Source organism: Streptococcus sp. SK140 (genome assembly GCF_000259525.1).
Taxonomy (GTDB): domain Bacteria; phylum Bacillota; class Bacilli; order Lactobacillales; family Streptococcaceae; genus Streptococcus.
Window position 1 is genome coordinate 1 of record NZ_AJML01000024.1, and the last position, 57,671, is coordinate 57,671.

General features: G+C 35.9%; 52 protein-coding genes, 3 tRNA genes and 1 rRNA gene (1 of these 56 running past the window's edge). 31 read left to right on the forward strand and 25 right to left on the reverse strand.

Annotation, left to right across the window (positions count from 1 at the left end):
* The 17 genes from HMPREF1116_RS0102205 to HMPREF1116_RS06610 form a co-directional block, all read right to left on the reverse strand.
* A 16S ribosomal RNA gene (locus tag HMPREF1116_RS0102205) occupies positions 1 to 93 on the reverse strand; the annotation flags it as partial.
* Positions 94 to 335: 242 nt separating this feature from the next.
* Positions 336 to 407: transfer RNA gene (locus tag HMPREF1116_RS06535), tRNA-Glu, on the reverse strand.
* A 255-nt stretch (positions 408 to 662) separates the two neighbouring features.
* Entirely contained in the window at positions 663 to 2,621 is a 1,959-nt protein-coding gene (gene ftsH / locus HMPREF1116_RS06540) for an ATP-dependent zinc metalloprotease FtsH (RefSeq protein ID WP_001171816.1), read from the reverse strand.
* 16 nt (positions 2,622 to 2,637) lie between these two features.
* Positions 2,638 to 3,180, reverse strand: coding sequence for a hypoxanthine phosphoribosyltransferase (gene hpt, locus HMPREF1116_RS06545; protein ID WP_000890190.1), 543 nt, complete (start codon positions 3,178 to 3,180; stop codon positions 2,638 to 2,640).
* 4 nt (positions 3,181 to 3,184) lie between these two features.
* Complete coding sequence (gene tilS, locus HMPREF1116_RS06550) at positions 3,185 to 4,462, reverse strand: tRNA lysidine(34) synthetase TilS (protein ID WP_001205615.1); 1,278 nt, start codon at positions 4,460 to 4,462, stop codon at positions 3,185 to 3,187.
* A complete protein-coding gene (locus tag HMPREF1116_RS06555) occupies positions 4,459 to 5,727 on the reverse strand; it encodes a serine hydrolase (RefSeq protein WP_001224805.1) in 1,269 nt (422 codons plus the stop codon). The genes tilS and HMPREF1116_RS06555 overlap by 4 nt, the downstream gene beginning before the upstream one ends.
* Positions 5,720 to 5,842 carry an SP_0009 family protein gene (locus HMPREF1116_RS12445; protein ID WP_000429332.1) on the reverse strand — a complete coding sequence of 41 codons (123 nt, stop codon included), beginning with the start codon at positions 5,840 to 5,842 and terminating at the stop codon, positions 5,720 to 5,722. Before HMPREF1116_RS12445 ends, HMPREF1116_RS06555 begins: the two co-directional genes overlap by 8 nt.
* Positions 5,843 to 5,848: 6 nt before the next feature.
* On the reverse strand, positions 5,849 to 6,217 hold the full coding sequence (locus tag HMPREF1116_RS06565; RefSeq protein WP_000277028.1) for a septum formation initiator family protein: 369 nt from the start codon (positions 6,215 to 6,217) through the stop codon (positions 5,849 to 5,851).
* Entirely contained in the window at positions 6,210 to 6,476 is a 267-nt protein-coding gene (locus HMPREF1116_RS06570; protein ID WP_001234970.1) for an RNA-binding S4 domain-containing protein, read from the reverse strand. Before HMPREF1116_RS06570 ends, HMPREF1116_RS06565 begins: the two co-directional genes overlap by 8 nt.
* A 64-nt stretch (positions 6,477 to 6,540) precedes the next feature.
* The gene (gene mfd / locus HMPREF1116_RS06575; protein WP_000514112.1) at positions 6,541 to 10,044 is read right to left on the reverse strand and encodes a transcription-repair coupling factor; all 3,504 of its coding nucleotides are present in this window, start codon (positions 10,042 to 10,044) and stop codon (positions 6,541 to 6,543) included.
* The gene (gene pth / locus HMPREF1116_RS06580; protein ID WP_000163915.1) at positions 10,037 to 10,606 is read right to left on the reverse strand and encodes an aminoacyl-tRNA hydrolase; all 570 of its coding nucleotides are present in this window, start codon (positions 10,604 to 10,606) and stop codon (positions 10,037 to 10,039) included. Before pth ends, mfd begins: the two co-directional genes overlap by 8 nt.
* Positions 10,607 to 10,678: 72 nt before the next feature.
* Positions 10,679 to 11,794, reverse strand: coding sequence for a redox-regulated ATPase YchF (gene ychF / locus HMPREF1116_RS06585; RefSeq protein WP_001218725.1), 1,116 nt, complete (start codon positions 11,792 to 11,794; stop codon positions 10,679 to 10,681).
* An 84-nt stretch (positions 11,795 to 11,878) separates the two neighbouring features.
* Positions 11,879 to 12,073 (reverse strand): DUF951 domain-containing protein, encoded by a 195-nt coding sequence (locus tag HMPREF1116_RS06590; RefSeq protein WP_000285188.1) that lies wholly within the window; start codon positions 12,071 to 12,073, stop codon positions 11,879 to 11,881.
* Positions 12,074 to 12,139: 66 nt separating this feature from the next.
* Entirely contained in the window at positions 12,140 to 13,276 is a 1,137-nt protein-coding gene (gene dnaN, locus HMPREF1116_RS06595; protein WP_000581166.1) for a DNA polymerase III subunit beta, read from the reverse strand.
* Between the two features lie 157 nt (positions 13,277 to 13,433).
* Positions 13,434 to 14,789 (reverse strand): chromosomal replication initiator protein DnaA, encoded by a 1,356-nt coding sequence (dnaA, locus tag HMPREF1116_RS06600; protein WP_000660633.1) that lies wholly within the window; start codon positions 14,787 to 14,789, stop codon positions 13,434 to 13,436.
* A gap of 221 nt (positions 14,790 to 15,010) precedes the next feature.
* Complete coding sequence (locus HMPREF1116_RS06605) at positions 15,011 to 15,769, reverse strand: ParB/RepB/Spo0J family partition protein (protein ID WP_000390821.1); 759 nt, start codon at positions 15,767 to 15,769, stop codon at positions 15,011 to 15,013.
* Between the two features lie 56 nt (positions 15,770 to 15,825).
* Positions 15,826 to 17,010 (reverse strand): S1C family serine protease, encoded by a 1,185-nt coding sequence (locus tag HMPREF1116_RS06610; protein WP_000793272.1) that lies wholly within the window; start codon positions 17,008 to 17,010, stop codon positions 15,826 to 15,828.
* 183 nt (positions 17,011 to 17,193) lie between these two features.
* Here HMPREF1116_RS06610 and rlmH point away from each other — a divergent pair, with 183 nt between their 5' ends.
* The 6 genes from rlmH (at position 17,194) to HMPREF1116_RS06640 (ending at position 20,374) form a co-directional block, all read left to right on the forward strand.
* Complete coding sequence (rlmH, locus tag HMPREF1116_RS06615) at positions 17,194 to 17,673, forward strand: 23S rRNA (pseudouridine(1915)-N(3))-methyltransferase RlmH (protein ID WP_000695941.1); 480 nt, start codon at positions 17,194 to 17,196, stop codon at positions 17,671 to 17,673.
* Positions 17,674 to 17,716: 43 nt separating this feature from the next.
* A tRNA-Arg gene (locus tag HMPREF1116_RS06620) sits at positions 17,717 to 17,790 on the forward strand.
* Positions 17,791 to 17,955: 165 nt separating this feature from the next.
* Positions 17,956 to 18,081: a ComC/BlpC family leader-containing pheromone/bacteriocin gene (locus HMPREF1116_RS06625; RefSeq protein WP_007555225.1), complete on the forward strand. Its 126-nt coding sequence runs from the start codon at positions 17,956 to 17,958 to the stop codon at positions 18,079 to 18,081.
* A 30-nt stretch (positions 18,082 to 18,111) separates the two neighbouring features.
* On the forward strand, positions 18,112 to 19,431 hold the full coding sequence (gene comD, locus HMPREF1116_RS06630) for a competence system sensor histidine kinase ComD (protein WP_001054986.1): 1,320 nt from the start codon (positions 18,112 to 18,114) through the stop codon (positions 19,429 to 19,431).
* Positions 19,428 to 20,180 carry a competence system response regulator transcription factor ComE gene (comE, locus tag HMPREF1116_RS06635; protein ID WP_000866056.1) on the forward strand — a complete coding sequence of 251 codons (753 nt, stop codon included), beginning with the start codon at positions 19,428 to 19,430 and terminating at the stop codon, positions 20,178 to 20,180. Before comD ends, comE begins: the two co-directional genes overlap by 4 nt.
* A 120-nt stretch (positions 20,181 to 20,300) precedes the next feature.
* Positions 20,301 to 20,374: transfer RNA gene (locus HMPREF1116_RS06640), tRNA-Asn, on the forward strand.
* A 218-nt stretch (positions 20,375 to 20,592) separates the two neighbouring features.
* On the opposite strand, the gene HMPREF1116_RS06645 is transcribed toward HMPREF1116_RS06640, so the two are convergent.
* Positions 20,593 to 21,135, reverse strand: a complete 543-nt coding sequence (locus HMPREF1116_RS06645) for a TetR/AcrR family transcriptional regulator (protein ID WP_001158257.1) — start codon at positions 21,133 to 21,135, stop codon at positions 20,593 to 20,595.
* A gap of 128 nt (positions 21,136 to 21,263) precedes the next feature.
* Between HMPREF1116_RS06645 and HMPREF1116_RS06650 the strand changes: the two genes are divergently transcribed.
* Entirely contained in the window at positions 21,264 to 23,927 is a 2,664-nt protein-coding gene (locus HMPREF1116_RS06650) for a YhgE/Pip domain-containing protein (RefSeq protein ID WP_000472054.1), read from the forward strand.
* A 31-nt stretch (positions 23,928 to 23,958) separates the two neighbouring features.
* On the opposite strand, the gene HMPREF1116_RS06655 is transcribed toward HMPREF1116_RS06650, so the two are convergent.
* Positions 23,959 to 26,508, reverse strand: a complete 2,550-nt coding sequence (locus HMPREF1116_RS06655) for a YfhO family protein (protein WP_000846610.1) — start codon at positions 26,506 to 26,508, stop codon at positions 23,959 to 23,961.
* Between the two features lie 61 nt (positions 26,509 to 26,569).
* Positions 26,570 to 28,192: an ATP-binding cassette domain-containing protein gene (locus HMPREF1116_RS06660; RefSeq protein WP_000958799.1), complete on the reverse strand. Its 1,623-nt coding sequence runs from the start codon at positions 28,190 to 28,192 to the stop codon at positions 26,570 to 26,572.
* Between the two features lie 206 nt (positions 28,193 to 28,398).
* Between HMPREF1116_RS06660 and trpS the strand changes: the two genes are divergently transcribed.
* Together trpS and guaB are read left to right on the forward strand one after the other, a co-directional pair.
* Complete coding sequence (gene trpS / locus HMPREF1116_RS06665; RefSeq protein WP_001039668.1) at positions 28,399 to 29,424, forward strand: tryptophan--tRNA ligase; 1,026 nt, start codon at positions 28,399 to 28,401, stop codon at positions 29,422 to 29,424.
* 161 nt (positions 29,425 to 29,585) lie between these two features.
* Positions 29,586 to 31,064: an IMP dehydrogenase gene (guaB, locus tag HMPREF1116_RS06670; protein WP_000073399.1), complete on the forward strand. Its 1,479-nt coding sequence runs from the start codon at positions 29,586 to 29,588 to the stop codon at positions 31,062 to 31,064.
* A gap of 51 nt (positions 31,065 to 31,115) precedes the next feature.
* Here the strand turns inward: guaB and recF are convergent, their stop codons facing one another.
* Positions 31,116 to 32,207: a DNA replication/repair protein RecF gene (recF, locus tag HMPREF1116_RS06675; RefSeq protein ID WP_000266314.1), complete on the reverse strand. Its 1,092-nt coding sequence runs from the start codon at positions 32,205 to 32,207 to the stop codon at positions 31,116 to 31,118.
* 2 nt (positions 32,208 to 32,209) lie between these two features.
* A complete protein-coding gene (yaaA, locus tag HMPREF1116_RS06680; RefSeq protein WP_000455869.1) occupies positions 32,210 to 32,578 on the reverse strand; it encodes a S4 domain-containing protein YaaA in 369 nt (122 codons plus the stop codon).
* A 161-nt stretch (positions 32,579 to 32,739) separates the two neighbouring features.
* Between yaaA and yfmF the strand changes: the two genes are divergently transcribed.
* The 13 genes from yfmF (at position 32,740) to tsf (ending at position 45,517) form a co-directional block, all read left to right on the forward strand.
* Entirely contained in the window at positions 32,740 to 33,990 is a 1,251-nt protein-coding gene (gene yfmF, locus HMPREF1116_RS06685) for an EF-P 5-aminopentanol modification-associated protein YfmF (protein ID WP_000424581.1), read from the forward strand.
* Complete coding sequence (gene yfmH, locus HMPREF1116_RS06690) at positions 33,987 to 35,270, forward strand: EF-P 5-aminopentanol modification-associated protein YfmH (protein ID WP_000197955.1); 1,284 nt, start codon at positions 33,987 to 33,989, stop codon at positions 35,268 to 35,270. Before yfmF ends, yfmH begins: the two co-directional genes overlap by 4 nt.
* 37 nt (positions 35,271 to 35,307) lie before the next feature.
* On the forward strand, positions 35,308 to 36,132 hold the full coding sequence (gene rodZ, locus HMPREF1116_RS06695; RefSeq protein ID WP_001227967.1) for a cytoskeleton protein RodZ: 825 nt from the start codon (positions 35,308 to 35,310) through the stop codon (positions 36,130 to 36,132).
* An 11-nt stretch (positions 36,133 to 36,143) separates the two neighbouring features.
* Positions 36,144 to 36,683, forward strand: a complete 540-nt coding sequence (gene pgsA, locus HMPREF1116_RS06700) for a CDP-diacylglycerol--glycerol-3-phosphate 3-phosphatidyltransferase (protein ID WP_000711962.1) — start codon at positions 36,144 to 36,146, stop codon at positions 36,681 to 36,683.
* A 2-nt stretch (positions 36,684 to 36,685) separates the two neighbouring features.
* Positions 36,686 to 37,513 carry an energy-coupling factor ABC transporter ATP-binding protein gene (locus HMPREF1116_RS06705; protein WP_000443803.1) on the forward strand — a complete coding sequence of 276 codons (828 nt, stop codon included), beginning with the start codon at positions 36,686 to 36,688 and terminating at the stop codon, positions 37,511 to 37,513.
* Positions 37,498 to 38,337 carry an energy-coupling factor transporter ATPase gene (locus HMPREF1116_RS06710; RefSeq protein ID WP_000511391.1) on the forward strand — a complete coding sequence of 280 codons (840 nt, stop codon included), beginning with the start codon at positions 37,498 to 37,500 and terminating at the stop codon, positions 38,335 to 38,337. Before HMPREF1116_RS06705 ends, HMPREF1116_RS06710 begins: the two co-directional genes overlap by 16 nt.
* On the forward strand, positions 38,330 to 39,124 hold the full coding sequence (locus HMPREF1116_RS06715; protein ID WP_000369587.1) for an energy-coupling factor transporter transmembrane component T family protein: 795 nt from the start codon (positions 38,330 to 38,332) through the stop codon (positions 39,122 to 39,124). Before HMPREF1116_RS06710 ends, HMPREF1116_RS06715 begins: the two co-directional genes overlap by 8 nt.
* A 21-nt stretch (positions 39,125 to 39,145) precedes the next feature.
* A complete protein-coding gene (gene mreC / locus HMPREF1116_RS06720; RefSeq protein WP_001078962.1) occupies positions 39,146 to 39,967 on the forward strand; it encodes a rod shape-determining protein MreC in 822 nt (273 codons plus the stop codon).
* Positions 39,964 to 40,458, forward strand: a complete 495-nt coding sequence (gene mreD / locus HMPREF1116_RS0102210; RefSeq protein ID WP_001237921.1) for a rod shape-determining protein MreD — start codon at positions 39,964 to 39,966, stop codon at positions 40,456 to 40,458. The genes mreC and mreD overlap by 4 nt, the downstream gene beginning before the upstream one ends.
* Before the next feature lie 91 nt (positions 40,459 to 40,549).
* Positions 40,550 to 41,767 carry a peptidoglycan hydrolase PcsB gene (gene pcsB, locus HMPREF1116_RS06725; RefSeq protein WP_000726993.1) on the forward strand — a complete coding sequence of 406 codons (1,218 nt, stop codon included), beginning with the start codon at positions 40,550 to 40,552 and terminating at the stop codon, positions 41,765 to 41,767.
* 198 nt (positions 41,768 to 41,965) lie between these two features.
* Positions 41,966 to 43,180: an aminoacyltransferase gene (locus HMPREF1116_RS06730; RefSeq protein ID WP_000495712.1), complete on the forward strand. Its 1,215-nt coding sequence runs from the start codon at positions 41,966 to 41,968 to the stop codon at positions 43,178 to 43,180.
* Positions 43,181 to 43,615: 435 nt separating this feature from the next.
* Positions 43,616 to 44,398: a 30S ribosomal protein S2 gene (gene rpsB, locus HMPREF1116_RS06735; RefSeq protein ID WP_000268462.1), complete on the forward strand. Its 783-nt coding sequence runs from the start codon at positions 43,616 to 43,618 to the stop codon at positions 44,396 to 44,398.
* Between the two features lie 78 nt (positions 44,399 to 44,476).
* Positions 44,477 to 45,517, forward strand: a complete 1,041-nt coding sequence (gene tsf / locus HMPREF1116_RS06740) for a translation elongation factor Ts (RefSeq protein ID WP_000808094.1) — start codon at positions 44,477 to 44,479, stop codon at positions 45,515 to 45,517.
* Positions 45,518 to 45,638: 121 nt separating this feature from the next.
* Here tsf and cysK read toward each other — a convergent pair whose 3' ends face one another.
* The 3 genes from cysK to HMPREF1116_RS06755 form a co-directional block, all read right to left on the reverse strand.
* Complete coding sequence (cysK, locus tag HMPREF1116_RS06745) at positions 45,639 to 46,565, reverse strand: cysteine synthase A (protein ID WP_001029455.1); 927 nt, start codon at positions 46,563 to 46,565, stop codon at positions 45,639 to 45,641.
* 96 nt (positions 46,566 to 46,661) lie between these two features.
* Positions 46,662 to 47,105, reverse strand: a complete 444-nt coding sequence (locus HMPREF1116_RS06750) for a PH domain-containing protein (protein WP_000863943.1) — start codon at positions 47,103 to 47,105, stop codon at positions 46,662 to 46,664.
* 16 nt (positions 47,106 to 47,121) lie between these two features.
* Positions 47,122 to 47,757 carry a YigZ family protein gene (locus HMPREF1116_RS06755; RefSeq protein ID WP_000456747.1) on the reverse strand — a complete coding sequence of 212 codons (636 nt, stop codon included), beginning with the start codon at positions 47,755 to 47,757 and terminating at the stop codon, positions 47,122 to 47,124.
* Positions 47,758 to 47,812: 55 nt separating this feature from the next.
* Between HMPREF1116_RS06755 and HMPREF1116_RS06760 the strand changes: the two genes are divergently transcribed.
* From HMPREF1116_RS06760 to polA, 9 genes are all read left to right on the forward strand, one after another.
* Complete coding sequence (locus HMPREF1116_RS06760; protein WP_000867727.1) at positions 47,813 to 49,111, forward strand: DEAD/DEAH box helicase; 1,299 nt, start codon at positions 47,813 to 47,815, stop codon at positions 49,109 to 49,111.
* Positions 49,108 to 49,770 (forward strand): ComF family protein, encoded by a 663-nt coding sequence (locus HMPREF1116_RS06765; RefSeq protein ID WP_000649950.1) that lies wholly within the window; start codon positions 49,108 to 49,110, stop codon positions 49,768 to 49,770. Before HMPREF1116_RS06760 ends, HMPREF1116_RS06765 begins: the two co-directional genes overlap by 4 nt.
* 79 nt (positions 49,771 to 49,849) lie before the next feature.
* Entirely contained in the window at positions 49,850 to 50,392 is a 543-nt protein-coding gene (hpf, locus tag HMPREF1116_RS06770) for a ribosome hibernation-promoting factor, HPF/YfiA family (RefSeq protein ID WP_000599097.1), read from the forward strand.
* A 148-nt stretch (positions 50,393 to 50,540) separates the two neighbouring features.
* Positions 50,541 to 52,514: a DHH family phosphoesterase gene (locus tag HMPREF1116_RS06775; protein WP_000739181.1), complete on the forward strand. Its 1,974-nt coding sequence runs from the start codon at positions 50,541 to 50,543 to the stop codon at positions 52,512 to 52,514.
* A complete protein-coding gene (rplI, locus tag HMPREF1116_RS06780) occupies positions 52,511 to 52,963 on the forward strand; it encodes a 50S ribosomal protein L9 (RefSeq protein WP_000864204.1) in 453 nt (150 codons plus the stop codon). The genes HMPREF1116_RS06775 and rplI overlap by 4 nt, the downstream gene beginning before the upstream one ends.
* A gap of 42 nt (positions 52,964 to 53,005) precedes the next feature.
* Positions 53,006 to 54,364, forward strand: a complete 1,359-nt coding sequence (gene dnaB, locus HMPREF1116_RS06785) for a replicative DNA helicase (RefSeq protein WP_000852500.1) — start codon at positions 53,006 to 53,008, stop codon at positions 54,362 to 54,364.
* Positions 54,361 to 54,627 carry a Veg family protein gene (locus HMPREF1116_RS06790; RefSeq protein WP_000128621.1) on the forward strand — a complete coding sequence of 89 codons (267 nt, stop codon included), beginning with the start codon at positions 54,361 to 54,363 and terminating at the stop codon, positions 54,625 to 54,627. Before dnaB ends, HMPREF1116_RS06790 begins: the two co-directional genes overlap by 4 nt.
* A gap of 101 nt (positions 54,628 to 54,728) precedes the next feature.
* Positions 54,729 to 55,862, forward strand: a complete 1,134-nt coding sequence (locus HMPREF1116_RS06795; protein WP_000144693.1) for an SH3 domain-containing protein — start codon at positions 54,729 to 54,731, stop codon at positions 55,860 to 55,862.
* 64 nt (positions 55,863 to 55,926) lie between these two features.
* Positions 55,927 to 57,671, forward strand: the 5' portion of a protein-coding gene (gene polA / locus HMPREF1116_RS06800; protein WP_000358449.1) for a DNA polymerase I. 889 nt of this gene lie beyond the right edge of the window; 1,745 of the gene's 2,634 nt are visible here — the first part of the coding sequence; its start codon is at positions 55,927 to 55,929; the stop codon falls past the right edge of the window.

The following is a 57,671-nucleotide window of genomic DNA, read 5'->3' on the forward strand; positions in this document are numbered from 1 at the left end:
CCGGAGAAGCAAGCTCCTCCTTCAGCGTTCTACTTGCATGTATTAGGCACGCCGCCAGCGTTCGTCCTGAGCCAGGATCAAACTCTCATTAAAAGTTTGAGTTCTCACTCATTTCTGTCACTGACAGATTTATTGTTTTTTCATTGTTCAGTACTACAACCTTAGTTGTAGTGCCCTGCACATTGGTTCGTCTTGTTCAGTTTTCAAAGGTCTTTGTCACTCGCTTCTCTCAAGTGACAACTGTATTAGTATATCACAGCCGCTTTCGCTTGTCAACACTTTTTTGAAACTTTTTTTAAATTTTTTTCATTTAGTGTTTCAACTGCTTTATACTATAGTCCGTACGGGATTCGAACCCGTGTTACCGCCGTGAAAAGGCGGTGTCTTAACCCCTTGACCAACGGACCGGAGTTGTTATTTTCAACTCTTACTATTATACCGACTTTTTTTGCTTTGTCAACACCTTTTTTTAATTTTTTTTTAGAAGTCTTGTAATGTTGCCTTCAGCTCTCTGAGAAGGGCTTTGCGGCCTTTAAATCGTTCGTCTGCCCAGAGTTTCGGTTAATTTTTTTCTTACAATAATTGTTTTTTATGAAGCACATATCATTTTTTGAAAAAACAGAGAAAACTTGTGCCTCCTCTGTTTATAGTATTTAAGATAATTAATTTTCTTCACTCATTTTTGATTTTACTTCATCATAAGATAGTGCATGTGATTCCTCTTCTACTGTTTCAGGCATCTTTCCTGTTTCGTATAGAGATTTAATTTGTGTACTATCCAGTGTTTCGTATTTCAATAATGCTTCTGCAATCAGCTTGTGAGTTTCACGATTTGACTGGATAATTTCAGCAGCTTTGTTTCGTGCTTCATTCAATAATGAACGAACTTCTTCGTCAATTTCATAAGCTGTTTGTTCTGAAATTGATTTTTGAGGGCTTTGTGCACCAAACATGGCATGACTTCCTTCATATTGTACTGGACCAAGTTTTTCACTCATACCATACTCTGTAACCATTGCACGCGCCATCTGAGTAGCTTGTTCGAAGTCATTAGATGCTCCAGTTGTTTGGACGTTAAAGATAATCTCTTCAGCTACACGTCCACCCATTAAGCCAGCTAATTGTTCTTTCATATCTTCTTTAGATAGAAGCATTTGGTCTTCCTTAGGAAGTGCAATCATATATCCGCCTGCACGTCCACGTGGTACTATGGTAACTTTATGAACAACACGGGCATTTGACAATACTAGACCGACAATGGTATGTCCTGCCTCATGGTAGGCAACCAATTCACGTTCTTTTTGTGAAACTGTCTTATCTTTCTTAGATGGTCCAGCGATAACACGATCTTCAGCTTCATCAATATCAGAAGCATCAATCACTGATTTATTACGACGAGCTGCAACCAAAGCTGCTTCGTTCAATACATTTTCCAAATCGGCACCAACAAAACCTGGAGTTTGTTGTGCTACCAATTTTAAATCTACATCTTCAGCTAAAGGTTTATTTCTAGCATGGACTTTCAAAATTGCTTCGCGTCCCTTAACATCTGGACGACCAACTAATACTTTTCTATCAAAACGACCTGGACGAAGTAGAGCCGGATCAAGAACATCTGAACGGTTTGTTGCCGCAATGACAATAATTCCTTCATTTCCTTCAAAACCATCCATTTCAATCAAGAGTTGGTTTAAGGTTTGTTCTCGTTCATCATTACCTCCACCTAAACCGACACCACGTTGTCGACCAACGGCATCAATTTCATCAATGAAGATAATAGCTGGTGCTGCTTTTTTTGCATCTTCAAAGAGAGAACGTACACGGCTCGCACCGACACCGACGAACATTTCTACAAAGTCAGAACCTGAAATACTAAAGAATGGTACACCAGCTTCTCCTGCGACTGCTTTGGCAAGTAATGTCTTACCGGTTCCCGGAGGCCCCTCTAAGAGAACACCAGCTGGAATCCGGGCACCCAATTTTGTAAATCGTTTTGGATCTTTTAAGAATTCAACAACTTCAACAAGTTCTTGTTTTTCTTCCTCTGCGCCTGCGACATCTGAGAAGCGAACTTTGATATCTTCTTTATTAGCAGCTTTAGCTTTACTACGTCCAAAGCTCATTGGATTACGTCCACTATTTCCGCCCATATTTCCCATCATAGAGAAGAGGAAGAAGAATAAGATAGCAAATGGTACTACTGAAACCAGGATGTTAATCCACATACCACTTGAGCTTTCGTGTTTCACTTCAATTTGTGTTTGATGTTCACTTGCTAGCTTTTGCAAATCCGCTACAGTTGTATCTGATGGGAGGACAATACTTGTAAATTTCTCTACTTTTGTAGCAGAGGGTGTAAAAAATTGAATTCCCGTTTCCTGTTTCTCTGTCTTAGCAGTTTTGTAGACACCATACACTTCAATAACACTACCACTTGGTTGGTAGGTCATTTCTTTTACATTGTCGTTAGTGATTTCCTGAACCAATTCTGAGTACTTAATTTGTTGACTATGACCAGCGGATCTACCAGCAAAAAAGTACTGGAATCCTGTCACTAGCAAGAAAATCATCAACAAATAAAGAAATGGATTTTTTATGAAACCATTATTTTGTTTTTGCATTCAAACACTTACCCTTCTATTTTGAGTAAACTTCCTCTTTCAATACACCTACATAAGGAAGGTTACGATAGTTTTCATTATAGTCTAAACCGTAGCCTACAACAAATTCATTTGGAATTGTAAAACATGTATAATCTGCTTCGATTTCTACTGTACGACCTTCTGGTTTATCAAGCATTGTGACAATCTTAACAGAAGCTGCTTCTCTTGCAGTAAACATATCTCTCAAACTCTTCAAGGTTTGACCAGTATCAATAATATCTTCTACAAAGACAACATGTCGACCTTTAATATCTTGAGTTACGTCTTGTTTAATATTAATGACACCACTACTTACAGTCCCACCATGATAGCTAGAGACCATCATAAAGTCCATTTCAAGATGTGTATCAATATATTTCACCAATTCTGCCATAAAAGGAATAGAACCTTTTAGAATTCCAACTAAAATCGGATTTTTTCCCTCATAATCTTTTGTCAACTGAGCACCCAATTTTTTAGCTGCTTCTGTAATTTCATCTTGTGAAATCAAAATTTTCTTGATATCTTTTTCTAACATGATTTTACCTATCTATTTTTTCTATATAAAGTACAGTGTTCATTATATCATTTTTCATTTTTTTACTCAAATCACTGATTTCAATTCCTAAAACTGAACAAATTTTTCCAAATTGCTCAATGATAATAGCTTTTTCTCGATTTTCTTTAGGAATTTTTAAATCAATAAAAAGTCGTCTTAGTTTTTTACGATGACCATTTTTTATCAAATAATCACCAGGCTGTCGATGCCGTATAATCAACGATGTTTCACGGGAAACATTTATTTGTTGAACATTTTCTCCTTTTAGGGGGATTCCAAATGAAAATAGAAAACCTTCATAATAAACTTGATTTTGATAGTTTAACACACACTCACTACTTTTTTCATCAGACTTTGGTCTGATTTTACCAATTTGAAAGTGCTGGTATTCTTTTATAAGTTCATAACCATTTTTTATACTATGGCGATATTGGCTCTTAGTTTTTAAAATATGATGAATTTCTTGAAATTGTTCTCTTGTTACATTTAAATCAGCAAAACAACTAAGGTATTGTTGTAGTAAAACTCGCTGTGTTGATTCACTAAAAGACAAAAACTGAGTTAAATCTTCCACATTGACTGTTTGAGATAATTCAGTCAGAGCAATTTGATAGTCAGATACTTCTTTTCCAAACTCTAAAAACGCTCTCTTTACCTGAATATTTTCTTTTTCCAGTTGTGGTAAGTAAATATTACGAACTCGATTGCGAAAATAATGATTTTCTTTATTCGTCCTATCTTCAAAATGCTCAACTTCAGGAAAATCCTTCTTATAAAAAGAAAGCAACGGACGAATTAATTCTCCCTTATCAAACTTTTGTCTCTCTTTTATAGCTGATAAATGTTGTAGTCTAACACCCCTAATCATTCGCATAAAAATCGTCTCAGCCTGATCATCTGCATGATGAGCTGTTACAAGGGCTGTAGAGGAAGTTTTCCCCATTACTTTCCTAAAAAATTTATAGCGAAATTGACGAGCATTTGCTTCTGAAAAATCTCCAGTAAAATGAGCTACGTAAATTGGAACTCCAACTTGTTCAGCTAGTTTTATTAATTCATATTCTTCATGATCAGATTCTAATCGTTGTTTATGGTTTACATGAGCTAAAAATAATTCAATCCCAAGTTCTTCTTGGTAAGTTGAAAGGAGATGAAAAAGAAACATCGAATCCAATCCACCAGACAAGGCTAGTACAACTCGTGAATGATCTTTAAAATAACCTTTTTCTAGAAAATGATTTAAAAAATCTCGGTCTCTCATTTTAGGACCTCATAGACATCCTTAGCAATTTTAGAAATGGTATCATAATCAGAATTTTTGGTAAAGATTGCAATAATGAAAGGAGAATCTGTATAGACTATTCCTACATCGTGTTTAAATTCATCTGCATCCCCAATTTTATGGGCTACCTTAGCAGAAATATTCTTAGCAATCCTCTGATTATCAAAAGCTGTTTGTGATAGGGATTCTAAAACAAAACCATTCTGATTATAAATAGATTCCATAACTTGACCAGCCATTTTAGCTGAAGCCAACTTATCTGTCACATCCCATTCCCCACCTGCGATAGTAGCCATCTCTTTTTTAAAGGCTTCATCTGATTTATTCGTAATATAATAACCAAGAATATTATGAGCTACATTGTCAGATTCTTTTGCAGTTTTTGTGATTAAATCTTTGAGAGTGTAGTCTTTATTGTCTGCTGTTTTAGGGAGATTTCCGCTTCCTTCAGGTTTATAAGAACCAGGGAAATCATTCACTTCAGAAACGTACTTCAATTTCGTGTCAAGTTGGTAATCACCTTGATTGATTTTTTCTTGAACATAATAAAGATAAGGCAATTTCATAACACTAGCAGCGTACATTTTTTGATCTTCATTAATCCCAGCTTCCTTACCTGTACTCAATTGTTTAATATAAATAGAGAACTGTTCATTTTGATAATTTGCAGATAGCAACTCTTGTACTTTCTGAATACGATTATCATCATCGGAAATATCATCCGTCGAAATCCAACCAGTTTGTTTGATATGTAAAAATTCATGCCCACCAGCAAAAATAGACATATCTACTTCAACATCTTGATAGGGTACCAAAGTAGATTTTAATTCTTGTTTATCATAAGGGCTATTATAGACAATAAATTCAGGTTCTAACCACACTCGTTTAGAAAAATTGTTGACATTTGAACTATCGTATAAAAGTCGTTTATCGGCCATCACAAACTGATTATTAGACAATTTAAAGACAGGCTGTCCTTGTTTATTTAATTTCCATTCTAAAACAGATAATTTTGTATCTGCATTGACTTTTCCTGATTCTTTAATCAAATCTTCTGTAGAATAAACAGATGTTTCACCATAAAATTTTGGAGATTCTATAACATCTTGATAGTAAAAATGATACGAAGCGTGGGTTAAGGAATAAACTTCTTGTTTTGGAATGATAACTGGATTCTCAGTGCTTACTACTTGGACACTTTTTAAAAAAATAGGAAGTAGCAATATCACTAAAAATTTACGCATTCTTTTTTTCCTCTTCTTCCTGTAACCGTAACAGATGATTTTTTTGAGCTAACTCTTCTAATTTTTCATCTGACTGACTTAAAAATTGTTCAATAATATCTAATAAATTTTCCATTTTACATTACCTAGGAAGTAAGTCCGGAATAGTATAAACTTCTTCCCATGATTTTGAATAGTAATATTTTGCACGCAAATACTTGGCTGCGTATGTTTCGTCCTTTAATTTGGTTGCAAGATTTGATTCTTTATCTTTTTCATCGCTCAATTCTTGATACTGTTTTTTCAGATCGGCTAACTGTTGGCGACGTTCGAGTAGTTGCTGATAACTTTGAGTCAAATTATAGGTTGGTAGGATGAACAACAACATAATCAAAATCAAAACCCAGCCCATAAAACGATTTCGTCTTTGTCGTTCTTCCATCAAGTATTTACGACGTTGGTGTTCATTTTGAATAAAAGAATTATTCATTTGCACAATTTTTTTATACATCGTTTTCTACCCTTGTTTCGCTGATAATTTCATACATACCTGCAGCATCTTCTTTTTTAGTGCTATCTTTCATTTCTAACACTTTTACGAGCAACAATTTATTTCCAAAACGAATTTCGACTTGATCGTTGATTTTTAAATCTGTAGAGCTCTTGGCAAGAATACCATTTACCTTGATACGTCCCTTATCTGCAACTTCTTTAGCCACTGTACGACGCTTAATAATTCTTGATACTTTTAAATATTTATCTAATCTCATTTTTATTACCTCAAATTATTATTGTACCATTTTTCTACCTTTTATAGAAGAAAAAAGATAACTCCTAATGTGACTCTTTTGATTCTTTTATGTTTGCTAATGATTCTCCAAAAGTTAAAAGACCTTCTAAAATTTCATAATCTTTTTTATTTCGAATATCAAATACAACTTCAATTAAACCTTGATTTTCTGAAATATTGGCCTTCAAACTTGTCTGAGATAGAGCCTGGAAATAATCTTGTGTTAAAAATAGTTGTTGCGAAATTTTTTCAAATTGAATAACAAGCTTATTATTTCTTCTTTCAACACGATTGACAAACACTTTATCAAGATATGCTTTAGCTAATCCAATTTCTAAAAGGTAAGCAACCACATCTGGATATTCTCCAAAACGGTCGATCAACTCATCTTGTAATTCTTCGTAGTTGACACGATTGTCAATTTGACGAATTCTCTTGTAAATTTCAATTTTATGCCGTTCATCTGAAATGTACTCATCCGGAAGATAAGCGTCAATTTGTAGAATTAACTCAGCATTTCCTTTTTCACGTTTCTTGTCAGTTCCATTTTTCTTAGCAATTGCTTCTTCTAGTAACTGAGAATACAACTCAAACCCAACAGAATCAATAAAACCAGACTGTGAACTTCCTAAAAGATTCCCAGCTCCACGAATGGATAAATCACGCATAGCGATTTTGAAACCAGAACCTAGTTCAGTAAAACCTTTGATGGCCTCTAATCTTTTCTCAGAAACTTCTGTCAAGGTTTTATCTGGACGATACATGAGATAAGCATATGCAATTCGATTACTACGACCAACCCGACCTCTTAATTGATACAAGGTTGACAATCCCATATGATCTGAATTTTCTATAAACAAGGTATTAGCATTTGGAATATCTACTCCTGTCTCGATGATTGTTGTAGTTACTAAAATATCATATTCACCTTCAATGAAATCAAGAAGTGTATTTTCTAAGCGAATTTCACTCATTTGTCCATGAACAAAACCAATTGAAGCTTCTGGAATCAACTCTTGTAACTCTGAAACCTTCTTTTCAATCGTGTCAACTTTGTTGTAAAGATAGTAAACTTGACCACCACGATCCATTTCTCTCAATACAGCATCACGAATGACACGATCATTCTGTTCAAGAACATAGGTTTGAACAGGATATCGATTAGTTGGAGGTGTTTCGATGACAGATAAATCTCGGATACCTAGCATAGACATATGAAGAGTTCGAGGAATTGGTGTCGCTGTCAAGGTTAAGACATCAACCTTCTTTTTTAATTCCTTGAGAGCTTCCTTATGCTTAACACCAAAACGTTGTTCTTCATCAATAATCATCAACCCCAAATCTGCAAACTCAACATCTTTAGATAAAACTCTATGGGTCCCTATCAAAATATCTACTTGACCTTTTTTCAATTTTTTAAGTGTCTCAGTCTGCTCTTTCTTACTTCTAAAACGACTCAAAACATCTACATTGACAGCAAATTGTTCAAATCTTTCCTTAAAATTACTGTAATGTTGCTGAGCAAGAACGGTAGTTGGTACTAAAACAACAACCTGTTTATGATCATTGACAGCCTTAAATGCAGCTCGCATAGCTACTTCTGTCTTACCAAATCCAACATCTCCAACTAAAAGTCGGTCCATCGGTTGAGAAGCCTGCATATCTTTCTTGATCTCTTCGATACTTCGAAGTTGGTCCTCAGTCTCTACATATGGGAATGCTTCGTCAAAAGCAACCTGATCTTCATCATCTTTTGAAAATGCATATCCTTTAAGTTGACTTCTCTCGGCATATAACTTAATCAAGTCATCTGCAATATCTTCAACTTGACTCTTTACTTTTTGCTTGGCTTTTTTAAAACGTCCATCGTTTAATTTGTTTAACTTTGGAGCCTTACCATCACTAGAGACATACTTAGAAAGAGTCTGTATCTGCTCTACAGGGATGGAAATACGGTCTCCATTTTGATATAGGACACTTACGTAGTCTCGATGAATTCCTTTGATTTCAATCGTTTCAATCCCTAAATATTGACCAATACCATGAATTTGATGAACAACATAATCTCCTTTTTGGAGTTCATTATAATCCTTTAATCGTTCAGCGTTACTGATATTTTGTCTTCGATACTTGCGTTTAATCTTCTTTTTAAAAATTTCATATTCAGTGATAAATACAAGATTTTCATCTACAAAATGAAAGCCATGTCGCAGATTTCCTTCAACAAGATTGACAGTTCCTTTACAGATTTTACTTTCATTACTATTATCAAATTTAATATCGTATTCATCAAGAATCGTTGACAGTTTCTTTAGTTCAGTTTTGCTACTTGCTTGAAGAATAATCGTATACTTTAATTTTTTGTAACGTTCAATTTCTTCTTTCAGAAAAGAAAACTGATTAAAGAACTCTTGCATAGGATATTGATTGAACTGGTACAGATTATTAAATTTCAAATTTCCAAGCCCTTTTTGAAAATTTGAAAAGAAAGTCGCTGGTACATATTTTTTAAACTGACTTTCTACATCAGCAAAATATTGTAAATTTGACACTGATTTACTATTATGTAAATCATCTGTAAAGTAGCTAGCTGTTTCCTTATCAAAAGCATCGTACTGGTTCATGATTTTTTGAAAATCATCAAATATAACAGGAACTTGATTCAAATAGTCTATCAATGTCCATTGTTTTTTATAAAATACAGACAAAAACTTGCGAATATCTGTATGAAGAACTTGCTCTTTCGTGCAACTAAAAACTTCTTCTAAGTAAGACTTTAAAGTTGGAGAAAGTGCCTTATCAATCTCATGTTCTAAAAATTTCAGGCCACGATGATAATCTTCAAAAGTTAGTAAAATATCACTTGCTGGATATATCAGTACTTTAGACTGACTGTCTTTAGAAAGCTGAGTTTCAGTATCAAATTCTCTTATACCATCAATTTCATCACCAAAAAATTCTATTCGGTAAGGAGATACTTGTGAGGTTTCAAAGATATCTAGAATATCTCCACGAAGGCTAAATTCTCCCTGACTTTGAACTTGTGTAACTTTCTTATAACCAAGAGAAATTAAGTGATTTTTTAATTCTCTTTGTTCGCATTCCTGGCCCACTTGAAGTTCTAAGATACTATTATCAAAAACTTGAGGATTTGGTAAGAATACCCGACTAGCTGCGACGTTACAAACTAAAATCCCTCTTTGAGACTTATCTCGTAGAAACCGCAGAGCTTCAACCCGAGAAAAAATCTTTTCCTGAGATGATACCAAAAATTCGACCATTGGTGAATCATCTACTAGAAATGGATAAACCAGATCCGAACCTAGTATAGAGATTAGATCATTGACCAGACGCTCAGCCTCTCCATATGTAGAAGTCATCACTAAAACCTTATCCTGACTCTTCAGACTACTAGCAATAGCTAAAGATTTTGCTGATCCAGAAAGACCTAGCAATAATTGTCTTTGTTTCTGTGGTAGGTTCTCATGCCAAGATAGGATTTGTTTATTCTCTAAAAAGAAATCGATTAATGCCATTTCCTTACCCATTATATTTCTGCATCGTCTTTTCAAAGTTTTTTTCTTGTAAATAATAATTTACAGCATCGTCAACCTTGTCAATAGATTGTAAAATACCAATATAATCTTCTTGATCAAACTTACTCAAAACATGGTGAACAACAGACATTCCTTTTTTAGGTCTACCTATACCAATCTTTACTCGATTGAAAACCTGTGTACCAATATGTTGGATAATTGACTTGATACCATTATGACCGCCAGCTGATCCTTTAGCGCGAAGTCGAATTTTTCCTACTTCCATGTCAAGATCATCGTAAATAATCAGTAAATCTTCAATATCTAAACCATAATAGGTTAATAAAGCATGAACTGCTTTCCCACTTTCATTCATAAAAGTTGTTGGTTTCACTAGATAAATTTTTTCACCATTAAGGAAAAATGAAGCTAATTCAGCTTGGAATATTTTATCGTGTGTAAATGATACATTCTGTTTTTTTGCTAGTTGGTCAATCAACATAAAACCAACATTATGTTTAGTTTCAAAATATTTATCCCCTGGATTTCCCAATCCTACAAGTAATTTTGTCATTTATATTTCCTTTCAAAAGTCAAAAGGGTTGGAATTTTTTTCCAACCTAATTGACATTATTTTAAATACTGATTAAACGTTAAAGCGGAATTCCATAATATCGCCATCTTGCACGACATATTCTTTTCCCTCTTCACGCAAACGTCCAGCTTCTTTTACAGCCTTTTCAGAGCCATATTTTACCAAATCGTCATAAGACATGGTCACTGCACGAATAAATCCTTTTTCAAAGTCTGAGTGAATGATACCAGCAGCTTGAGGAGCTTTCATGCCACGTTTAAAGGTCCAAGCACGAACCTCTTTTTCACCAGCTGTGAAGTAAGTTCCAAGTCCAAGCAAGTGATAAGCTGCGCGAGTCAACTTGTCAACGCCTGATTCTGTCAACCCAAGTGCTTCAAGAAACTCTTGCTTGTCTTCTTCGTCTAACTCAGAAATTTCTTCCTCAGCACGCGCAGAAATAACGACTACCTCTGCATTTTCTGTCGCTGCAAATTCTCGAATTTGTTTCACATAATCAATAGAGTCTGGGTCTCCAACAACATCCTCATCCACATTCGCTACATAAAGAACTGGTTTAGTGGTCAAGAGGAAAAGACCTTTGACAACCTTTTGCTCTTCATCTGTAAATTCAATGGTACGTGCTGATTTACCGTCTTCAAGAACTGGTTTAATCTTTTGAAGAACGTTAAATTCTGCAACTGATTCCTTATCTTTTTGCGTACGCGCCATTTTTTCTACACGCGCATAGCGTTTATTAACTGATTCTAAGTCAGCAAGAATCAACTCTAGGTTAATGGTATCAATATCTGCTAGCGGATCCACAAAGGCATCTTCACGACCTTGCTCACGCATGACATTTTCATCATCAAAGGCACGAACCACATGAACAATCGCATCAACTTCACGGATGTTGGCCAAGAATTTATTCCCAAGACCTTCTCCTCTTGATGCTCCTTTTACAATCCCTGCAATATCTGTAAATTCAAAGGTTGTTGGAACTGTCTTTTTAGGAGTAATCATTTCCGTCAATTTTTGGAGGCGTTCATCTGGAACTTCTACCATTCCAACGTTTGGATCAATGGTCGCAAAAGGATAGTTTGCAGCCTCTGCTCCTGCTTTTGTAATTGCATTAAATAGGGTTGATTTACCAACGTTTGGCAAACCCACGATACCTGCTGTTAAAGCCATAGTTTCTCATTCTCCGTTCACATTTCAATCTTCAATATTATAACACAAAAAGGGAAAACTTGCTAACCCTCCAAGTGAGTGTTACTAATCAATGATTTTGTTCATTTTTCTTTCAAAATCATAGCGACTCATCATAACCACATGATCACAATTGCTACATTTGATTTTGATATCTGCCCCTACACGTGTAATCTCCCAACGATTAGCTTTTTTACCAGTTGATTTGATTGTACAAGCGTGTGGTTTTTTCATTTCAACAAAATTTCCAACTTGATACATAGTTAATCTCCTTTTTCTTTTTCGATTATATCATAAAAGAGGCGAGCTAGGCTCTACCTCTTTCCATTAATTTGTGCGAACTGGCGTGATGAGCTGCATGAAATCTTCATCTGTATCAGCTGGAACTAGAGTAAATGGACGAACTGCTGAAATAAAGCTGATTGTAACTTTTTCGCTATTCAAAGCTTTTAGTGCTTCAATCAAATAAGTTGGGTTGAAACTAATTGTCAAATCAGCACCACTTACATTTTCAGTATCAATTTCTTCGTTTACTTTCCCTACTTCTGGAGAATGAACATGGGCACTTACAACTCCTTCTTTGATTTCTAATTTAACAGTACCATTTTGTGTCGCACTTGATAAGAGGCGAGCACGTTCCATAGACTGGCGTAGTTTAGCAACATCAAAAGTCACTGTTGTATTGAAATCTGTTGGAATCAATCGATCGGTATCTGGATAATTTCCTTCTAAAAGACGTGTGTAGAAGCTAATATTTTCACTTCTAAAGAGAATTTGATTATTGGCGAAGAAAATCTCTACTGTTTCGATATCATCCGTAAAAACAGCTGAAAATTCGCGTAGCGAACGACTTGGGATGACAACATCAAAATCATCGCTATTTTTTTCAAGAGTCAATTTCTTCTGACTGAGACGGTGAGAGTCTGTCGCAACTGTTTTTAATTCTTTGTGGTTGCTTAAAACAAAGTGGACACCTGTCAAAATAGGACGGCTTTCTTGGGTACTAGCTGCAAAAGCTGTTTCATTGATAATCTTTTTAAGAAGTTTTGTTTCAAGAACTAAAGGATTGCTTGCAGAAATTTCCTGAATACGTGGATATTGCTCACTATCTTTTCCTTTAAGAGTAATCTCTGATTTTCCACTAGTTAAGACAATTTGCTTTTGTTCAATCTCTTTAAAATCAAGTGTTACATCTGGAAGACTTGAAATAACATTGATAAAGAAAGAAGCTTCCAGTAGAACTGAACCTAAAGAGTTAATCAAGAGACCTGCATTTTCATTTTTTTGCGAGATAAAATTTTCGATTGAGATTTGACCATTTGATCCAATCAAGGTAATTCCTTCATTGGTAACATCAATTTTTACAGTCGATAAAATAGGAATTGCATTCTTTGAGCTAATAGCTCTCTTTGTTGTATTTAAGGCTTGTAAAAATAAGTTTTTGTTAATTGAAAAATGAATCATGGATTCTCCTTTATTCTTTTTATTATTAGAAGGATAATAGTAATAATAGAGCGTGTGAAATCTGTGGAAAAACACTTGTAATCAAGAAAACTCAAGGACAGAGCCTTGTTTAAAAGATGTGGATAAATAAGAGAATTTTTTAAAAGTTATCCACAAGTTATTTAATTTTCTTTTTGATGTTTTCAATTTCTATACGTAAATTATCATCTGTTTCAAGCATGGATTTGATTTTTCCATGAGCGTGAATGACCGTTGTGTGGTCTTTACCACCAAACTCTTTTCCAATCTTAGGAAGGCTATTATCAGTCATTTCTCTGGCTAGATACATGGCAACTTGACGGGCTAAAACGATATTTTGAACACGTCTAGTTCCTTTCATTTCCTTGACACTAACACCATAGAAGTTTCCAACTTCTGTCTGGATTTTATTAATTGGAATCACGATCATTTTGCTAACGTTTTGTTTACGAGCACGAATAGCTTCAGCTGCAATGTCAACTGTGATATTGTTAATCTTTTTGACTTTGGCCATTAGGCTGATATCGTTGAGTGCTCCCTCGAGTTCTCGCACGTTAGAGTCAAACTGTCCAGCCAAATATTCGAGTGTATCATTCTGAAAATGATAGTTGAGATGTTCAGTCTTACTCTGTAAAATAGCAATACGTGTTTCAAAATCAGGTGGTGTGATATCTGTCGTTAATCCCCACGAGAAGCGCGTGACCAGACGTTCAGGTAGACTCTCTAAATGTTCAGGCCTACGGTCGCTCGTCAAAACAATCTGTTTATTATTATTGTGAAGGGCGTTAAATGTATTGAAAAACTCTTCCTGAGTTTGTACTTTCTTTCCACTAAGTGATTGAATATCATCAATGAGTAGGAGGTCTAAACTGCGGTAAGTTTTCTTGAATTTTTCCATATCATTGAGTCTCAAATGCTCTAGGAATTCATTAATGAAGCTTTCAGCAGGTATGTATTTTACACGCGCATTTGGACTCTTTTTCAGAATTTCATTCCCAAGGGCATTTAACAGGTGAGTTTTTCCAAGTCCAGGACCTCCATAGATAAATAGAGGATTGTAAGTTAATCCTGGATCTTCAGAAACAGCCAAAGCAGCAGACTTAGCCCAAACATTACCATCCCCTTGAACAAAATTATCGAAAGTATACTTTTCCTTGAGTCCAGTTTCAGAATATGGAATAGTGGATGGAATTGGTTGATAATCGTTGCCAGGTTCAGACTCGAAAGCTACTTGTGAGTTAGCTTCTTCAACTTTCGTGAAGATATAATGAGCTTTTATTTCAGTATCATAGATTTCAAAACCTGCTGCTAAAAGCATCCCATTGATATTTCGTTCCCAGAATATCTGCATTTCATCGCGGGGTAAGAAAATCGTTGCAGTATTTTCTTCAACTTTAACCAGTTTTGCGTCTAAAATATAGAAATCATAAACTGACTGAGTTAATTTATCATGTGCAAGTTCTAAAAGACGATTCCAAAATTGTTTTTCCTTCAATGATTTTCTCCTCCTTTACTATAGAATTTAAAAGGTTTATTGATAGAATCATTTTACCATAGATAAGATTATTTTTCCACAACTTGTGGAAAACAATTAACAATGTTTTTAAATGTTATCCACATTTTGTGGATAACTAAGAAAAATTCTGAAATACTGGGCTTTTAAAAACTAAAATGCAGTGGATAACTATGTTCGTTAAGAATACTAAAATAACAGCCTTATTTCAGGCTGTTAATAAATTGTTGGTATTCATCTTGGTTATGGAAGGAAATTGAAATTTTACCACTATCTTTTTTTTGTAGCTTAATCTGAACATCTAATCCGAGTATTTTTTTCAATTTTTGCTCTTCTTCTTTGACAAAGTGGTCTTTTTCTTTTTTGCTGCTCTTCTTCGTTTTTTGTAGTATTTGTTCAACTTGTCGAACAGAGAGATTTTCAGTTTGAATACGATTCAAGAGTTTATCTTGTTTATCACTTGATAATTGAATGAGGAGTCTAGCATGAGCTTGAGAAAGTCTACCACTTTCAACTTCTGTCAGGATATGTTTAGGTAATCCTAACAATCGAACTAGGTTTGTAATATAAGGTCGAGATTTCCCCATTTTTTCAGCAATTTCTGTGTGGGTAAAACCTTTATCAATTAAGGATTGATATGCTTTAGCTTCCTCGATAGGATTTAAATTTTCTCGTTGGAGATTCTCAATGATAGAATGAAGCATCATATCTTGATCAGAAAGTTGCTTAACAATGACTGGAACTTCTGAAAGTCCAGCAGCTATTAAAGCACGATACCGTCTTTCTCCAGCTAGAATTTCATATCCAAGTACTGGAGATTTTCTAACGATAATAGGCTGAATCAAGCCGTTTTCCTTAATAGATTGTGCCAGTTCTTGAATTTTTTCTTCTGAAAATTCCTTACGAGGTTGATAGGGATTTTTTTGAATATCTTTTATTTGAACAATTTTAAATTCTTCCATAATTCTACATTAACACAACTTAGATATTCTGTAAAGCAACTTTACATATCTGTAAACTACTTATCTAAATCACTAGTACTTTTATCTAATTTAATAGTTGTTGTTTCTTCCTTACCATCACGGTAGTAAGTAACAGTCATACTGTCTCCAATAGAATGACTATATAAAGCACTTTGCAATTCAGTAGTGGAAGAAATAGCTTTATCATCTATTTTTGTAATGACGTCATATTGTTGCAGATGTCCATTGGCAGGCATATTTTTTTGAACAGAACGAACAGCTACACCAGAAGTAACATTTCCAGGAAGTTTTAGTTTTTGAAGATCAGTTGTACTAAGATTTGATAAGTTAACCATGTGGATTCCAAGAGCAGGTCGAGTTACTTTTCCATCTTTTTCCAACTGCTTGATAATATTAATTACATCGTTTGCAGGAATGGCAAAACCAAGACCTTCGACAGATGTTCCACCATTAGAGGCAATCTTACTTGATGTAATACCGATAACTTGGCCTTGGATATTAATCAAAGGACCACCTGAGTTCCCAGGGTTAATAGCTGTATCTGTTTGGATAGCATTGGTTGAGATAGCTTGTCCGTCTTCAGATTTTAGAGATACATTTCTATTTAAACTTGATACAATCCCCTGTGTCACAGTATTGGCATATTCAGAACCTAGAGGACTTCCGATTGCAATAGCTGTTTCTCCAACTGTTAGTTGACTAGAATCACCAAATTCGGCTACTGTTGTGACCTTATCTGCAGCAATTTTTACAACGGCAATATCTGAATAAGTATCAGAACCCACAATTTCACCAGGGACTTTTGTGCCATCTGCTAAACGAATATCAACTTTTTTAGCACCATTAATAACGTGAGTATTGGTTACAAGGTAAGCAGTATCCCCTTCCTTTTTATAAATGACACCAGAACCTTCGCTGTATACTTGTTCAGCATTGGTATCTGTATCAGTTTCATCAGATCCGAGTAAACTATTTTGAGAGTTTGATGAGTAAGTAATGACAGATACAACAGCATCTTTAACTTTATCAACTGCTTGTGTAGTTGAATTTTCATTTTTTACAGCTGTTTTGCTGACAGTCGTTGTAGTTGTCGTACCACTATTTTGTTTTTGACTGAGCTGCAATGTGGTAAAAGTACCTAAAATACCACTAAAAAAGCTAATGAGAATGACTACTAAAAGTTGTCCCCATTTTTTGGAACTAGTTTTTAAGTTTTTCATAGAAGCCTCCATGTTTTTTTATCAATGAAAGTATAAAATAGCTAGCTTAATCCAAGCTTAAAAACAAAAAGTTTTTCACAACTTGTGGATAACTTTCGAAAACCTGTGAATTTATTGAAGTTTTTCAAAATCTTATCTGTGAATAAGATGTGAAATTGAGTGTGAATATGTTAGAATAGAAGAATGAAAATTAAAGTGGTAACAGTTGGAAAACTGAAAGAAAAATATCTCAAAGATGGCATAGCAGAATACTCCAAGAGAATTTCACGATTTGCTAATCTAGAAATTATTGAGTTGGCTGATGAAAAAACACAAGATCGGGCCAGCGAATCTGAAAATCAAAAGATTTTGGAGTTGGAAGGGAACCGCATTCTTGCTAAAGTAGGGGAACGTGATTTTGTAGTTGTTTTAGCTATTGAAGGAACAACTTTTTCTTCTGAAGAGTTCAGTAAGCAGCTTGAAAGGGCTTCTATCAATGGATTTTCGACAATCACTTTTATCATTGGTGGGAGTTTAGGACTATCTCCAGAGGTGAAAAAAAGAGCCAATCTCTCTGTTAGTTTTGGGAGATTGACGCTTCCTCATCAACTAATGAGATTAGTCTTAGTAGAACAAATTTATAGAGCGTTTTCGATTCAACAGGGCTCTCCCTATCATAAATAGATGATTGACTAAGCTAGCTTTTTTTGATAAGATAGATTAGTAAGGTCTCATAGCTCAGCTGGATAGAGCATTCGCCTTCTAAGCGAACGGTCGCAGGTTCGAATCCTGCTGGGATCAGTGTTAAATCGTAAGCTGGGAAAAAACCCCAGCTTTTTTTGTAAAAATTTGACATTTCAGAATAAAATTTGAGCATTTGAGAAATAATTCTCTATAGGTATCGTAGATTTTATATAATATTTTTGTAAGTTAATTTACAAGAAAAACATTATAGGAGTTTATATTATGAAAAAGAATACAGATTTTGCTCAAATGAAAGATTTCCAAGAATTGAACGAAAAAGAACTGCAGGAAATCAGAGGTGGGGATATAAGATTACCTCATATTATAAAAAAATTATTTTCAAAATAATATAAAATAGTGGTAAGATAGGGAGCTATAATGAATTTAGTTATATTAGGAACAATTTTTCTTCATATCTATATTCTAACAATTAGTTATGGAATAATTTGTAAGATAGCAAGAAAAGAAAGATATTGGTTTGGAATTTATCTATTTTTATTCCAACTTTTAGCTGAATTTTGCTTTGATTTTATTTCCTTATCTGGATTAGGATTTGAAAAATTTTTATTTCCTATTTTTCTCTACGCATATCTAAAAATTTTTAAAAAATACGATAAGTATCAAGCAGGATTTATCAGTATACTACTGTCATTACTATATAATAGTAGCCATACATTTATATCTGTAACTTTATCATCTATAATAGGAGATCAATTAGTAATACAGCATGAAGAACTCTTCTTTTTTGTAGTTCTATCATTAACTTATTTTGCAATCAAAAAAATCATTACTTATTTCCACTTGGAAATGACCTATTTTGATAAAGACTACCTCTATCCATTTTTAAAAAATGTGCTAGTTGCTTTCTTCACCTTACATATCCTCTTATTTATTTCAGATATTGTGAGTACTTTTCCCAATTTAAACAGTTTTGGAAGTATTTTATCTTCTATTGTTTTTGTTTGTCTACTTTTGACCTTCTTTTCCATGAATTCTCACAAAGTTCAGATAGAAAAAGAAATCGAATTGGAACAAAAGAAGTTTGAGCAAAAACATTTACAAACTTACACAGATGAGATTGTTACCTTATATAATGAAATTCGTGGTTTTCGCCATGATTATACAGGTATGCTTGTCAGCTTAAGAATGGCGATTGAAAGTAAAGATTTACAAGAAATTGACAGAGTTTACAGTGAAGTACTTGTAAAGGCGAATCAAAAATTACGTTCAGACAAGTATACCTATTTCGATTTGAACAATATTGAGGATTCAGCACTTCGTAGTTTGATTGCTCAATCTATTGTCAATGCGAAAACTAATGATGTAGAGTACACATTAGAGGTAAAAGATATCATTACCCCTTTGTCTATGGAACTGTTAGATTTGGTGCGCGTGATGAGCGTTCTGCTCAATAATGCTGTTGAAGGGGCAGTTGAAAGCTATCAGAAACAACTAGAGGTAGCTATCATCAAGTTGGATCTTGAAACCTTAGTTGTCATCCAAAACTCTTGTAAAAAAAGAAAGGTAAAATCCGAAGATTTATTTGAATTAGGATTTTCAACTAAAGGAAGACATAGAGGACTTGGACTCAATAATGTTAAAGAAATTTTAGGAAAATATGACAATGTTATTTTAGAAACAGAAATTGATAATGATGTATTTAAACAAGTAATTAGATTTAAGAGGGAACTGATATGAAAGTATTGATTTTAGAAGATATTATAGAACACCAAGTAAGGTTGGAAACAACTCTAAATAAAATTTCTAAGGAAACAAATATTCCTATCTCCTATAAAACAACAGGAAAAGTAAGAGAGTTTATGGAATATGTAGAGCATGATGAAGTCAATCAGCTGTATTTTCTAGATATTGATATCAATGGGATTGAGAGAAAAGGATTTGAGGTTGCTCAATTTATTCGTCATCGCAATCCTTATGCCATTATTGTTTTTATTACAAGTCGATCTGAATTTGCTACTTTGACTTATAAATACAAAGTTTCAGCATTGGATTTCATTGATAAAGAAACCAGTGATCAAGTTTTTAAAAATAGAGTTGCCGACTGTGTGCTTTACACTAAGACTACTTTACTTGAAAACCAATCAGTCGTTGATTATTTTGATTATAGTTATAAAGGAAATGATCTTTGTATTCCTTATCATGATATTCTCTACATTGAGACAACTGGAACTTCTCATAAATTACGAATTGTAGGTAAGAATTTTGCCAAAGAATTCTATGGAACAATGACAGATATTCAAGAAAAGGATAAGGAACCCCAACGTTTTTATCTAGCTCACAAGTCATTTTTAGTCAATATTGGTAATGTGAGAGAAATTGATCGTAAAAAAATGGAAGTTGTATTTTATGAAGATCATCGTTGTCCTATCTCTCGCCTAAAAACTAAAAAATTGAGAGAACTAATGGCTAAAAACCAAAAAAAGTAATTGACAATTTTTGATAAATTGATATAATGGTTATATCTGCTACAGGTAGAGGGTCCGTTGGTTAAGAAATCGTCTTTTCATAGCGGTAACACGGGTTCTAATTCCGTACGGACTATTTAATCCGCCATAGCTCAGTTGGTAGTAGCGCATGACTGTTAATCATGATGTCGTAGGTTCGAGTCCTACTGGCGGAGTCGGATGAAAGGAACACTAATTTGGTGTTCCTTTTTTTGATTCTTTGTCCGATGTAATGAGGGGAGGCATACCTAACATACGGATAGATAATGATTTGTGTCCGAAAATAAAACTAAGGAAATTGTATTGCATTAGTATTAGCCTAATAAGAACAACAAAATAGGCTCCATAATATCCATAGGGGGTTGATTCTCTATAACTATTATAGAGCTTTTTATTAATTTGTATCCCCTAACATTTTCATTAAAAAGTCCGTGATTTCTTGTGGACTTTCTTTTTTTCCGTGGGCAATCCAGGTTTGACAGACTCCAAAGAGAGCATTTGTTAGGTAGACGCTACTGTATTCTAATTCTACTTCATTTAGTTTGAGTTGCATAAAACGTTTTTGAAGGTCTGTGCTCAGTAGGATGTGAAGTTTATTTCTCAAGAAATTTTGAATTTCCTTGGTTCCATTTTCAGATAAAAGAGCTGCTAGAAGTGGTTCTGATTCTAAGTATTCAAATACTTCTAGAATGGCATCTCGTTTGTGATTAGCATGTTTTTGAAAGATATATTCGAAGGTATGAAATAGTTTACTTTGGTAATGTTCAATCATATCGTATTTATCTTTGTAATGAGTATAGAAACTGGAGCGGCTAATTCCAGCTTTTTGTGCTAATTTAACAGTTGTAATCTGATCGAATGGTTGTTCCATCAATAATTCTACCATAGCATTTTCGATAATGCGCTTGGTTTTTAATCGTTTATTACTCTCTTGCATGTTCCCTCCAGATGAACATTTTTAGACAATGTGTTCAAAAATAGTTTTTTTATCTTGTCTTTTTAATTTTTTTATGTATAATCTATTATATCAAAAATTTAGACAAGTAGTTTAAAAAAGGAGACAATATGTTTAAAGAATGGAAAGCAATCTTTAAAAAACCGACATTTATTATTGTCATGATAGGAATTTCCTTAATTCCAGCTCTTTACAATATCATTTTCTTATCATCAATGTGGGATCCATATGGTAAACTTTCGGAGTTACCTGTAGCAATTGTTAATAAGGATCAAGCTGCTACTTATAATGATGAAAAACTCACTATTGGTGAAGACATGGTGTCTAATTTAAAAGATAGTAATAGCCTGGATTTTCATTTTGTAGATGAAGGTGAGGGAGAAAGAGGACTGCGGGATGGAGATTATTATATGGTTGTAACGTTGCCAAGTAATCTTTCTGAGAAAGCTTCTTCTATCCTTACAAATCATCCTGAACAGATGAAGATTGACTATCAGACATCAAGTGGTCATAGTTTTATTGCAAGCAAGATGAGTGATTCTGCCATGACACAAATCAAACAGACTGTGGCTACTAATGTTACTCAATCTTATACCAAAGCTTTATTTGAGAAGATGGGTGATTTAAAACTTGGTTTATCTCAAGCGGCAAATGCAAGTTTACAGTTGGCTGATGGTTCGAATCAACTTTCGGATGGGAGTCAAACCTTAACAACCAATCTTCAAACCCTAGCTCAATCGAGTCTCACATTTTCTAATGGTGCTGATCAATTATCTACAGGTTTAGGAACCTATACAGCTGGTGTAAATCAGTTAAATCTTGGTCTTGGTAATTTTAATACTGGTTTAAATCAATATACCAGCGCTATTTCACAAATTGATAATGGATTAAACCAACTGAATTCACAGACACCGGCACTGGTATCAGGATTGACTCAACTTGATGCAGGCACACAAGCCTATACAGGTGGTGTTTCTCAACTTAATTCAGGATTAAATCAATTTTCACTTGGTATTGATACTTATACAAATGGAGTTCAAAGTCTATCATCAGGTGCAAATCAGATTTCTACTAAATCAGAGACTCTACGTACAGGACTAACACAACTTAATCAAGGTATTCAAGAACTTTCTACTCAATTAGATGGGGCAAACCAACAGAAAGATCAGATTAAACAATTAGCAACTAGTTTAGAGCAATTTAATCAAGCTATTCAAAATATTCAAACAGCAGATAGTGGAGAGATAACACAAGTAACAAACCAGCTTTCTAGTAGTCTATCAACGATTGCAAATTCAGCACAGAGCATCATTACTTCAAATCAATCTGAAAAAGAAACTACTTTATCAGCTATTCAATCTACTAGTGCTTATCAAAGCTTAACTCCTGACCAACAGGCAGAGATAACTTCTGTGGTTTCTAATCCATCATCTTCTGCCAGTGAGTCAGCACGAACAATTTTAACTACAGTTCAAACGTTACAATCTTCTTTAGAAAATGTAACCACTCAAACAAATAGTTTAACTCAATTAAAGAATCATTCAAGTCAATTATTACCAACTGCTTCTTCAACATTGACAAGTTTGTCAAGTGGATTAACACAGGTTCAAACAGCAATTGATGGTCAGTTATTGCCAGCTAGTCAAACTCTTGCATCTGGTATTGACAGCTATACAAAATCTGTAGACCAAGTAGCTTTAGGAGCAAGTCAGTTGAGTTCGAAAAATTCGAACTTGACAGGAAGTTTCAATAAGTTGCTACAAGGCTCTAATCAGTTGACAGAAAAATCTTCTACATTGACAGGTGCTACTGCTAAATTAGCAGCGAATGGGCCAGAATTAACAACAGGAATTGATAAACTTGCATCAGGTGTCAACCAAGTAAACAATAAAACATCAGATTTAACTGCTGGATTTAATCAATTACAAGCGGGTTCTCAACAATTAGCTGATAAATCAGACCAGCTAGTTTCAGGAGCAAATCAACTGGCTAATGGTTCTGAAAAAATAGCTAGTGGAGCAGATCAACTTGCTCAAGGATCTGAAATTTTACAATCAGGACTCGGAAAATTAAGTGATGGTTCAAGTCAATTAAATCAAGGGTTGACAGATGCTGATAAACAATTGAATAAGGCTTCAACTGAACCAAAAAATGCAGACTTACTGGCTGATCCTTTGAGTCTTTCAAAAACTGATACGGATCAAGTAGCAGTTAATGGAATTGCCATGGCTCCATATATGATATCAGTTGCTCTCTTTGTTGCGGCTATTTCTACTAATATGATTTTTGCTAAATTGCCTTCTGGGCGCCATCCAGAAAGTCGCTGGGCTTGGTTTAAGTCTCGCTTTGAAATTAACGGTATCATTGCTGGTTTGGCAGGAGTATTAGTTTATGGTGGAGTACATTTAATTGGACTTACTGCAGTTCACGAATTCAAAACTTTAGCTTTGATCATTTTAACCAGCCTTGCTTTCATGGCGATGGTAACAGCATTGACAACCTGGAATTCTCGCCTAGGCGCCTTCTTCTCTTTAATTTTATTACTCCTTCAATTAGCATCAAGTGCAGGAACTTATCCTTTAGCTTTGACGAATCAATTCTTTAAAACTATTAATCCATGGTTACCTATGAGTTATTCAGTTTCAGGTTTTCGACAAACCATTTCTATGACAGGTAATATTCATAGTCAGATTATTTTCCTTATCTTTACAATAATGATTTTTGTTGCTTTAGGAATGCTAGCCTATCAACCTAAAAAAGCTGAAGAAGACTAAAAACAATCGACCAATTCGGTCGATTGTTTTTTTATCTAGAATATTTTTTTCTTTGAATATCATAAAAAATAAAGACAATAATGGCTATAAGAGAACAACTTGCACCAGCAACAAATCCTTTTGGAATAAAGGAAAGGGTAATAGTTCCTTCACCTTCAGGAACATCAATTTTCATAAATCCAGTTTGTGCCTGTTGAATTTGTATTTTTTTACCATTTTGGTAAGCAGACCATCCTCGGTCGTAAGGAATTGTGAAAAAGATCGATGTCTCATTCTTTACCTTATAATTTACAGTGACTTTATTTTTATAAGAGCTCACTTCTACTGGATTTTCTTTTATTTTGCGTATAGCCTCCGTATATTTCTTAGTATCTAAGCGATAGAAAGTTGGAGATTCAAATGATACTTGAGCATTTCCTGGGAACTTAATCTGGATATCAAAAGTTTGTTTATGTTCTGCATATCCAAGATTAAAAAATGTAAAAACATTATCTGTGTTAAAGGATTTTTTTTCACCATTGACAATGATGTCAACTTGCTTTTTCTTATCATTTGAAAAATTTAGCTTGGTCATGGAAAGGTAAACCTGACTATTATCAGGTACTTCAATGCTGTAGCTGATAGTTGCATCTTCAGTATCAGTTCCGTTTAGATTGACAACATTGTCATCAGAGTCTGTATAATGATTTATCGAATAAAAGTACTCTTCATTAAAGCCAGAAATTTGATTTAAAAATTGAGTTTGGTTATCAAGAGTATGGTCATTAAAAGTGACATCTTTGTAAAGAGACTGTGTAGCAAAAGCAATTGGGAGAGCGAATTGATTTTTATAAAGGGTTAGATTATCTTTTTGATAGCTTGGATGAAAACCATATTTATCTGGATAGGTTTCAGAAATATTGTAGCTGATTCCAAATAAACTATCTGCAATGATAGTATTATTTGCATAACGAAGATTAAGGTTGGTACCTGAAGATTTAAAACCCAACTTATCTAACGTTGTACTTGCAGAACGATTACGAACAGATGAAAATTGTGAGATGCCATTGTAGTTAAATTTCATGCTATCGTTTCCAGTTTGAGTTTGTAACTTTTCAGTTCGTGTAAATGTATCTGGCTGCTGTTTGGTATACTCCAAAATAGCTTCCATACTTGGAATATCTTTATCATAGGTACTACGAGAAGCAAATCCCCATTCTTTCGTAATTCCATTTAGTTGAGATGAAGCATTAAAACTAATTTCACTTATTGTAAAGATCAAAATAAGGATTGAAAAGATTTTTAGAGAAATCAGTTTTTTAATAAGTGCTAATAATAACAGTAAGTATACCACTAAGAATTCAATCGTTAAGAGTATATTTAATTTAGTTAGAAATGAATAATGATTTTTAAAATAAATGGTTGCCAGATAGCCAAATAAAAGGAAGGTCATTGAGAATAAAATATTCCATAATTTAATATCCTTAAATCTATTTAAAACTTCTGCTGAAATATAAATCAAGAGAGTAGAGAAAATCCAAGCATAGCGATGAAGAAACATATTTGGTGCGTGCATTCCTTGCCAAAATAAATCTAAGGCTTCTAGATAAAAACTAGCAATGATGATAATGAGTAGAGTTGCATAGCATAGTTTCACGTGAAACTTAATTGATTTTAATGTAAAGAATACAATTGTTAAGATAAAAGGAAGGAGGCCAACAAAAATCATTGGGATGGAACCATATTTAGTTGTATCGAAAGCACCAATGAATTGTTTAGCGAATAGATCTAGATACCAACTGGCATCTGTTTTTATTTTTGTAATAGCGGTTAGTTTTTCACCATGAGTTCTTAAATCAAACAAGGTTGGGAGTGTCATGATGAAACTTATTAAACCAGCGAGTAAGGATGTTAGGAAAAAATCAAGGAAAGAATACTTGCGACTTTTAAAATCCCAGGAAAGTTGGCAAAAATACCAAACTACCAAAAACAGGGCAGTCATATAACCAAAATAGTAGTTTTGGATAAATAATATTGACAAACTTGTAAAGTATAGAATCCGTTTTTTTTCCGCTACGAGTAGATGTAAACCAGTTAAAATTAAGGGAATTAAAATAAAAACATCTAACCAGGTTTTAATCTCAAGTTGACTAACTGTAAAGCTCATTAAAGCATATGAGGTAGATAGAGCTAATCTAAGTGGGGCTGGTATATTTTTAAATAGTTTACTCAAGCTAAAAAAGGTTGACAGACCTATCAAACCAAATTTCAACAAGGTTGATAGATAAACTGCGTCTGGCATGCTTGATACATCAAAAAAATAAACAAGAGGTGATAGAAAACTACCAAGATAATAACTGGACAAGGCATAAAAATTGAGACCTAGACCACTGGTAAAAGTATAAAATAGACTATCACTCCCATGTAAAATATTACGAAGATTAAGATCAAAAATAACATATTGATGAAATCCATCCCCTAATAAAGGTGAAGTATCACTGTTCCAGTAGATACATTGAGAAAGATAGACTCCGAACATAATTACTAGGGGAATGATGAAAGAAATAAAATAGGTCCAATAGTTTCTAAAAAATGTTTTCATGTTACCTCATAGAATGATAGAAAACTCAGTTGGTTAATCCAACTGAGTTTTAAAGTATTATTTAGTCTTTCCAAAGTTCTTTAACTTTTGCTTGTACTTCAGCATTTTCTAAGAATTCATCATAGGTTTCATCAATACGGTCGATTACACCGTTTTTAGATAGGACAATAATGTGGTTAGCCAATGTTTGAATGAATTCATGGTCATGACTGGCGAAGATGATTGATTCTTTGAAGTTTTTCAATCCATCGTTCAAACTTGAAATAGATTCCAAATCTAAGTGATTAGTAGGATCGTCAAGTACTAGAACATTTGATTTCAAAAGCATGAGTTTCGATAGCATCACGCGCACCTTTTCTCCTCCTGACAAGACGTTTACAGGTTTGTTAACCTCATCTCCAGAGAAGAGCATACGGCCAAGGAAACCACGCAAGAAGGTATTGTCATCTTCTTCTTTACTTGCAAATTGACGGAGCCAGTCAAGGATAGATTCACTCCCAGCAAAATCAGCTGAATTGTCTTTTGGTAAGTAAGAGCGACTAGTTGTAACCCCCCACTTGACAGTTCCCTCATAGTCAATATCACCCATAATAGCACGAATCAATGCAGTTGTTTGAATGTCGTTTTGACCGATAAGAGCTGTCTTGTCACCTGGACGCAAGATAAAGCTGATGTTGTCAAGAATAGTTTCGCCATCAATCTTGACAGATAGATTTTCTACTGTCAAGAGATCGTTTCCGATTTCACGTTCAGCTTTAAAGTTGATAAATGGATATTTACGACTAGATGGCACAATTTCTTCAAGTTCAATCTTATCAAGCATTTTCTTACGTGATGTTGCTTGTCTTGATTTAGAAGCATTAGCAGAGAAACGAGCAACGAATTCTTGGAGTTGCTTAATTTTTTCTTCTGCTTTAGCATTACGGTCTGCTAGCAATTTAGCAGCAAGCTCAGAAGATTCTTTCCAGAAGTCGTAGTTTCCGACATAGAGTTTGATTTTTCCAAAGTCAAGGTCGGCCATGTGAGTACATACTTTATTTAAGAAGTGACGGTCATGGGACACAACAATAACGGTGTTATCAAAATCAATCAAGAAATCTTCTAACCAAGTAATAGATTGGATATCCAAACCGTTGGTCGGCTCATCCAAAAGAAGGACATCTGGTTTACCAAATAGAGCTTTAGCAAGGAGTACTTTCACTTTGTCTCCATTTGCGAGTTCACTCATATTTTGGTAATGAAGATCTTCAGGGATATTCAAGTTTTGCAAGAGTTGTGAAGCTTCACTCTCAGCTTCCCAACCACCTAGTTCAGCAAATTCTCCTTCAAGCTCAGCTGCACGAACTCCATCTTCATCAGTAAAGTCTGCTTTCATATAGATAGCATCTTTTTCTTTCATGATGTTGTATAGTTTTTCATTACCCATGATAACAACATCAATAACACGTTCATCCTCATAGTCAAAGTGATTTTGACGAAGCACAGAAAGACGTTCATCAGGTCCAAGAGAAACATGACCAGTTGTAGGTTCAATATCCCCAGCTAAGATTTTTAAAAATGTTGATTTACCTGCACCGTTAGCACCAATTAAACCATATGTGTTTCCTTCTGTAAATTTGATGTTGACCTCATCAAAAAGTTTGCGATCACTAAAACGTAGTGAAACATCAGATACTGTTAGCAATTTTTTTCTCCTATTATATGTAATACTCTAATTCTACTAGAAAATCAGCAAATATTCAAATTTTTATCTGTCAATTATTTGTAAAGGGAGTTTACAGATAATTTACAGTTAAGGAGTTGAAATCGTAATTATTTGATAAAAAAAATTACCTGTCTTTTTATCAAAAAAATGCTATAATTGAAAGGACCATATCAAAGGAGAATAAGATGAATAAACCCATTATTTTAACAGGAGATCGTCCAACGGGGAAATTACATATTGGGCACTACGTTGGTAGCTTAAAAAATCGTGTCTTATTACAGCAAGAAGATAAATATGACATGTTTGTTTTTTTGGCTGACCAGCAAGCTTTAACTGACCATGCAAAAGATCCACAAACTATTGTAGAGTCTATTGGGAATGTTGCTTTGGACTATCTTGCAGTGGGATTGGATCCTAACAAATCAACGATTTTCATTCAAAGTCAAATTCCAGAATTGGCAGAGTTGTCTATGTATTACATGAATCTAGTGTCTTTGGCTCGTCTGGAGCGTAATCCTACTGTAAAGACAGAAATTGCTCAGAAAGGATTTGGAGAAAGTATTCCAACTGGATTTTTAGTTTATCCAATTGCTCAAGCAGCAGATATCACAGCTTTTAAGGCTAACTATGTTCCTGTAGGTACAGACCAAAAACCGATGATTGAACAAACGCGTGAGATTGTGCGTTCATTCAATCATGCCTATAATTGTGATGTTTTAGTAGAACCGGAAGGAATTTATCCTGAAAATGAAGGAGCAGGTCGCTTACCTGGTCTTGATGGAAATGCCAAAATGTCTAAATCGCTTAATAATGGTATCTACTTGTCAGATGATGCAGATACTTTGCGTAAGAAAGTAATGAGTATGTATACAGATCCAGATCACATTCGTGTTGAGGATCCAGGTAAGATTGAAGGAAATATGGTTTTCCATTACTTAGACGTATTCGGACGTCCTGAAGATTCTCAAGAAATTGCTGACATGAAAGAGCATTATCAACGTGGAGGTCTAGGTGATGTTAAGACAAAACGGTATCTACTTGAAATCCTAGAACGTGAACTTGGTCCAATCCGTGAACGTCGCCTAGAATATGCTAAAGATATGGGTGAAGTGTATAATATGTTACAAAAAGGTAGTGAAAAAGCTCGAGAAGTTGCTGGCCAAACGCTATCAGAAGTAAAATCGGCAATGGGTCTAAATTACTTTCATTAATAGATAAAATACGAACTCTAAAACTATCTCTTCTTTAAAATTAAAGGGATAGTTTTTTACATTATCTATTATCAATATAATTGACAAATTTTCATAGAATGGTATGATAGATACAATACAAAAAGCGTCAAGCTCAAAAAGAAAGAAAAGAGGAAACTTCAATGTCTAATTGGGACACTAAATTTTTGAAAAAAGGTTTTACCTTTGATGATGTATTGCTTATTCCAGCAGAGAGTCATGTATTGCCTAATGATGCGGATTTAACAACAAAATTGGCAGATAATTTGACTTTAAATATCCCAATTATTACAGCAGCCATGGATACTGTAACAGAAAGCCAAATGGCTATTGCTATTGCTCGTGCAGGTGGTCTTGGAGTTATCCATAAAAATATGTCAATTGCTCAACAAGCAGATGAAGTTCGTAAGGTAAAACGTTCTGAAAATGGTGTTATCATTGATCCATTCTTCTTGACTCCAGAGCATACAATTGCAGAAGCAGATGAACTCATGGGACGTTACCGTATCAGTGGTGTTCCAGTGGTTGAAACTCTTGAAAATCGTAAATTGGTTGGTATCCTAACAAATCGCGATCTTCGCTTTATTTCTGACTACAACCAACCAATTTCAAAACACATGACTAGCGAAAACTTGGTTACTGCACCAGTTGGTACAGATTTAAAAACAGCTGAGAGCATTCTTCAAGAACACCGTATTGAAAAACTACCTTTGGTTGATGAAGAAGGTCGTCTTTCTGGCTTGATCACAATCAAAGATATTGAAAAAGTAATTGAATTCCCAAATGCAGCAAAAGATGAGTTTGGTCGCCTTCTAGTTGCAGGTGCGGTAGGTGTTACTTCTGACACATTTGAACGTGCAGAAGCCCTCTTTGAAGCGGGAGCAGATGCAATTGTCATCGATACTGCTCATGGTCACTCTGCAGGGGTTCTCCGTAAAATCGCTGAAATCCGTGCGCACTTCCCAGACCGTACATTGATTGCCGGAAATATCGCTACTGCTGAAGGAGCTCGTGCCCTTTATGACGCAGGAGTTGACGTTGTTAAAGTTGGTATTGGGCCAGGTTCAATCTGTACAACTCGTGTTATCGCAGGTGTCGGAGTTCCACAAGTTACAGCTATCTATGATGCGGCAGCAGTTGCGCGTGAATATGGCAAAACAATCATCGCTGATGGTGGAATCAAGTATTCTGGAGATATTGTAAAAGCTCTTGCTGCTGGTGGAAATGCAGTAATGCTTGGATCAATGTTTGCGGGAACAGATGAAGCTCCAGGTGAAACTGAAATTTTCCAAGGACGTAAGTTCAAGACATACCGCGGTATGGGTTCAATCGCTGCTATGAAGAAGGGTTCAAGCGACCGTTACTTCCAAGGTTCTGTCAATGAAGCAAACAAACTTGTTCCAGAAGGAATTGAAGGTCGTGTTGCTTATAAAGGTGCAGCAGCTGATATTGTCTTCCAAATGATTGGTGGTATCCGTTCTGGTATGGGTTACTGTGGTGCTGCTAACCTTAAAGAATTGCATGACAATGCTCAATTTATCGAAATGTCAGGTGCTGGTCTAAAAGAAAGCCATCCACACGACGTGCAAATCACAAATGAAGCACCAAACTACTCAATGTAATAAAAAATCTCCTGTTGAACAGGAGATTTTTTATTTACAATGTTGTAAATATTAGTTTACAGATAATTGACCATCTTTTACTGTAAATACACTGAGATTATCAGGCAAGTTTTGAAGATGCTCTAAACTAGTGGTAGTAATAAAGGTTTGAATGTTATGAGAGATAGTCTCTAATAATTTAAGTTGACGATTATTGTCAAGTTCACTCATAACATCGTCAAGTAAAAGAATAGGCGCTTCCTTGGTGATGTTTTCCATCAACTCGATTTCAGCTAGTTTGATAGAGAGGACAAGGCTACGATGCTGTCCTTGACTGCCAAAACTCGCATCTATACTGTTGATCAAGAAAATCATATCATCCCGATGAGGACCAACTCCAGTATTCTTTTTAAATAAATCTCTTGCTCTACTTTTTTGAAGTGCTGTATAGAAAGATTCTGCTAGATGTTCCTTGCCAGTGAAGTTTACAGATGGTTGATAACGTATTGACAACTCTTCCAATTGGTCTGAGATATCAAAGTGCTTTTCACGACCAAAAGACTCCATTTTTTTGATAAATTCTGCTCTGTGAATCATCACTCGACAACCGTAGTCGACTAGCTGGTCATCGAGAACAGATAAAAATGTTTCGTCGATATGATTTGCTGACTTTAAGTAGGTATTTCTTTGTTTGAGCACATGGTTGTAGCTTGACAAGTCTGACAAGTATATGGGTTTGATTTGCCCTAGCTCCATATCTATAAACTTACGTCGGATAGCAGGTGCTCCTTTGACAAGTTGTAAATCTTCGGGTGCAAATAGAACAACATTCATGTGTCCAATATAGTCAGATAGCCGAGCTTGCTTTAAGTGATTGACCTTAGTAATCCGACCTTTTGGAGTCAAGTCAATCTCAAGTGGTACAGTAGCCGTTCGTTTTTGAAGAATTCCAGAAACTTGAAGCTGCTCTTCTTCAAATCGGATTAAATTCTTGTCTGTCTTTGTCCGATGACTTCTAGTTAAAGCTAAAAAGTAAATACTTTCCAGAAGATTAGTTTTGCCTTGAGCATTTCGACCCACAAATACATTTAATTTAGGATTAAATTCAATTTCGGTATTCTGATAGTTTCTAAATTGCTTGATGGATAAGTTTTTTAGCCACATACTTATCTACCTGGGAAACGTGGTGCAGTTTTTGTTTTAGCTTTCGGGGTCTTTTTTGTTGGCTTTTTTTTGACCGTCTTATTCATTTCTTTGACAAGTTTAGCCACACGTTCTTTCTCAAGTTTTTCTTGGAGATATTCTTCCTGTTCTTCTAAGCTCGGTTGCGTCAGAATGATTTGGATTTTCATGTCAGGAATGTCGATAGAGTCTCCGATTCTTACTTTTTTCCCACGACGATTTTCTAATCCCCCATTAAAGTAGACATGATGCTCAGCTAAAAAGGATTTAATAGCTCCGCCACTGTGTATAATACCAAGTTCTTTCAAGAGAGCTTGGAGAGTGATAAATTCTTCAAATAATTTGTATTCCATAGTTCACCTCAATCTTTGGTATTATACCATATTTTACCTTGAAATGGCAGAGGTAAATTCGTTAGAAATGAAAGCGATTTTAATTCTAAAAGGGGTAAAGAGAACAAGAAAATTTTCTCTTTTCATGGTATAATAGAACTCTATGTAGAAGGAGGTAAGAGATGGAGTTAGTACCTGGAATTACAGTGCATTTTATCCAATCAAAAAAATTTAAAACTAATAAAATTACTGTGCGTTTCACAGCTCCATTGTCTTTGGATTCAATTTCAAGTCGCATGTTAAGTGCCAGTATGCTTGAAACTGCCAACCAAAGTTATCCAACTGCTCAACTGTTTAGAAAACGTTTAGCAACCTTGTATGGAACTGATTTGTCAGCGCACGCCTATCGAAGAGGACAAAGTCATCTTGTGGATTTGAATATTACCTATGTGCGTGATGAATTTTTAAGTAAGAAAAACGTATTAACTTCTCAAATTTTAGAATTACTGCATCAGGTTCTGTTTACACCATTGTCGGATGAGGATGAATTTGAGAAAAATGCTTTTGACATCGAGAAAAAACAGATCTTATCAAGGCTGGAATCAGAATTAGAAGACCCATTCTTCTTTGCTCATAAAGAGTTAGATCAATTGTTTTTCCAAGAAGAATCAATGAAGCTAGTTCCTAAAGATTTGATTTCTAGAATTTCAGAAGAGACTTCAAAAACATGTTTTTCAAGCTATCAAAAAATGCTAAAAGAAGACCAAATAGATATTTTCTTCTTGGGTGATTTTAATGAAATTGAAGTTTTAGAGTTTTTACATAAATTTCCTTTAACAGGTCGTAAATCAGCTGTAAACATTCAATATCAGCAACCCTATTCTAATATTTTTAGAGAAGGTATTGTTAGAAAGAGATTAGGACAGTCTGTTTTAGAGATGGGCTACCATAGTTCAGTGGCATATGGTGATGAAGAACAGATGGCAGTGCTTCTTGTCAATGGTCTTTTAGGAGCCTTTCCTCATTCGAAACTATTTACCCAAGTGAGAGAAAAAGAAGGACTGGCCTATACGGTATCAAGTCATTTGGATCTCTTTAGTGGATTTTTACGATTGTTTGCTGGAATTGATCGGCAAAATCGAAACAAGGTAAGAAAATTGATGAATCATCAGTTGCTTGACATAAAAAATGGCAAGTTTACAGATAAGGAGATTGATCAGACCAAACAAATGATTCGTAGATCTTTACTACTAGCTCAGGATAATCAAGATTCTATTGTCGATAAATATTATCTGTCAACTTTTTTTGGGAAGGCGAATCTTGACACAAAAATTTTAATCGATAAGCTTGAACAAGTTGATAGAGAAGCAATTTGTGAAGCAGCAAACAGTTTTAAGTTGCAGGCTATTTATTTTATGGAAGGAGCAGAATGACCAGACCTACTTTTCAAAAGAAATATTATCCTGCTGTAAAAGAAACTTTGTATCAAACTAGCTTAGAAAATGGTTTGACAGTTACTTTACTACCTAAAAAGGACTTTAACGAGGTTTATGGCGTTGTAAGTGTCCAAGTTGGTTCTGTTGACACAAGGTTTACAGTGGATGGTAATGACTTACAACAATATCCACAAGGAATCGCTCATTTCTTAGAACATAAGCTTTTTGAAAGAGAAGATTCTGGAGATGTTATGGCAGCTTTTACAGAGTTGGGTGCTGAAAGTAATGCCTTTACGAGCTTTACGAACACTAACTATCTTTTCTCGACTTCTGAAAATGTTCTAGAGTGTTTAGATTTGCTAGAAGAACTTGTCACTACTTTCAATATGACTGAAGAATCTGTGGAGCGCGAAAAGGATATCATTCAGCAGGAAAGAGAGATGTATCAGGATGATCCGGATTCTTGTCTATTTTTCAAGACTTTGGCAAATCTCTATCCAGAAAGTCCTTTAGCTTCAGATATTGTTGGTAGTGAAAACTCTATTGATGCTATTTGTTTGGAGGATTTAAAAGAGAACTTTAAAGAGTTTTACAGACCTGTCAATAGTAATATCTTTTTGGTCGGTAATTTTAAACTTGAACTTCTTGAAGATTATTTTGCTAAGAAATCTTATCTGCAAGAAAAAAAATATGAGTTTAAAAGAGAACAAATATCTTTACATCATGTAAAGACTACTGAAAGTTTACGGATGGACGTTGCTTCTCCAAAATTAGCGATCGGTATTAGAGGGAATAAAGAAATCGGAAATCGAGATCAATATCGTTATCATCTTTTATTGAAATTGTTGTTTACAATGATGTTTGGTTGGACTTCACAAAGATTTCAAAGATTATATGAGTCTGGTAAACTGGATGCTTCCTTGTCTCTAGAAATAGAAGTGGATCATCGTTTCCATTTTGTGATATTAACAATGGATACAAAGGAACCTGTGGCACTTTCTCATCAATTTCGTAAAGCTATTCGTAATTTTATGAAAGATGAGGATGTCACTGAGGATCACTTGGATATTGTAAAAACTGAGATGTATGGAGAATTTCTTCATAGTATGGATTTCTTAGAATATATTGCCACTCAGTATCATCCAACTAAGACAGGTTCGACCCTGTTTGACCTTCCTAAACTTTTGCAGGAAATTACTCTAGAGAATGTTCTAGAAGCAGGACATGATTTGATAGATAATAGCGACATGGTTGATTGTACAATTTTTCCGATATAATCGCTAGAAAATACACTAGAAAGAAGGAATGTTAAGTATGAGAAAAAAAACAATTGGCGAGGTCTTACGCCTTGCTAGAATTAACCAAGGACTGAGCTTGGAGGAATTACACAGAAAGACGGATATTCAACTGGATTTGTTGGAGGCACTGGAAACAGATGATTTTGACAAACTACCGAGTACTTTTTATGCTCGATCTTTTTTGAGAAAATATGCTTGGGCAGTTGAATTAGATGAACATATTGTTCTAGATGCCTATGATTCAGGTAGTATGATTACCTATGAAGAAGTAGATGTTGATGAGATTGAGCTTTCAGGACGTAGACGTTCTAATCGCAAGAAGAATTCATTTCTCCCGCTGTTTTACTTTGTTCTCTTGTCTTTATCAATTTTAATTTTTGTAACCTACTATGTGTGGAATTACATTCAAACCCAACCAACTACGCCAGCTACAGCAAGTTATAGTGTGGTGAGTTCAACAAGTACTTCCAGTAGTGAGCCATCAAGTAGTAGCCAATTTACTAGTTCATCAAGTTCGAGTGATGCCTCTTCTGTGATCATTTCTGGTCAGGGAGATACGATAGCAGCAGAATACAAAACTTCTAAAGATTCAGTTGAGCTTCAATTCTCTGTTACCGATGTAACGAGCTGGATCAGTGTTTCGAATACTGACTTGGCAGGAGGAGTGACTCTCGAACCTAATAATAAAACAGCTAAAACAACGATTTCGAAAGACAATCCTGTAACAATTACATTGGGAGTTGTTAAAGGAGTAACAGTGAAAATCGATAATCAGGAAATCGATACTTCAAAATTGGCTGGGGAAACTGGCTGGATTAAACTGACAATGAGTTCAAATTAAGGAAGGATAATATGAAAAAAGAGAATATTCCTAACATACTAACGATTGGTAGAATTTTATTTATTCCCATTTTTGTTCTTCTTCTATCATTTGGACCGTCTCCGGTATTACATATAACAGCAGCAATTATTTTTGCTATTGCTAGCATCACGGACTATTTGGATGGATATTTGGCTAGAAAATGGCAGGTAGTTAGCAATTTTGGGAAATTTGCAGATCCAATGGCAGATAAGTTGTTAGTTATGTCAGCCTTTATTATGCTAGTTGGGCTAAATATGGCACCAGCTTGGGTGGTAGCAGTTATTATTTGTCGAGAACTTGCAGTTACCGGGTTGCGCCTGCTCTTAGTCGAAACAGGCGGGACTGTTCTAGCTGCTGCAATGCCTGGGAAAATAAAGACATTTAGTCAGATGTTTGCGATTATCTTCTTGTTGCTTCACTGGAATGTGCTTGGTCAGATAACTCTTTATATTGCCTTGTTCTTCACAGTTTATTCTGGTTATGATTATTTCAAGGGAAGTGCATATTTGTTTAAAGGAACCTTTCGCTAGATATGGAATCGATTATTGAAATTAAGAATCTGTCATTTCGATACCAGGCAGATCAAGAACACTATGATGTTCATAACATTTCGTTTCACGTGAAACGTGGAGAATGGTTGTCTATCGTTGGTCATAATGGTAGTGGAAAATCAACAACTGTTCGCTTGATTGACGGTTTGCTAGAAGCGGAATCTGGAGAAATTTGGATAGACGGTGATTGCCTAACTCCAGAAAATGTCTGGGAAAAAAGACGTAAGATTGGTATGGTCTTTCAAAATCCTGATAACCAATTCGTAGGAGCAACTGTTGAAGACGACGTTGCTTTTGGACTGGAAAATCAAGGAATCCCACTTGAAGAGATGAAGAAACGTGTTTCTGAGGCTTTATCATTGGTTGGGATGGCTGAATTTGCTAAAAAGGAACCAGCTCGCTTGTCAGGAGGTCAGAAACAGAGAGTAGCTATTGCAGGGGTTGTTGCTCTGCGACCAGATATTTTAATCTTGGATGAGGCTACAAGTATGTTGGACCCTGAGGGACGATTAGAGTTGATTAAGATAGTCCAGAAGATTCGCAAAGACCATCAGATGACAGTCATCTCCATTACGCATGATTTAGATGAGGTTGCTATGAGTGACCGTGTTTTGGTAATGAAAAAAGGAGAAGTCGAGTCAACAAGTACTCCTAGAGAATTATTTTCTAGATTGGATTTAGATCAAATTGGCTTAGATCAACCCTTTGTCAACCAATTAAAACAATCACTGCGTGATAATGGCTTAAAATTACCAGAGCACTACCTGACCGAGGAGGAGCTTGAGGAGGCTTTATGGGAATTATTCTAGACAATGTTAGTTATACGTATCAGGAAGGAACACCCTTTGCTTCATCCGCGTTGTCAGATGTCAGTTTGTCAATAGAGGATGGCTCTTATACTGCGATTATTGGGCATACAGGAAGCGGAAAGTCTACAATCCTTCAACTTTTGAATGGTTTGTTGGTTCCTACAGAGGGAAGTGTTCGTGTTTTTGATACATTGATTACATCAACATCCGTCAATAAGCAAATTCGTCAAATTCGTAAACAAGTTGGGTTGGTATTTCAGTTTGCAGAGAATCAAATTTTTGAGGAAACTGTCCTAAAAGATGTGGCTTTTGGACCTCAAAATTTTGGAGTTTCTGTAGAAGAGGCAGAAGCTATCGCGCGTGAAAAACTAGCTTTAGTAGGAATCGATGAATCACTCTTTGAACGAAGTCCATTTGAACTCTCAGGTGGACAAATGAGACGGGTTGCTATTGCTGGAATTTTGGCGATGGAGCCTAGTATTTTGGTCTTAGACGAGCCAACAGCTGGTTTGGACCCAATTGGTCGGAAAGAGTTGATGGCCTTGTTTAAAAAGCTTCATCAAGATGGCATAACAATTGTTCTAGTAACCCACCTTATGGATGATGTGGCCGAATTTGCTGACCAAGTTTATGTGATGGAAAAAGGGAAACTAGTTAAGGGTGGGAAGCCAAGTCTGGTCTTTCAAAATGTCGAATTTATGGAAAAAATCCAATTGGGTGTTCCTAAAATCACACGATTTGCTCAAAGGCTAGTTGACAGAGGAATTTCTTTCGAACAATTGCCGATAACGATAGAGGAGTTTAAGGAGTTTATCAATGGATAATATGATTTTAGGTCGATACATACCAGGAAATTCGATTATTCATCGTCTAGATCCTCGTAGTAAGTTAGTAGCAATGATTTTATTGATCATTATCGCTTTTTGGGCCAATAATCCAATTACAAATCTCATACTCTTCATTGCAACAGGCATATTTGTTGTTTTATCAGAAGTTCCCTTATCTTTTTTTATAAAAGGTTTGCGATCTATGTTTTTTCTGATTGCTTTTACAACCCTTTTTCAACTGTTCTTTATCTCTGGTGGTCACGTCTTGTTCGAGATGGGATTTATAAAAATCACAAGCTATGGTATTGAGCAGGCTGGAATCATTTTTTGTCGCTTTGTGTTGATTATTTTTTTCTCAACTTTGCTAACCTTGACGACTATGCCACTAAGTTTGGCAACAGCAGTTGAATCCTTGCTTGGACCTTTAAAAAGATTTAAGGTTCCAGTTCATGAGATTGGGCTCATGTTGTCTATGAGTTTGCGATTTGTACCAACCTTGATGGATGATACGATTCGCATTATGAATGCTCAAAAGGCGCGTGGTGTTGATTTTGGAGAAGGAAATGTAATCCAAAAAGTTAAGGCTATGATTCCTATTTTGATTCCTTTATTCGCTACGAGTTTGAAACGAGCGGATTCTCTTGCTACAGCCATGGAAGCTAGAGGCTATCAAGGTGGAAATGGACGCAGTCAGTATCGACAGTTAAATTGGATGAACAGAGATAGTATAGCGCTATTATTTGTTTGTGTATTGGGTGCAATTCTATTTTTGCTAAAATCTTAGAATGTAATATAAGGTAGAGGTATGAACCGTTTTAAAAAATCAAAATATATCATTGTTCTATTTGTCGTTGTATTAGTAGTATCCGTTTTTTTAGTGACAACACAATCAAGTGCAGTTGTAACAAAAGCTGGAGATGGAATTTCATTAGTCGATAGAATAGTGCAAAAGCCTTTTCAATGGCTTTCTTCCGTAAAATCTGATTTAGGTCGTTTGACCAGAACCTATAACGAGAATGAAACTCTCAAAAAAGAACTCTATCAGATGAAGAAGGAAACGAATGAAGCAGACAGTCTCAAGGAAGAAAATGAGCAACTACGTCAGTTATTGGATATGAAGTCAAAATTGAATGCAACCAAGTTAATTGCTTCTGACGTCATCATGAGAACTCCTGCAACTTGGAAACAAGAGTTGACAATTGATGCAGGTTCTCAACAAGGTGTGACCAGTAATATGCTTGTGATTGCTGGTGGAGGACTGATTGGAAGCGTGGGAAAGGTTGAAGATAACTCTACTGTGGTCAACTTATTGACCAATGCGGAAAATACGGAGAAAATATCCGTTAAAATCCAACACGGTTCTACTAGTATATATGGCATTATCATTGGGTACGACAAAGAAAAAGACTTGCTTAAAATAAGCCAGTTAAATAGTAGTAGTGATATCAGCCAAGGAGACAAGGTAGTTACAGGAGGTCTGGGCAACTTTAAAACAACAGATATTCCAGTAGGGGAGGTTGTATCAGTTACCCATAGTAGTGACTATCTCACAAGAGAAGTTATGGTTAAACTCCATGCCGATCCAATGAACCTAAAAGTCGTAGAGTTAGTGGGGAATCCATTATGAGACTGTTGAAGCAGATAGGGATGTTTTTACTCTTGCCTATAGTTGTCTTAATAGACAGTCATTTAGGGCAATTTGTAAATAGTTTTTTTCCACATTTTCAAATTGTGAGCCACTTTATATTCATCTTCTTGTTGTTTGAAACAATAGAAGTATCTGAGTATCTGTTTTTAGCTTATTGTCTAGTTCTAGGGCTTATATACGATATTTATTTCTTCCATTTGATTGGAATCGCTAGTCTTCTATTTGTGATTATTGGAGCAATAGTGTATAAAAGCAACTCAGTTATTTTGTCAAATAGATGGACTCGACTATTAGCTATTTTAATGATGACTTTCTCTTTTGAATTTGGTAGTTTTCTTCTAGCGCAAATGATTGGCTTAACTGCTGAAAATATAACAGTCTTTATCGTTTATGGTCTAGTTCCGTCAATGATATTAAACTGTCTCTGGATGTTAGTTTTCCAGTTTATTTTTGAAAAAATATATCTATAAGAAAGAAACAAAACTGTAATAAAGGCGTAATATTTATTAGGCCTTTTTTTGATATACTAGTATTGTCTTAAAAGAAGGAGTATTTACACTTATGAAGAAAAAAATCCTAGCATCACTTTTGTTAAGTACAGTATTGGTCTCACAAGGAGCTGTTCTTTCAAGTGTTAAAGCAAATACAACAGATGAAAAGATTGCTGCTCAAGATAGTAAAATTAGTAACTTGACAGCTCAACAGAAAGAAGCTCAAAAACAAGTAGACAAAATTCAAACTAAAGTTTCAGCTATTCAATCAGAGCAAGAAAAATTACAATCTGAAAACGAAAAACTTCAAGAAGAATCTAAAAAACTTGAAGGTGAAATCGCAGAGCTTTCAAAAAACATCGTAGCACGTAACGAATCGCTTGAAAACCAAGCTCGTAGTGCACAAACAAACGGAACTGCTACAAGTTACATCAATACGATTATTAACTCTGACTCAATTACAGAAGCTATTTCTCGTGTAGCAGCTATGAGTGAAATCGTATCAGCAAACAATAAAATGTTGCAGCAACAAAAAGAAGATAAGAAAGCTATCTCTGAAAAACAAGTTGCAAACAACGAAGCAATCAATACAGTCATTGCTAACCAACAAACACTTGCTGACGATGCTCAAGCTTTGACAACAAAACAAGCAGAATTGAAAGTAGCTGAGTTAAATCTTGCAGCTGAAAAAGCTACAGCAGAAAACGAAAAAGCTAGCTTGCTAGAGAAAAAAGCAGCAGCAGAGGCAGAAGCTAAAGCAGCAGCAGAGGCAGAGGCAGCTTATAAAGCTAAACAAGCAAGTCAACAACAATCACTTGCAGCTTCAGCTAACACAACTTTTGCAGCACAAGTACAAGCAACTTCAAGTTCTTCATCATCTTCATCATCAGATGATGAATCAAGCTACACACCTGCAGCAACTACTGTAAGTCAACGACCAACTTATAGTTCAAATGCTTCAAGTTACCCTACAGGTCAATGTACATGGGGTGCTAAGACTTTGGCTCCATGGGCTGGTGATTATTGGGGTAATGGTGGTCAGTGGGCTACTAGTGCAGCAGCAGCAGGTTTCCGTACAGGTTCTACACCACAAGTTGGTGCGATTGCTTGTTGGGATGATGGTGGATATGGACACGTAGCGGTTGTTACAGCTGTTGAATCAACAACGCGTATTCAAGTTTCAGAATGTAACTATGATGGTAGCGGAACTCAACCAATCGGAAATTATCGTGGATGGTTTAATCCTACAGCATCACGTGGTACAGTAAGATACATTTATCCAAACTAACATATTAATTATTATTAAATTTAGGGTGAGGTTTTATGAATCTCACCCTTTGTATAGTATTAATAAAAAATTTTCATCAGAATGTTTTTGTCATTATGGAATGAAAGATGGGATGAAAATTATCAGATATGTAGCTAGAATAAATATGTTTATCTAACGAAATAATAATAAGATTTTAAGAGAGTTGGTACTGGAATTATGTTTACTTATAAAATGAATGTTGATGTTCAAGAGTGGGATTTATTTTTAGAAAATCATCCTCAAGGGAATTTATTGCAGAGTAGTGATTGGGCCAAGATAAAGGATACTTGGGGGAATGAGAGAGTTGGATTTTATAAAGAGAATCAACTAGTTGGAGTAGCGAACATCTTAATTCAGCCTCTTCCATTAGGATTTTCCATGTTCTATATTCCAAGAGGCCCAGTTATTAATTATGAAGATAAAGAACTTCTGAAATTTGTGCTTTTAACATTGAAAAAACTTGCTAAAAAAAGCCATGCAATAATGGTTAAATTTGATCCAAGTTTGTTTATCAGTCGAAGTCTTATCGACCAAGAAACTATTCAAAATTCTAAAACTTTTGAAATTGTTGAGGAATTGCAAAAAAACAAAGTTCATTGGACAGGTTTGACAAAGGATATGGCAGAAAACATACAACCTCGTTTTCAAGCTAATATTCATAAAGAAAACTTCTCGCTAGATCAACTATCCAAGTCTACTAGACAGGCAATCCGAACTGCAAGAAATAAAGGATTGGAAGTGAAATTCGGTGGACTCGACTTATTAGATGAATTTTCATTTTTAATGAAGAAAACAGAGTCTCGTAAGAATATCAGTTTACGAGGCAAAGATTATTATCAGAAGTTACTGACTACTTATCCTGATCACTCTTTTATCACACTGAGCTACTTAGATTTACCTAATAGACTGAAAGAAGTTGAGCAGCAACTCGAAAAGAATCTTAAAATAGCGCAGAAATTTACTGATAAAACGAAAGAAGGCAAAATAAAAGAGAATCAGCAAGAGAGAAAACGATTAGAGGAAGAAATTTCTTTTCTTAAGAGCCATATTGATAGAGGAGACAGTGTTGTTCCATTGTCTGGAACTTTAACCATTGAATTTGGGAAAACTTCTGAAAACTTATATGCTGGAATGAATGAGGAATTTAGACATTATCAACCTGCTATTCCTACATGGTTTGAGACTGCTCAGCATTCATTTGACCGTGGAGCAGAGACTCATAATATGGGTGGAATTGAAAATAATTTAGAGGGTGGGTTATTTAATTTTAAATCTAAGTTTAATCCCACTATCGAGGAATTTGCTGGTGAGTTTAATTTCCCAACTAGCTCATTGTATTTCTTGTTTAATATAGCCTATAAAATCCGTAAGAAACTTCGAAGTAGCAAGTAGAAAGTCAAAAACTTATTGTCAAGTTTAATCTTTAGTAATTGTTTTTTTGCTAACATTGAGTATGGAGATATGATACTTGCTATAAAAAATATAAAGTAGATTTTTTCATATCAAAATATTTAAGTTATCAACTCGAAATATTTTGTATTTATCTGAATCTCAACATAAGCGGTTATTGCACATTTAGCAGTAACAATTTATGTTGGGATGTTTTTTTATTTAAAGTTAATAAATTTTTTTAAAATTTCAGTTGGGGAGTTAGGTTATGAAGGAAAAACTAGCAAAATTACTTGAAAAAAAGGCTCAACTATGATACAATGTAACTTGTCGTGTAAACGATAATACTCATTCTTGATGAATTGTGAAGCTGTTGCCTTCGGGTCGTTTTGCAAGCTGAAATCAAGAAGAGGAAAAAAACAAAAAGGAGAAATACTCATGGCAGTAATTTCAATGAAACAACTTCTTGAGGCTGGTGTACACTTTGGTCACCAAACTCGTCGCTGGAACCCTAAGATGGCTAAGTACATCTTCACTGAGCGTAACGGAATCCACGTTATCGACTTGCAACAAACTGTAAAATACGCTGACCAAGCATACGACTTCATGCGTGATGCTGCAGCTAACGATGCAGTTGTATTGTTTGTTGGTACTAAGAAGCAAGCAGCTGACGCAGTTGCTGAAGAAGCAGTACGTTCAGGTCAATACTTCATCAACCACCGTTGGTTGGGTGGAACTCTTACAAACTGGGGAACAATCCAAAAACGTATCGCTCGTTTGAAAGAAATCAAACGTATGGAAGAAGATGGAACTTTTGAAGTTCTTCCTAAGAAAGAAGTTGCACTTCTTAACAAACAACGTGCACGTCTTGAAAAATTCTTGGGTGGTATCGAAGATATGCCTCGTATTCCAGATGTAATGTACGTAGTTGACCCACATAAAGAGCAAATCGCTGTTAAAGAAGCTAAAAAATTGGGAATCCCAGTTGTAGCGATGGTTGACACAAACACAGATCCAGACGATATCGATGTAATCATCCCAGCTAACGATGACGCTATCCGCGCAGTTAAGTTGATTACAGCTAAATTGGCAGATGCTATCATCGAAGGTCGCCAAGGTGAAGATGCTGTTGCAGCAGTTGAAGCAGAATTTGCAGCTTCAGAAGCTCAAGCAGACTCAATCGAAGAAATCGTTGAAGTTGTAGAAGGCGACAACGCTTAATTCATATAAATAGTAATTACCTAGGAGGGCGGGGCTTAGCCCGGCTCTCCTATTTTTAAAAAATATAGGAGAATCAAAATGGCAGAAATTACAGCTAAACTTGTTAAAGAGTTGCGTGAAAAATCTGGTGCTGGTGTTATGGACGCTAAAAAAGCATTGGTTGAAGTTGAAGGCGATATCGAAAAAGCGATCGAATTGCTTCGCGAAAAAGGTATGGCAAAAGCAGCTAAGAAAGCTGACCGTGTTGCTGCAGAAGGTTTGACTGGTGTTTATGTTGACGGTAACGTTGCAGCAGTTGTTGAAGTAAATGCTGAAACTGACTTCGTTGCGAAAAACGCTCAATTTGTTGAGTTGGTAAACGCAACAGCTAAAGCGATTGCAGAAGGAAAACCAGCTAACAACGAAGAAGCTCTTGCTTTGACAATGCCTTCAGGTGAAACTCTTGAAGCGGCTTATGTGTCTGCAACAGCAACTATCGGAGAAAAAATCTCATTCCGTCGCTTTGCTTTGATTGAAAAAACAGATGCACAACACTTCGGAGCATACCAACACAACGGTGGACGTATCGGTGTTATCTCTGTAATCGAAGGTGGAGACGAAGCACTTGCTAAACAAATTTCAATGCACATCGCTGCTATGAAACCAACAGTTCTTTCATACAAAGAATTGGATGAGCAATTTGTTAAAGATGAGTTGGCACAATTGAACCACGTTATCGACCAAGATAATGAAAGCCGTGCTATGGTTGGTAAACCAGCTCTTCCACACTTGAAATATGGATCAAAAGCTCAATTGACTGATGAAGTGATTGCTCAAGCTGAAGCTGATATTAAAGCTGAGTTGGCTGCAGAAGGCAAACCAGAAAAAATCTGGGATAAAATCATCCCAGGTAAAATGGATCGTTTCTTGCTTGACAACACTAAAGTTGACCAAGCATACACACTTCTTGCACAAGTTTACATCATGGATGACAGCAAGACAGTTGAAGCTTACCTTGAATCAGTTAACGCTTCAGTAGTTGAGTTCGCTCGCTTTGAAGTTGGTGAAGGTATCGAAAAAGCTGCAAACGACTTTGAAGCAGAAGTTGCAGCTACAATGGCAGCAGCCTTGAATAACTAATAAAAAAGTAAGGAAGCTAATTTGCTTCCTTTTCTTTTGTTAGAGGGGATTCATAGGAATCCTTTTTTATTTTAAAAGATAAACAAAAAGCCCTATACAAGGGCTTAGTGTATTTAGGAGACTATACTTCGAATTCATAGAGTGCTGTAGATAGGTAACGTTCTCCGTTATCTGGTGCAAGCGCAAGGACTTTTTTACCTGCTCCAAGTTTTTTAGCGACTTCAATTGCTGCATAGATAGCTGCTGCAGAAGAAATACCGACTAAGAATCCTTCTTTTCCACCGATTTCACGGCCAAGTGCAAGAGCATTATCTGATGTTACACGAACGACACCATCGTAAGCTTTTGTATCAAGTGTATCTGGAATGAATCCAGCAGAGATACCTTGAATTTTGTGAGGACCTGGCTTTTCACCAGACAAGATAGCTGACTCGTCTGCCTCAACAGCAAAAACTTGAATGTTTGAGTTAGCAGTTTTAAGAGCATGAGAAACACCAGAAATAGTTCCTCCAGTACCAACACCAGCAACAAATGCGTCTAAACCATCAGCTCCGAAATCAGCTAGAATTTCAGCTCCTGTTGTTCTTTCGTGAACCTCTGGGTTAGCTTGGTTATTAAACTGTAATGGTAGGAAACCATCACGCTCAGCAGCAATTTCCTGCGCTTTTGCAATTGCACCTTTCATTCCTTCGCTACCAGGAGTGAGGACTAGTTCAGCTCCATAAGCTTGGATAATTTTACGACGTTCCACGCTCATTGTTTCAGGCATAACGATAACAACTTTGTAACCTTTAGCGGCACCAACCCATGAGAGACCAATACCAGTGTTCCCACTAGTTGCTTCTACAATAGTAGAACCAGGTTTGAGTTTACCCTCTTGTTCTGCTTTTTCAATCATGCTTAGGGCGATACGGTCCTTAACTGACGATCCTGGGTTAAAAGCTTCAAGTTTTACATAAACATCTGCTGCACCTTCTGGTACAATGTTATTCAATTTAACAATCGGTGTTCTACCGATGAGTTCTGTGATATTGTTATAAATTGCCATATTAGCACCTCTTTATATAAGATGCTACTAGTATAACGCTAACTTTAACTTTTGTAAAATATAGAAATCCTATCGGAGTGATAGGATTTTTTTATATCAGTGATTCAAACCATTAATATTCAAACGATTATGATAAGCTAAGTCAAATAGATAGGTGTAAAGAGGTACAATATCAGTTTTCTTTGGAAATTCAAATTTGTGAGAATTAAAATGCTCATTGTGAGATTTTAAAAAGGCATTTTCTAAATAAGTAATCGTAATCTCACTATCATCAATCCCAAGTCCAGCAGTTTCCATTTCAACATTGACAATGTTCATGAGGAAAATTGATTTTATAGACATCTTCCGTCCGGTTGCCCCTTGTTTATCTGTAAAGATGATACGGATATTAGTAAAGATAATTGAGTCACGAATGAGTTTATATCCGCTTTGAATTTCTTCATTTTCTAATAAATATTGTCCAAACTCCTTGGTAAGAGCTACTTTACTTTGCTCACTGAAGTTTCCAGCGAGTCCCTGAATTAATCTTCCAAAAGCCATATGATATTTCCTTTCTTTACGATAGGTTTACAGGTGCTTCAACTTCACGTAAACCTTTGTCGGTTAGAGTAACTTTTCCATTGAAAAATTCAATGAGATCAGCCTTGATACCGTCTTTCTTTTCTTTATCAATGAAAATCATAGTGTCAACTTGATCTGTAAAGTTTGTCTCTAATTCTATGAGATTATGCTCTTTAAGAAAATTCCCATATTCTTGATACTGGGCATAGGTCATGTGAATCTGTATCCCTGCTTGCTCTTTGATTTCAATAATGCCAATTTCCTTAACTGCTAGGGCAACACTACCAGCATAAGCGCGAATCAAACCACCAGCCCCTAGTTTGATACCACCAAAATAACGAGTAACTACAACACAGACATTAGTAAGGTTGTGATTCTCCAGAACTCCTAGCATAGGAACGCCAGCAGTCCCACTAGGTTCTCCATCATCACTAGTTCGCTTGATTTCACTACGCTCACCGACAATAAAAGCAGAGCAGTTGTGGGTAGCTTTATAGTGTTCTTTTTTAATAGTTGTGATAAAATCACGAGCCTCTTCCTCACTATAGACACGTTTGGCATGACAGATAAAGCGTGATTTTTTGATTTCTTCTTGGACTTGTCCGTCCTCTTTTATAGTTCTGTATTCCATATTTTTATTGTACTAAAAAATAGCGTAAAGTTCTACATTTTACGAATAAAGAAATATGAAAGTAAATCCAAATTATCTCGGTCGCCTTTTTACCGAGCAAGAATTAAGTCATGAGGAGAGACAACAAGCAAAACAAATTCCATCCATGAAAAAAGAAAAGGGTCAACAATATTGTCAGCGTTGTGGTAGTCAGATAGAAGAAGAATGGCATTTGCCTATTGGTGCTTTTTATTGCCGAGAATGCTTGATTATGAAGCGAATAAGAAGTGATCAAAATCTCTATTATTTTCCGCAAGAAAGGTTTCCACAGCAAGATGTACTAAAATGGTCAGGTCAACTGACTCCATTTCAAGAGCGGGTATCACAAGGACTCCTTCAGGCGGTAGATAAGAGGGAGGCTACCTTGGTACATGCAGTGACAGGAGCTGGTAAGACTGAGATGATCTACCAAGTTGTTGCCAAGGTGATTGATCAAGGTGGAGCTGTTTGTTTGGCCAGTCCACGAATTGATGTTTGCCTAGAGCTCCATAAACGATTACAAAATGATTTTGCATGTGAGATTGCGCTACTACATGGGGAGTCAGATCCCTATTTTCGTACACCTTTAGTTGTAGCAACCACTCACCAACTATTAAAATTTTATCAAGCTTTTGATTTATTGATTGTGGATGAAGTGGACGCCTTTCCTTATGTTGATAACCCAGTACTTTACCATGCTGTCAACAATTGTGTAAAGGAAAATGGATTGAGAATATTTTTAACAGCAACGTCAACTGACGAGTTAGATAGAAAAGTTAAACAAGGGGAGTTAAAGCGTCTTAGTTTACCTCGTCGTTTTCATGGAAATCCTCTCATTGTTCCCAAGCCAATCTGGTTATCGCATTTTAATAGATATTTAGAAAAAAATGACTTACCTCCAAAATTAAAACTTTACATTGAGAAACAGAGAAAGACGGCCTATCCCTTACTAATCTTTGCCTCTGAGATTAAAAAGGGAGAAAAGTTAAAAGAAATTTTGCAGGAGAAGTTTCCGAATGAGAAAATAGGCTTTGTATCCTCAATTACGGAAGACCGATTAGAGCAGGTACAGGCCTTTCGAGATGGAGAGTTAACGATATTAATAAGCACAACTATATTAGAGCGTGGAGTTACCTTCCCTCGTGTAGATGTTTTTGTGGTGGAAGCCAATCATCAACTCTTTACCAAGTCAAGTTTAGTACAAATTGGTGGGCGAGTTGGAAGAAGCATGGATCGTCCTACTGGAGAACTGATATTTTTCCATGACGGATTCAATCTGTCCATTAAGAAAGCCATAAAGGAGATTAAGCAAATGAATCAGGAGGCAGGAGTATGAAGTGTTTATTGTGTGGTAAAAGCTTGCAAACAGAGATAACTTTTACTAACCTGCTCTGTTTTAAAAAGGAGGAGGAACTAGTTTGTGAATCCTGTATTTCGTCTTTCGAGAGCATTGGTGGTAATCATTGTCCTACTTGTTTTAAAAAAGGAATGTCAATCATCTGTCAAGATTGTCAATTTTGGTGTAAAAAAGGTGTAAAGGTTGATCATGTGGCTCTTTATTCCTATAATCAGGCTATGAAAGAATATTTTAGTCGCTATAAATTTGATGGTGATTATCTTCTTAGAAAGATATTTTCTGAGATATTGCAAAAAGAGTTAAAGAAGTATAAGGACTATCATATTGTGATTGTTCCTCTGAGTTACCAGCGTTTAAAAAGCAGAGGATTTAATCAAGTTGAAGGTTTGATAAAGGAGACAGGGTTAACATATCTGGATATTTTGGTTAAAAAAGAAGTGGAGGCTAGTTCTTCAAAAAATCGATCTGATCGTTTACTTACAGAGTTTCCATTTTTATTGAAAGATGGCGTGAAGCCCCCAGAAAATATCTTACTCTTTGATGATATTTATACAACTGGAACTACCTTGAATCGTCTTAAAAGTATGCTATTAGAGGCTGGTTGTCAGAATATTAAAACTTTTTCCCTCGCAAGATAAGGAAAAAGTTTGCAAAAAAAATATGAAAGCGTTATAATATAGTTAGAAAAACAAATATGTTTAGAAAGAAGGTACTTATATGATTAAATATAGTATCCGTGGTGAAAACCTAGAAGTAACAGAAGCAATTCGTGATTATGTAGTTTCTAAACTCGAAAAGATCGAAAAATACTTCCAAGCAGACCAAGAATTGGATGCACGTGTTAACTTGAAAGTTTACCGTGAAAAGACTGCTAAAGTAGAAGTAACTATTCCGCTTGGATCTATTACTCTTCGTGCAGAAGATATTTCTCAAGATATGTACGGCTCTATTGATTTGGTGACAGATAAGATTGAGCGTCAGATTCGTAAAAACAAAACTAAAATTGAACGTAAGAACAGAAATAAAGTATCTACAAGTCAACTCTTTACAGATGTTTTAGTTGAGGACTTAGATGTATCACAACCAAAAGTTGTTCGTTCAAAACAAATTGATTTGAAACCAATGGATTTGGAAGAAGCTATCTTACAGATGGATTTATTGGGACATGATTTCTTTATCTATGTAGATGTTGAAGATGAAACAACAAATGTTATTTATCGTCGTGAAGATGGAGATATTGGTCTTCTAGAAGTTAAATAATCAAAAAAATTAGTCTTTGAAAGTGGTTTACACTAGTGTAAACCACTTTTTAGTTTGGATGTTTTACTATTATTTGAAAATAGTGTTTCCTCTTTAAAAGTCGCATTTTGGCTACATTTATGGTATAATAATGCGCAAGAGGTTTGTAATGAAAAAAAATGAAATAAATCCCTTTTTTATGTATCTGATTGCTATAGTAACCTTTACGATTATGACCATTTTGATTGTGTTAGTAAAGGATAATCTGATCACTATAGCAAGTCTATTTTTATTTATCGTATTCTATGTTCTGCTATTTAATTTCCAGAAAAAATATTACAAAAAAACGGATATCGAGCAAATCCAGTATGTCAATCATCAGGCTACGGACAGTTTGAGTGCCCTCCTAGAGCAAATGCCTGTCGGAGTTGTTAAATTAAACATGAACAGCAGTGAGATTGAATGGTTCAATCCCTATGCGGAATTAATTTTAACAACTGAGGATGGAGAAATTGATTTTCCTCAATTTCAAAAGATTTTAAAGAGTTCGATTTCTACTCCAGGGGCTTATGCCATTATTGGGGAGAAACGTTATGCAGTGCATTTAGATAGAAATTCAGGTGTCTTATACTTTTTTGATGTTTCTGGTGAGTATGAGGCGACTGCTGAGCTTGTGACAAGTAGACCGGTAATCGGGATTATCTCAGTTGATAACTATGATGATTTGGAAAATGAAACGTCTGAATCAGACATTAGTCATATTAATAGCTTTGTTGCAAATTTTGTTTCAGAATTTGCTGGGAAACATGCCATGTTTTCTCGTAGAGTGAGTATGGATCGGTTTTATCTATTTACTGACTACACTGTACTTGATCACTTGATGCAGGATAAGTTTTCTGTAATTGATACCTTTCGTGAGGAAGCTAAGCAACGGAATTTACCACTAACGATGAGTATAGGAGTTTCCTATGGTGATGGGAATCATGACCAGATTGGGAAGGTTGCTCTCCTCAATCTCAACTTAGCCGAAGTTCGTGGTGGTGACCAAGTAGTTGTAAAAGAGAATGATGAAACCAAAAATCCAATCTACTTTGGAGGCGGTTCAGCAGCATCTGTTAAACGAACTCGGACACGAACTCGTGCCATGATGACAGCTATCTCAGACAAACTTAAAAGTGTTGATCGAGTTTTTGTTGTTGGTCATAAGAATCTGGATATGGATGCTCTTGGCTCAGCGGTTGGGATGCAGTTGTTTTCGAGTAATGTTCTAGAAGATAGTTATGTGGTTTATGATCCTACACAGATGTCTCCAGACATTGCTCGAGCTATCAACTATTTGGAAGAGGAGGGTGTTTCAAAACTTCTTCCTTTAGGACAGGCTATGACAATGGTTACCAAACGTTCTTTGCTTGTGATGGTTGACCATTCCAAGACAGCTTTAACCCTATCCAAAGAGTTTTATGACTTGTTTACCCAGACGATTGTTATTGACCATCACCGTCGGGACCAAGATTTTCCAGATAATGCGGTCATTACCTATATTGAGAGCGGTGCTAGCAGTGCCAGCGAGCTGGTTACGGAGTTGATTCAATTTCAAAACTCTAATAAGAAACGTTTGAGTCGCATTCAGGCTAGTGTTCTTATGGGGGGAATGATGTTGGATACTAAAAATTTCACCTCTCGGGTAACTAGTCGAACTTTTGATGTTGCAAGTTATCTCAGAACGAGAGGGAGTGATAGCATTGTCATTCAGGAAATTTCGGCCACTGATTTTGAAGAATATCGATTGGTAAATGAACTCATTTTGCAGGGGCAAATGGTACAGCCATCAATCCTGGTTGCTCAAGCTTTGGAGGATAAAGAGTACGATACGGTTGTTATTAGTAAGGCTGCTGATGCTATGCTTGCCATGTCTGGTATAGAGGCCAGCTTTGTAGTTGCTAAGAATAGTCAAGGAGCAATCTCCATTTCTGCGCGAAGCAGAAGTAAGATCAATGTCCAGCGAATTATGGAAGAGTTAGGTGGCGGTGGTCACTTTAACTTAGCTGCGGCACGTTTGACAGATATGAGCCTGCAAGAAGCAGGAGATAAACTGAAAACAGTTATTTTTAATGAAACAAAAGAAAAGGAGTCAGAAGAATGAAAGTAATCTTTTTAGCAGATGTTAAAGGTAAAGGGAAAAAAGGTGAAATTAAGGAAGTGCCAACTGGATATGCACAAAACTTTTTAATTAAGAAAAACCTTGCTAAGGAAGCTACAGCTCAAGCCATTGGTGAGTTGCGTGGTAAGCAAAAATCAGAAGAAAAAGCACATGCAGAGATGCTTGCAGAAGCGAAGGAAATTAAAGCAAAACTGGAAGCAGAAGAAACAATCGTTGAGTTTGTCGAAAAAGTTGGTCCAGACGGACGAACTTTTGGGTCAATTACTAACAAGAAGATTGCAGAAGAATTGCAAAAACAATTTGGTATTAAAATTGATAAACGCCACATTCAAGTTCAATCACCAATCCGAGCAGTTGGTTTGATTGATGTTCCGGTTAAGATTTATCAAGATGTAACAAGTGTAATCAATCTTCGTGTCAAGGAAGCTTAATTTACGATTGGTTGACAATATTGTAAAAGGAAGGAAAGTCTGATGGCAGAAGTTGAAGAACTGCGTGTTCAGCCTCAAGATATCCTGGCAGAACAATCTGTTTTAGGAGCCATTTTTATTGATGAGACTAAACTCGTTTTTGTCCGAGAATATATCGATTCACAGGACTTCTTTAAGTATGCTCACCGTTTGATTTTTCAAGCTATGGTTGATTTGTCTGATCGTGGAGATGCTATTGACGCAACCACAGTTCGGACGATACTAGATAGCCAGGGTGATTTACAAACTATCGGAGGCTTGTCTTATCTGGTTGAGATTGTCAATTCGGTGCCAACCTCTGCCAATGCGGAATACTATGCTAAAATTGTAGCAGAAAAGGCTATGCTTAGACGTCTAATTGCTAAGTTGACAGAGTCTGTAAACCTAGCCTATGAAGCTTCTCAACCTGCTGACGAAATTATTGCTCGTGCAGAAAAAGGCTTGATTGACGTTAGTGAGAATGCCAATCGAAATGGCTTTAAAAATATTCGCGATGTATTGAATATCAACTTTGGGAATTTAGAAGCTCGTTCGCAACAGACTTCAGATATCACGGGTATTGCGACAGGTTATCGAGATTTAGATCACATGACGACAGGTCTGCATGAGGAAGAATTGATTATTTTGGCAGCTCGTCCTGCGGTTGGTAAGACAGCCTTTGCTTTGAATATTGCGCAAAATATCGGAACCAAACTAGACAAGACAGTTGCTATTTTCTCTCTGGAAATGGGTGCTGAAAGTTTGGTCGATCGTATGCTGGCTGCGGAAGGGTTGGTAGAGTCGCATTCTATCCGTACAGGTCAATTGACTGAGGAAGAATGGCGCAAGTATACGATTGCTCAGGGTAATCTGGCTAATGCAAGTATCTACATTGATGATACACCAGGGATTCGGATCACAGAAATTCGCTCTCGTTCCCGTAAACTAGCTCAAGAAACAGGTAATCTAGGCTTGATTTTGATTGACTATCTTCAGCTGATCACAGGGACTGGTCGAGAAAATCGTCAACAAGAAGTATCTGAGATTTCCCGTCAGTTGAAAATCCTAGCAAAAGAACTCAAAGTTCCAGTTATAGCTCTCAGTCAGCTTTCTCGTGGTGTAGAGCAACGTCAAGATAAGAGACCAGTTTTGTCTGATATTCGTGAATCTGGATCTATTGAGCAGGATGCTGATATTGTAGCCTTTCTTTATCGTGATGACTATTATGAGCGCGGTGGTGAAGAGGAGGAAGGAATTCCAAATAATAAAGTAGAAGTGATTATCGAGAAAAACCGTAGCGGTGCTCGCGGAACGGTAGAATTGATTTTCCAAAAAGAATATAATAAATTTTCAAGTATTTCGAAGATGGAGGAACCAAGATGACAGACGCATTTACAGATGTGGCTAAAATGAAAAAAATCAAAGAAGAAATTAAGGCGCATGAGGGACAAGTGGTGGAAATGACCTTAGAAAATGGTCGTAAACGCCAAAAAAATCGTTTAGGAAAACTAATTGAGGTTTATCCATCGCTCTTCATCGTTGAGTTTGGAAATGTTGAAGGAGACAAACAGGCTAATGTCTATGTTGAATCTTTCACCTATTCAGATATTTTAACAGAAAAGAACTTGATTCATTATTTGGATTAAGGCTAATCATGAAAGTGGGAAGTTTCTCACTTTTTTTTATTTTCTTTCGAATGATATAGATGAGGTCAACCTCAAAAATATAATTATTTGAAGGAGAATGAATGACATTTACTAAAGTAGGACATAAAAAGGGAACTTTTCTCAGAAAGACAGCTGTAGGATCAGCTTCACTATTACTAGCAGGAGCTTTTTTGTTTGGTGGAGGAACTGTTCATGCCAACCAGGCAAACAATGGATCACAGGCACGTGGAGATGATTATCCCTATTATTATAAAAATGGAAGTCAAAAAATTGATAAGTGGCGCATGTACTCAGGACAGTGTACCTCTTTTGCTGCTTTTCGTTTAAGTAGCGTCAATGGTTTTGAGCTACCAGCTGCTTATGGGAATGCCAATCAATGGGGTTATCGAGCCCAAAAAGAAGGCTATCGTGTGGACCAGCAACCAGCAATTGGTGCGATTGCTTGGAGTACAAGAGGGCAATATGGTCACGTAGCTTGGGTATCTAACGTGATTGGAGACATGATTGAAATCGAGGAGTACAATTACGATTATACAGAAACGTATCATCGTAGAATTGTAAAGGCGAGTTCTATGACTGGTTTTATTCACTTTAAAGATGTTGGGAATGCTAGTGTAGGGCCTCATCAGTCTCTACTAGCTTTCAGTGGAACTCATCACTTCACAGAAAAATCAGCTATTATGGATCAGCCATCATTGACATCTACCGTTATCGATTACTACGAAGCTGGAATGAGTGTTCATTATGATCAAACCTTTGAAAAAGAAGGATATAAATGGATTAGTTATATTTCACGAAGTGGAAACAGACGTTATATCCCCTTAACTAAAACAAGTAGTTCTAAAAATGGTTGGGAAAAAGAGGGAACAAGTTGGTACTACTATGACAATGGTCAAAAAGCAGTCGGTTGGAAGAAGATTAATGGGAACTGGTATCATTTGCAAGTTGATGGTAGAATGACGACAGGTTGGTTAAAAGAAGGTTCGAATTGGTATTATCTGAAGTCATCTGGTGAAATGCAGACAGGTTGGTTAAAGGATAAGGGCATTTGGTATTATCTGGAAAGTTCTGGAGCTATGAAAACCAGTCAGTGGTTCCAGGTTTCAGGAAAACATTATTATGTAAATGCATCTGGAGAATTGGCAGTAAATACGACTATCGATGGATTTCAAGTTGATGCTGATGGAGTTCGAGTAGAAAAACCAGCCTCATAAGTGTTATTCAGCATTTGGGCTCTTCCTAATGGTATTTTTCCCTGCTTTCCTTTATAATGGGTGTATGGACAAGAAAAAATTATTACTGATTGACGGTTCTTCAGTTGCTTTCCGAGCATTTTTTGCACTTTACCAGCAACTGGATCGTTTTAAAAATGACAATGGACTACATACCAATGCAATCTACGGTTTTCATTTGATGCTAAATCACCTATTGGAACGCGTCCAACCGAGTCATATCTTGGTTGCTTTTGATGCGGGTAAAACGACTTTCCGTACAGAGATGTATGCTGATTATAAGGGTGGTCGTGCTAAGACTCCGGATGAGTTTCGCGAGCAATTCCCTTTTATTCGTGAGTTGCTAGATCATCTTGGGATTCGTCATTATGAGTTAGCCCAGTATGAGGCGGATGATATCATTGGTACCTTGGGTCGTTTGGCTGAAAAGGATTCATTTGATGTAACTATCGTCAGTGGAGACAAGGACTTGATCCAGTTGACAGATGAACATACAGTAGTTGAGATTTCTAAGAAAGGTGTAGCTGAGTTTGAGGCATTTACACCAGAATATCTCATGGAAAAGATGGGCATCACACCAGCTCAGTTCATTGATCTTAAAGCCCTCATGGGAGATAAGTCAGATAATATCCCTGGTGTAACTAAGATTGGTGAAAAGACTGGTATCAAGCTTTTGTTAGAACATGGCTCGCTCGAAGGTATTTATGAAAATATCGATGGGATGAAGGCTTCTAAGATGAAGGAAAATCTCATCAATGATAAGGAGCAAGCCTTTCTGTCTAAAACATTGGCAACGATTGATACGAAAGCACCGATTGAGATTGGACTGGATGATTTGGTTTATAGCGGTCCAGATGTGGAAAATCTTGGGAAATTCTACGATGAGATGGGCTTCAAACAACTCAAGCAGGCTTTAAATGCATCATCAGCTGATGTGGCTGAGAGTTTGGACTTTACTATTGTTGACCAAGTTAGTCAAGATATGCTAAGTGCGGACTCCATCTTCCACTTTGAACTCTTTGGAGAAAACTACCATACAGATGACTTGATTGGTTTTGCCTGGTCGTGCGGAGACAAGCTCTACGCCACAGACAATCTTGAACTTTTGCAAGACCCAATTTTCAAGGATTTTCTAGAAAAAACACCTCTGAAAGTATACGACTTTAAGAAAGCAAAAGTTCTCTTAAATCGCTTTGGTTTGGACTTGCAGGCTCCTGCTTTTGACAGTCGTTTGGCCAAATACCTTCTCTCTACTGTCGAGAATAATGAAATTTCAACTATTGCTAGTCTCTATGGTCAAACTTACCTAGTCGATGATGAAACCTTCTACGGTAAAGGTGTCAAAAAAGCTATTCCTGAGCGAGAGAAATTCTTGGAACACTTAGCTCGAAAGGTTGCTGTATTGGTTGAGACGGAGCCTTTATTGCTTGAAAAATTAAGTGAAAACGAACAATTAGACCTCCTTTATGACATGGAGCAACCTTTGGCCTTTGTTCTTGCTAAGATGGAAATCGCTGGGATTAAGGTCAAAAAAGAAACACTTCTTGAGATGCAAGATGAAAATGAGCTTGTCATTGAAAAGCTGACGCAAGAGATTTATGACCTAGCAGGTGAGGAATTTAATATCAATTCACCTAAACAGTTGGGTGTCCTTCTTTTTGAAAAACTAGGTCTCCCTCTCGAATATACCAAGAAGACCAAGACGGGCTACTCGACAGCCGTGGATGTATTGGAGCGTCTAGCTCCTATTGCACCAATCGTCAAGAAAATTCTCGATTACCGTCAGATTGC

Coding starts and splice junctions, on each gene's coding strand:
- cysK (WP_001029455.1), bottom strand. CDS start 46,565: ATGGCAATTTATAACAATATCACAGAACTCATCGGTAGAACACCGATT.
- HMPREF1116_RS06755 (WP_000456747.1), bottom strand. CDS start 47,757: ATGGAATACAGAACTATAAAAGAGGACGGACAAGTCCAAGAAGAAATC.
- HMPREF1116_RS06555 (WP_001224805.1), bottom strand. CDS start 5,727: ATGCGTAAATTTTTAGTGATATTGCTACTTCCTATTTTTTTAAAAAGT.
- ychF (WP_001218725.1), bottom strand. CDS start 11,794: ATGGCTTTAACAGCAGGTATCGTGGGTTTGCCAAACGTTGGTAAATCA.
- HMPREF1116_RS06645 (WP_001158257.1), bottom strand. CDS start 21,135: ATGCAAGAGAGTAATAAACGATTAAAAACCAAGCGCATTATCGAAAAT.
- tilS (WP_001205615.1), bottom strand. CDS start 4,462: ATGAGAGACCGAGATTTTTTAAATCATTTTCTAGAAAAAGGTTATTTT.
- comD (WP_001054986.1), top strand. CDS start 18,112: ATGAATTTAGTTATATTAGGAACAATTTTTCTTCATATCTATATTCTA.
- pgsA (WP_000711962.1), top strand. CDS start 36,144: ATGAAAAAAGAGAATATTCCTAACATACTAACGATTGGTAGAATTTTA.
- pcsB (WP_000726993.1), top strand. CDS start 40,550: ATGAAGAAAAAAATCCTAGCATCACTTTTGTTAAGTACAGTATTGGTC.
- mfd (WP_000514112.1), bottom strand. CDS start 10,044: ATGGGTAAGGAAATGGCATTAATCGATTTCTTTTTAGAGAATAAACAA.
- HMPREF1116_RS06710 (WP_000511391.1), top strand. CDS start 37,498: ATGGGAATTATTCTAGACAATGTTAGTTATACGTATCAGGAAGGAACA.
- HMPREF1116_RS06705 (WP_000443803.1), top strand. CDS start 36,686: ATGGAATCGATTATTGAAATTAAGAATCTGTCATTTCGATACCAGGCA.
- HMPREF1116_RS06750 (WP_000863943.1), bottom strand. CDS start 47,105: ATGGCTTTTGGAAGATTAATTCAGGGACTCGCTGGAAACTTCAGTGAG.
- recF (WP_000266314.1), bottom strand. CDS start 32,207: ATGTGGCTAAAAAACTTATCCATCAAGCAATTTAGAAACTATCAGAAT.
- HMPREF1116_RS06790 (WP_000128621.1), top strand. CDS start 54,361: ATGACAGACGCATTTACAGATGTGGCTAAAATGAAAAAAATCAAAGAA.
- hpt (WP_000890190.1), bottom strand. CDS start 3,180: ATGTTAGAAAAAGATATCAAGAAAATTTTGATTTCACAAGATGAAATT.
- mreC (WP_001078962.1), top strand. CDS start 39,146: ATGAACCGTTTTAAAAAATCAAAATATATCATTGTTCTATTTGTCGTT.
- HMPREF1116_RS06650 (WP_000472054.1), top strand. CDS start 21,264: ATGTTTAAAGAATGGAAAGCAATCTTTAAAAAACCGACATTTATTATT.
- dnaB (WP_000852500.1), top strand. CDS start 53,006: ATGGCAGAAGTTGAAGAACTGCGTGTTCAGCCTCAAGATATCCTGGCA.
- rodZ (WP_001227967.1), top strand. CDS start 35,308: ATGAGAAAAAAAACAATTGGCGAGGTCTTACGCCTTGCTAGAATTAAC.
- rpsB (WP_000268462.1), top strand. CDS start 43,616: ATGGCAGTAATTTCAATGAAACAACTTCTTGAGGCTGGTGTACACTTT.
- HMPREF1116_RS06625 (WP_007555225.1), top strand. CDS start 17,956: ATGAAAAAGAATACAGATTTTGCTCAAATGAAAGATTTCCAAGAATTG.
- HMPREF1116_RS06730 (WP_000495712.1), top strand. CDS start 41,966: ATGTTTACTTATAAAATGAATGTTGATGTTCAAGAGTGGGATTTATTT.
- HMPREF1116_RS12445 (WP_000429332.1), bottom strand. CDS start 5,842: ATGGAAAATTTATTAGATATTATTGAACAATTTTTAAGTCAGTCAGAT.
- rplI (WP_000864204.1), top strand. CDS start 52,511: ATGAAAGTAATCTTTTTAGCAGATGTTAAAGGTAAAGGGAAAAAAGGT.
- dnaN (WP_000581166.1), bottom strand. CDS start 13,276: ATGATTCATTTTTCAATTAACAAAAACTTATTTTTACAAGCCTTAAAT.
- ftsH (WP_001171816.1), bottom strand. CDS start 2,621: ATGCAAAAACAAAATAATGGTTTCATAAAAAATCCATTTCTTTATTTG.
- hpf (WP_000599097.1), top strand. CDS start 49,850: ATGATTAAATATAGTATCCGTGGTGAAAACCTAGAAGTAACAGAAGCA.
- HMPREF1116_RS06565 (WP_000277028.1), bottom strand. CDS start 6,217: ATGTATAAAAAAATTGTGCAAATGAATAATTCTTTTATTCAAAATGAA.
- comE (WP_000866056.1), top strand. CDS start 19,428: ATGAAAGTATTGATTTTAGAAGATATTATAGAACACCAAGTAAGGTTG.
- HMPREF1116_RS06795 (WP_000144693.1), top strand. CDS start 54,729: ATGACATTTACTAAAGTAGGACATAAAAAGGGAACTTTTCTCAGAAAG.
- HMPREF1116_RS06605 (WP_000390821.1), bottom strand. CDS start 15,769: ATGGAAGAATTTAAAATTGTTCAAATAAAAGATATTCAAAAAAATCCC.
- tsf (WP_000808094.1), top strand. CDS start 44,477: ATGGCAGAAATTACAGCTAAACTTGTTAAAGAGTTGCGTGAAAAATCT.
- mreD (WP_001237921.1), top strand. CDS start 39,964: ATGAGACTGTTGAAGCAGATAGGGATGTTTTTACTCTTGCCTATAGTT.
- yfmH (WP_000197955.1), top strand. CDS start 33,987: ATGACCAGACCTACTTTTCAAAAGAAATATTATCCTGCTGTAAAAGAA.
- HMPREF1116_RS06760 (WP_000867727.1), top strand. CDS start 47,813: ATGAAAGTAAATCCAAATTATCTCGGTCGCCTTTTTACCGAGCAAGAA.
- HMPREF1116_RS06765 (WP_000649950.1), top strand. CDS start 49,108: ATGAAGTGTTTATTGTGTGGTAAAAGCTTGCAAACAGAGATAACTTTT.
- yaaA (WP_000455869.1), bottom strand. CDS start 32,578: ATGGAATACAAATTATTTGAAGAATTTATCACTCTCCAAGCTCTCTTG.
- HMPREF1116_RS06775 (WP_000739181.1), top strand. CDS start 50,541: ATGAAAAAAAATGAAATAAATCCCTTTTTTATGTATCTGATTGCTATA.
- HMPREF1116_RS06655 (WP_000846610.1), bottom strand. CDS start 26,508: ATGAAAACATTTTTTAGAAACTATTGGACCTATTTTATTTCTTTCATC.
- HMPREF1116_RS06570 (WP_001234970.1), bottom strand. CDS start 6,476: ATGAGATTAGATAAATATTTAAAAGTATCAAGAATTATTAAGCGTCGT.
- pth (WP_000163915.1), bottom strand. CDS start 10,606: ATGACAAAATTACTTGTAGGATTGGGAAATCCAGGGGATAAATATTTT.
- guaB (WP_000073399.1), top strand. CDS start 29,586: ATGTCTAATTGGGACACTAAATTTTTGAAAAAAGGTTTTACCTTTGAT.
- HMPREF1116_RS06610 (WP_000793272.1), bottom strand. CDS start 17,010: ATGAAAAACTTAAAAACTAGTTCCAAAAAATGGGGACAACTTTTAGTA.
- trpS (WP_001039668.1), top strand. CDS start 28,399: ATGAATAAACCCATTATTTTAACAGGAGATCGTCCAACGGGGAAATTA.
- HMPREF1116_RS06715 (WP_000369587.1), top strand. CDS start 38,330: ATGGATAATATGATTTTAGGTCGATACATACCAGGAAATTCGATTATT.
- HMPREF1116_RS06590 (WP_000285188.1), bottom strand. CDS start 12,073: ATGTATCAAGTTGGAAATTTTGTTGAAATGAAAAAACCACACGCTTGT.
- yfmF (WP_000424581.1), top strand. CDS start 32,740: ATGGAGTTAGTACCTGGAATTACAGTGCATTTTATCCAATCAAAAAAA.
- rlmH (WP_000695941.1), top strand. CDS start 17,194: ATGAAAATTAAAGTGGTAACAGTTGGAAAACTGAAAGAAAAATATCTC.